Below are 57,671 nucleotides of genomic sequence, written 5' to 3' on the forward strand. Positions count from 1 at the left end.
ACTAAATATATTTAACTTTGCAACATTGTTCTTACATTGATATTTGTATTCGCTATTAACATTTTATTAACGCACTGGGTGATTAATAATCTCTTTTGTATGATTATTTGTTTTCTAAGGTGGAAAGTATTTTTTTCTATATTAACTGGTCGTTAAACTAGCAATTTTTGTTTATTTTAGGTTAATTATGATGCTCAAAAGTTTTATATGTAATTATATTGTTTATTTTATAGATGTGATTTAAACGGTTTGTTTGATTAAGATTTGAGCTGATATTTTGTGTGTTTAAATATTTATTTAAATTAATTCCTTTTTATTTCACTTTTATATGGCTTGCGATAAATATTGTTAATATTTTTACGTCTCATTATTTTAGCTATGATGTTAATGTTTTGATGTTTCTCAGCTGCTTCTATACTGTTACATCTTTATTTCGTGACTCACTGCAATAATTTCTATTGAAAATCATTATCATTTGAAGTTTTTGTAGAGTATGATTTGCACAATAAAAATGATTCATATGTTCGTATACGAACAGGCTAGGCCGATAAAGTAAGGTAAGGTGCAATGAAGCTAAGCGAGCTTGAACCTGGAGACAGTGTTACTGTTTCTAAAATTGGTAACTCCAACTTGTCACAAACAATTAAAAGAAAGTTGTTATCAATGGGGATAACACCGCAGAGTAAAATAAAGCTGATCAGAAGAGCGCCGCTAGGCAGTGGTCTAGAGATAGAGGTCAGAGGATCTCGTCTTTGTGTGCGTAGCGAATTAGCTGATGCGATCGAGGTAATAAGATGAAGCCAACTTTCACTTGTGTAACCGTTGGTAATCCAAATGCAGGTAAATCAACATTATTTAATGCACTGACAGGCTCTAATCAACAAGTTGGAAATTGGTCGGGTGTAACGGTAGAAAAGAAAACCGGAAAGTTTGAGCATAATGATATTGAAGTCGCTATCACTGATCTACCTGGTATATATGACCTAACCGCGGCTAAAGACGGCTGCGATTGTTCATTAGATGAAACCATTGCTCAACAATATTTATCTCAACAGGCAGTAGATTGTATTGTTAACCTAGTAGACGCCTCTAATGTAGAACGTCACTTATATTTAACTACTCAATTACTTGAGCTAGGCATACCTGTTGTAGTCCTATTAAATAAGTATGATGTTGCTTTACAGCGTGGTATTGAAATTGACCTAGAAAAACTGAGTACGCGCTTATCTTGCCCTGTTATTAATGTTTGTTCTCGCAACGAGCAAGACATTGAAAAGGTCAAGCAAGTTCTGGTTGATATTCTTAAGAATGAGGAAGCACAAGCTCCTTTACTCTTGAATTATGATTCTCAAGTCGAAAGAAAAATTACTGAGTTACAAAAAGACAGTGAAGTGTCCCGCTCTCAAGCCTTAACGCAACTCACGAGAAAGCAGGCATGTGGTGAATCCTTAACCTCTGATAACAGCGATATAGAAATCTTGATTGCAAGCGCCCGATATCAGTTTGCCGACCAAGTTTGCCAAGATGTCATCAGTGACGAGAAAAGACCTACTTTTTCCGATAAATTCGATAAATTAGCTCTACATCCTTTGCTTGGTGTACCTTTCTTTTTGTTTATGATGTATATGACGTTCATGCTAAGCATAAATGTCGGTAGTGCATTTATTGACTTTTTTGACATCACCTCAGGTGCATTGTTTGTTGACCACTTTGGATTGTTTTTATCAAATATAGGTACACCAGATTGGTTAGTTACTATTTTAGCAGGTGGTGTCGGGCAGGGGGTTCAAACCGTTTCAACCTTTATTCCGGTGATTGCTGCTCTTTTCTTGGTACTTTCTATTTTAGAAAGTTCAGGTTATATGGCTCGAGCGGCGTTTGTGGTTGATGGCTTGATGCGCAGAATTGGTTTACCCGGTAAAGCATTTGTACCTATGATTGTTGGTTTTGGTTGTAACGTGCCAGCCATCATGGCTACTCGAACTTTAGGTAATGAAAGAGAACGTATAGTGACTGGAATGATGGCACCCTTTATGTCATGTGGTGCTCGACTATCGGTTTATGCTTTATTTGCAGCGGCCTTTTTCCCTGAGTCAGGGCAAAATATCGTATTTTTACTATATATTCTTGGTATCGTTGTCGCAGTAGGAACAGGGTTATTATTGAGAAAAACCATTCTTCCAGGGACGAGTAGTACATCTGTAATGGAGTTGCCGGATTACGAAGTGCCGCAGTTTAAGTCAGTTATGTCACGTACATGGAAGCGGACTAAGAGTTTTATTTTTGGCGCAGGGAAAACCATCGTTATCGTGGTAACTTTGCTTAACTTTATCAATGCCATTGGTACAGATGGTTCATTTGGAAATGAGGACAGCAGCAACTCTGTTCTGAGCGTTGCCAGTCAGAAAGTTACTCCATTGTTTTCCCCTATAGGAATTAAAGAAGATAACTGGCCAGCTACAGTAGGTATTATTACTGGTCTTTTTGCAAAAGAAGCCGTGGTAGGTACTTTGAACAACTTATATTCAGGTCAGCAGGACTCTGAAGTTGAACCGTTTTTGCATAGCCTGAATGAAGCTATTGCCACTATTCCTGCCAATTTATTGGATATTAAAGTGGAAGATCCATTGTCATTAAATATTGGTGATGTAAAAGATAAGCGGGTGGCGGCTGAAGACCAAGATGTCGATGTTGCAACCTTTGGTGCTTTACAAGCGGGTTTTGTTACGAAAATTGCTGCTTTTTCATATTTGTTGTTTATTTTGTTATATACCCCATGCGTAGCGGCATTAGGAGCGTTAGTAAGCGAGTTTGGTGGCAAGTGGGCAAGATTTGCGGCCTTATGGACATTTGGTATGGCCTATGGCAGTTCAGTGTTAGTTTATCAAACCGCGACTTTCACTGAGCACCCTGTTTCATCTACAGCTTGGATTGTTGGTGTGTTGTCTCTGCTATTCGTTTTTTACCAATGGCTTAAAAAGAAAGGAAAACAAGTTCAGCAGGTTATTCCTGGTGTTAAAGTCGTAACAAGTTAATGGATATATACGAAAACCTTTAAAAAGCGACCAAATGGTCGCTTTTTTTATAAAGTTTAACCTTAGGGCATTGTAACTCTTGCTCAACTGTAGGATTATTCTTTGTTATTAAATTTTAAGTTTTAGATGATATAGAGGACATTCATGGATCACGAGGGCAGCGAAGTACGTCCAAGTAACTTCATTCGTAATATTATCGATGATGATCTTGATAGCGGAAAACATACACAAGTGCATACACGTTTTCCGCCTGAACCAAATGGGTTTCTCCACATTGGTCACGCGAAAGCAATTTGCTTGAATTTTGGCATTGCTAAAGATTACAAAGGTAAGTGTAATTTACGTTTTGATGATACTAACCCTGAAAAAGAAGATATTGATTATGTTCATTCCATTCAGGCTGACGTTGAGTGGCTAGGTTTCCAATGGGACGGTGATGTAAAGTATTCTTCAAACTATTTTGATCAATTGCACCAATATGCAATAGAGTTGATCAATAAAGGGCTGGCTTATGTTTGCTTTTTAAATGGAGAAGAAACTCGTGAGTATCGTGGTACCTTGAAAGAACCTGGAAAAAATAGCCCATATAGAGATACTTCGGTTGAAGAGAATTTAGCGTTATTTGAAAAAATGCGTCTAGGCGAATTTAAAGAAGGTGAGTGTGCGCTAAGAGCCAAAATTGATATGGCTTCATCATTTATGTGTATGCGTGATCCCGTGCTCTATCGAGTTCGCTTTGCTGAACATCATCAAACAGGTGATAAGTGGTGCATTTACCCAATGTATGACTTCACTCACTGTATTTCTGATGCGATTGAAAATATCACGCACTCTCTATGCTCGCTTGAATTCCAAGATAACAGACGTGTTTACGATTGGATTTTGGATCATTTGGATGATTTCAATAAACCGAATAGAACTCGTCAATACGAATTCTCTCGCTTGAATCTTGAATACACCTTGATGTCAAAGCGTAAATTAAATGATTTGGTTGAAAGAAGCATTGTCGATGGGTGGGATGATCCTCGTATGCCGACTATTGCAGCACTTCGCCGTCGTGGATACACGCCTGCATCAGTCCGTGAGTTCTGTAAACGCATTGGTGTCACTAAGATGGATAACTTAGTTGAAGTAGGTATGTTAAACGCCTGTATTCGCGAAGATCTAAACGAAAATGCTCCTCGCGCTATGGCAGTACTTAATCCTATCAAAGTAGTAATTGAAAACTACCCAGAAGGTGAAGTTGAAACTCTATCTGCTCCTGCGCACCCGAACCATGAGCATTTGGGTAAGCGTGAATTACCATTTGGCCGTGAGTTATACATTGATGCGGCAGATTTCCGTGAAGAAGCTAATAAGAAATACAAACGCTTAGTGTTAGATAAAGAAGTTCGTTTACGTAACGCGTATGTGATTAAAGCGGAACGCTGCGATAAAGACGAAGACGGTAATGTAACTACAATTTATTGTACTTATGATCCTGAAACTTTAGGCAAAAACCCAAGTGATGGCCGTAAAGTGAAAGGAGTTATTCATTGGGTTGAAGCTTCACATGCAAAACCTGCTGAATTCCGTTTATACGATAGCCTATTTACTGATGCAAACCCAGCGGCGGCAGAGTCTGTTGATGACATCATCAACCCTGAGTCTCTAGTAGTTGCTCGTGGTGTAGTAGAGCCTAGTCTTGTAAAAGCTGAAGCAGAAAGAGCGTATCAGTTTGAGCGTGAAGGTTACTTTTGCGCCGATAATAAAGACTCATCAGCTGATAACTTGGTTTTCAACCTAACTGTTGGTTTGAGAGATACTTTTGCTGGTTAAATAGAGTTTTAGCTACCTCTTTAAACTGAAAATGCCAGTCATCATGACTGGCATTTTTGTATGTGTAACAGAGTTTAGCCACCTGCTAATTCTGGACCAAAGCCATTACTCCATAAAATCACGCTTGTTGCCATTAATGCTACTAGCAGACATAGTCCACAAGTGACGAGAGAACTTGAATAAATAAAGCCCTTTTCTTCAGGTATATTCATAATAATGGGAACGCCGGTGTAGAGTAGGTATACTGAGTAACTAACCCCAAATAATCCCACTATCATCATAAACCAAAGCTCTGGATAGAGTGCCGATAATCCGACCATAAACATTGGAGTCGCGGTATATGAAGCTAATTCAATGGCTTGAGTAAAGGTAGGTTTAGCATCAAATGTTTTTGCCATCCAATGGGCTAGGTATGCGAGAGCAAGCACGCCAACCAATAAACCGAAGTACATTGCAACAGACATCAAAATCGCACTATGGGTAGTTAAAAATAATTTTTCTGAGCTTGCTACAGGGTTCCAACCAATATGAGCAGAACCTATGTATGCACAAAGTGCAGGAATTAAAGCAACTAATAACACATGAGATAAACTACTTTGTAGTGATTCATGGTTTTTTTCAATGTTTTGCCACTCTTTTCTAGGTTGGGTATATAAACCCATCAGGTGATTTAAGATCATTATAATTATCCCTTTTCATTACTCGTTTACCCTCCATGGTCATCATTTGCTAATGATCCACGGTGCCTCGGACAAGGTATCAATTGCCTTAACCAACTCCCGTATAAAAAAATAATGGTTTAGACAACTTTACGTCTCACACCACAGTGCAGAGAACCTGCACAAACCTTATGGTTATAGTCTATTTATTGAACATAAATTAGAAAGAGTCAAGCTATATAGCTAAATCAATATAAAATTAGGCACTCAGCTGGAATTAAAAGAAATTTAGGCAAGGCAAATCGGTGAATACATAGTTATTACCGACATACAAAGCTGTCGTTATTACATTGCTACGTTGAGACGATTTAACACAGCATAAATTTCTTTTAAACCAGCCTGTTAGGAGCTTCTGTGGAGGCACACTTTTTTGTTACATCAATTTATAAAGTATCTACATGATTGCATTGATGCGCCTCAAATTGTGTCTCCACAGAAAGCTCTGAGAAAGTCATTTTAGATTGGTTTAGCTATAGATATAAATCAGTCTCTATTTCGGTGACATAATTGACTCTATTTGTTGTTATGGTATGTTTGTTTTCACTGTGACAATTTACATTTGAGGTTCACTTATGTTCATGTCTTTACCTTGGAGCTATTGGCTTGGTTTTTTCCTTATTTTATGGCTGTTATTCGATTTGGTTCGAGGGGAGGCCTATATTTGGGAATCTTATAAACGTTCTGAACAGCCAGGGATGTACTGGTTTACCATGTTAATTTGGGCTGTAGTTGCAACTAGTTGCTTTATTTTTGTGTAGTCTTTCGTTGTTATGGTGCATTTTTTTAGGAAGTTATTATGAATAAAAATGATGTGATTCCGCTAAAAGCTTATACCGATCCTGAGTGGTTCGATTTGGAAATGAAGCATATTTTTTCCAAGAACTGGTATTTTGCTGGTTTGATGGAGGATATTTCTGAACCGGGTCAGTACAAATCTATTCAAGCAGGCCTGAACAGCATCATTATCGTAATGGGGCGAGATCACCGCTTAAGAGCTTTCCATAATATGTGCCGTCACAAAGGAACTCAGTTATTAAGAGCAGAAGGAAAGGCACAAAAATCGATAACGTGTCCTTATCACGATTGGACCTACGATCTCGAAGGTGAGCTTATATCTGTGCCTAAAATGGCAGTTGAGTTTGCAAACTTGGATAAAAGTTGTCTTGGACTCAAACGTGCTTCAGTGGATATATGGCGTGGCATGTTATGGGTTCATCCTGAAGAGAATCCGATATCAATCACAGAATGGTTTGCACCAATCGAAAGCTTGCTAGGTCCGCATCAAGTAGAAAATCTCGTCGAAGCAAAAGATTATAAGGTTGTAGAAGAGATTAATGCCAATTGGAAAATCGTGGTTGAGAATTACATCGATCATTATCATCTTGCACAACTTCATAGCGGTACATTGAATATGTACGATCATGCAAAAGCGGAATTTGGGTTTGTTGGACCACACTTTGCATTTTGGGAACCTCTTGATGAGGAATATGCCGCAAACCTTGAAAAACACTCTTCAATGCCATTGATTGATCATATTCCAAAAGAGTCACTTGGTGCTTACGTTCCTATGTTGTTTCCAGGAGTTGGATTAGGTGAGTCAGAAGCAGCGTGGTCTGTTTTTCATGTCATCCCCATTGCTGCCGATAAAACACGTGTTGAAATTAGAACTAAAGTTATGCCAGCTTCGGATTGGGAGTTTGCCAAATACAGTATGCGTTCGGCTTCTTTTTGGCAAAAACGAATCACGGCCAAGTACCCAAATGAAGACAGCAAGCATCCACTTGGTTCAGCTGATTTTATGAAAGAAGACATCTATGTTTGTGAGCAACAACAAAAATCATTTCAAAGCCCTTATTTTGAACTCGGACCTTCGGCTGAGAATGGGGAGTCGCCTGTTCGTGGGCATCAACAAATGGTGTTAGAGTATTTAAAGCCGTATTTATCGGAGAAGTAAAATGAACTGGTATGACTTAACCGTTTCAGATATTTCACAAGAAACAAAAGATTCTGTTTCGGTGTGTTTTTCAATTCCCGATAATATACAGGACTTGTTTAATTGGAAAGCAGGACAGCATATTAGAATTCAAATTGAAGTTAGTGGAGAGTTTTTTACTCGAAATTATTCAATTTCATCTGATAATCATGACAAGTTTAGAATTACCGTTAAAAAAGTAAAGAAGGGGAGAGTTTCAACATACATCAATGAGAAGTTAAGTATCGGAGAAGTAATTCAAGTTACTCAGCCAAATGGCAATTTTGTTTTAGAACCAGATCAGAGCAAAAGAAGAAGTCATTACTTTTTTGCAGCAGGTTCCGGAATCACGCCTATTTACGCTATGTTAACCAGTGTTCTTGAGAAAGAAGCCAATAGTTTTGCTTATTTGCTTTATGGAAATAAAGATGGAGCAAGCACCATTTTTGTTGACGAGCTTAACCAATTAGAAAAGAAATATTCCGATAGGCTAGTCATTCAACATTGTCACAGTTCACCAAGCTGGTTTAAATCAAGTCCTTGGAGAACAGGTAGAGTGGATGATAAGGCTATTCAATCCTTTATAAGTGAAAACCCACCTTATGCTCAAGATTGCCAATATTATCTGTGTGGGCCTGACAGTTTCATCCCTACTGTAAAATCGGCTTTAAAGAGCATTGATGTTCCCGACAGTAGAATTCACGCTGAATATTTTGGTTTAGGGACACCGACAGAACTTCAAGGTGGTGTTGAAGCAGAGTTGCAAGTGGAGTTGAATGGGGAGAAACATCAGTTAAAAGTTAATGCTGGTGAAAGTTTGCTTCAAGCTATGTTAGAAGCGGGAATCAATGCTCCTCATTCTTGCGAGGCTGGACTGTGTGGTACTTGCCAATGTAAGTTAGAAGATGGCGAAGTAAACATGCCAAATAATTCAGCATTAGATGATGACGAAGTTAGTGGTGGCAAGATCTTAGCCTGTCAGGCGGTTGCTCATTCTTTGAAGTTAAAAATTAGCTATAAATAGTATAAGCCAACATCAGTTCAGACAGCATTCAGTAATGCTTCATTAGTATTAAGGAAACTTGGAAACGCCTATAATGCTATGAAGACTTTAAATATGATTTTGTCTGTTGCGTTTAGTGTCTTTGCAGCAACGGTCAATATTTCCTCTGCAGCAACCATACCTCTTCAGCTTGAATGTCATTATCCATCTGATGATTTTGATAATGCTGTTTTTACACTCCCAAAAAATCTAGGTTTTTTCTTTGTTAATTCAGATGTAAACCCTGACGACATAACAGCCCTAGAATTCAAAGATCCTCACTCAGATAATTATTATCGATTCGTCGATTTAAAAAATGGTGAGGACTTCAATCTCCTTTTGAATGAGCTGGTAACTGATCAAAATTCAAATCAGAGAATAAGGCATTATAAAATTCAATTAAAGCAATCGTATGCGGAGAATAACTTTGTAAAGTCACCGTTTTCTGTCAAGTTAAAGCCTAATTTTAAAACTGAAGGGCATTCGCTTACAAAGCATAGCTTTCTGTTGGGGCATATTCCTTCTACTTCAGAAGAAACACAAGGTGTAGCAAACAATGACCGCATTTCCTTTGACGGTTACTTACCTTATTGCGGAGAACATCCAAATGATAAGCTAAGCATGAACTACGACGTAACTTTGCTCGTAGGTGATAGTGAGCATTTTAGGACGGTAAGTAAGTCAGGTGTTCAAGTCACTGATGATGCAATTCCCGTTGATTTTAAAGGTGGTAATGGTTCTCCGTTGAGTATTTTTATTGAAGCTGGAGTGACTGAAACAGGAATCAATTATCATAAAGCATTTCAGGGGGATAACCCTTTTGACAGCATAGACCTAACTCTAATCCCTAATGATAATAAATCATTGCTTCCGGACTCTTCCGTTAGACAAGGGTTTATAGATCTTCTTCCTACTTATTCCAAGAATATTGATATTAGAGATTTCTCACTAGGTGGTGCTATGTCTGAAATTGCTCCTCACGCGATAAACATACAAACAGCATATCTTGACAGTAGCACAGTAAATGAAACGGACTTTAACTCTTTACCCTCAGTTTTACGGGTTGTAGATAACAATTTCTATCATGACCGTTATGATGCTCCGCCTCCTACTCCAGGTTGGTATGTACCTGACGTTACTGTTGAAAAATTCAACGACTCTGTTGGGGGAGATACATTTAAATCTGTAAAGTCATTCACTGACGTTCCACCTGTGATTAGCAGTAATGGTTGGAAAGTTTCAAATCAGATATCCAAGCTCATAGAGTTGGGTAGTGCGTTTCAAAATCAACTTTTAGATTTTGACGTTTTCAAGCAAGAAAGATTTTATATCGTAAACAGTGTCGATTCTCAAGGTAGAGTTAAATTAACTAAAATTCGAAAAAATGGTGGTGCTAAGCCCATCTATTTTAATTTCTCAAAGCTAAGCAATGGCGATATCACTTGGTGGGGAAGCCGATTACGTTGGCTGATTAAAGATGAAAAAGGTAATGACAAAATTCAAGAAGGATATTTTGGTTATCATGCTCCTGACGGTAGCTATGCTTTTCTCAATCTGAATGACGGCACTAAGTCATTAGCAACCTTGCCTAAAAAAGGTGATGTGATTGGGTTTGAATTTGCAAAAGTAAATCAATAAATTTAATGTCCGCTCAAGGATAAAAAGCGGGATCCTCTGTCATTTTTTTGATCTAATAAATCAAAAGAGTGACAAAACATCTAATTATGTTCTCTTAAGTTAAGTTGCAATTCAGACTCTATGGATAGAATCGAGAGCAGTCCTTCCAAATGTACCTCTAATAATGAATAAACTAGTAATAGCTTTATTAGCCTTATGCTTTGGCTCCTATATTGATTCGAGCTTAGCATCAACGGTGCCAGTGACTTTAGCTTGCTCTTCAAGCCCTGTTAAAGTTAATACCAGTTTTGAGTTCCGTCGGAATTTCGGATTTTTCTTTGTTAATTCAGATGTGAACCCAGATGATATTTATGGCTTGGAGTTCCGAAACCCACAAAATGGTGTTCCATGGGTATTTTTGGGATTAAAAAATAACGTACATTTTACAACCAAGTTAAATGAGCTTGTCACTGATGAACAATCTAATCAAAGGGTCAGGCGTTACAAAATTCAGTTCGTGAATAATGCATCAACAATGAGCAATTACAGCCTCTCATCTTCAGAGAATGATTACATCGGAAAAGAAGTAGAAAGTAATTCTGGTTCAGCACATATTTTTAAAATTCCAAGTGATAGCCGTACACATAAAAAATCAATAAATTTATTAAATCAGATTCAAGATAATGCTGATGGTTATTATGTTGGAGGGAGAACTTTTACTCCATTTTGTAGGGATCATATGGGGTCTAAAACTATCGTACAAATGGAAGTTAGATTGGTTGTGAAGAATTGGTATTATCTATACTTGGGAGTAAGCAAACCTGGAGTTCAAGTTACTGACGGTGCCATACCCGTAGACTTTAAAGGTGGGAATGGTTCTCCACTAAGTGTATATATTGAGTCTGGTATTAGCGCATCCGGCATTGATTACAAAAGAGCACTACCGAAAGATAATTCAGTTCATAGTATAAATTTGACCTTAACCCCAAATGACAATACCCCGCTTACATCTAATTCACAAATAATGAAAGGAATTCTAAGCCATATGCAGTATTACACTAAGAGCAAAGAATTAAATGAAGGAGCAGGTATTTCAGAATATGAGATAGGCCCAAATTCAATAAATATAGAAATGGATCGTCTAACTAATAACACCATTGATGACACTGATTTTAATTCTCTGCCTTCTGTTCTGGAAACGCTAAATACTCATCAAGGTGATGGCAGTAACGTAGCAAATACATATGATGGGCCGACTCCGACACCTGGGTGGTATGTGCCTGACATAACAGTTAAAACCGCTGCGTCTTATACTGAGAAACCAAGTACATTTGTGTCCGTCAAGTCACCCCAAAATAACTCTACAGTAATTGGGGTAAACGATTCTAAAGAATCTATGCAAGTGGCTAAGCTAATGAGTTCTGGAGAAGCGTTACAAAATGATTTACTGGATATAAACATTTTCAAAAGTGAAAGATTTTATTTGGTAGATAGCATTGATTTGATGGGGAGAGTGAAATTGAGAAAAATTCAACCTAATCTTGGTAATGCAGCATCACAGTGCTTTGATTTCAGCAGAATAAGCAATGGTGATAGAACTTGGTTTGGAAGTCGATTACGCTGGTTTATCAAGGATGATTATGGTCAAGATAAGGTGAAAGAAGGTTATTTGGGTTGGCATTCGCTTGATGGTAGCTATGCATTCCTTAACTTAAATGATGGAGTTAAATCATCATCGACCTTACCTAAAAAAGGCGATGTAATTGCGTTTGAATTTGCTAAAACTGTGAATTAATTGGCCAGCGAACGTAATATTCCAATAATACAATACCAAGGTTAAGCTGTAATTCAGTTACTTCTATTTAGGATGAAGCAACGCGCTATTAAAACTACATAATCTTATGACTATCAAGAGTGTGCTTGTTTGCATCATTTGGGTTGTTAACTGGATTTCATTTGGTACCTTTGCTGCCACAATACCTTTGCATATGGAATGTGCTCATACATCTGGCTCAAATAATACTGTTTTTGAATTCCCTAAAAATCTAGGCTTCTTTTTCGTTAATTCAGATGTAAGTCCAAGCGATGTTTATGGTTTAGAGTTTAAAGATCCTAATTCAGATACGACATACGCTGTTTCGGGTTTTAAATATAATACAGATTTTGCCATTACACTTAACAAGCTGGTTACAGATCAGCAATCAAATCAAAGGGTCAGGCGTTTCAAAATTAAATTTTTAGAGCGTAACCAAGACAATAATTTTAATCATAACAGACCAATGTATGGTCAAAACTCAAAATCAATAAGCAACCCTACACTTAATGATACTTTTGGAATCACTACCTTTACCACATACTGTGATGTATACCCTAAATACAGTGCTGATTTACAATACGAAGTCAGATTGATTGTTCCCGTTAGTTCTGGTGGACGTTGGGCAGTAAGCAAACCAGGGACTCAAATATCTGAAAATGCCATTCCAGTTGATTTTAAAGGTGGTAACGGTTCGCCATTGAAAATATACATTGAAGGTGGGGTAAGGGTTACTGGAATTAACTATCAAGATGAAATTAGATCCAGCTATTATCCTCAAACGATAAACTTAACACTAACTTCGCTGGGCAGTAACTTAGGGGTAGCAGCATTCGCTTCTGTCAATGGGGAAGTTAATCGCTTTAATTACTACTCTAAAATAAGAAAATTAAACAAGTATGCTGGTGTTACCAATTTTGTCATTGATCATAGTTCGCTAAGTTTCGAAATGGAATTGATAGATGATGCTACTCTACATGAAACAGAGTTTAATTCTTTACCCTCAATTCTTGAAACGGTATCTGAAAGAAACAGTACAGTATCACCATTGTCTTATAATGCTCCCACACCTGAGCCTGGTTGGTATTCTCCTGATATTGTGGTTGATACACAAATTCATTCGTCTATCGGTAACAAAGGGGTTATTTCATCCCAGTCAGTTGATGAAAAACAGACGGTTATTAGCACTAACTCAGCTGAAGAATCGGAACAGCTTACAAAATTAATGGAAGCGGGTGATGCATGGCAAGATCAGCTTCTTGATCCAGAGGCTTTTCCATTTGGTCGCTTTTACACTGTAAGCAGCATTGATGGTGATGGAAGAATCAAGTTAAAGTCGATTGAACCTAATGTTTCTAGTGATAACAACATTAACTACTTGGATTTCTCAAAAATAAGTGATGGTGACATTGTGTGGTGGGGCAGTTTATTGCGTTGGTTTATTAAAGACGATAGTGGAAATGAAAAAGTGCAACAGGGATTTATTGGCTGGCATGCTCCAGATGGCAGTTATGCTTTCCTTAATTTAAACGGTAATTCTAAGTCGCTGAATACTTTGCCACATATTGGTGATGTGGTCGCGTTTGAGTATGTGAAACTGAATTAAAAACAAAAATAATTTACGCTGTTATGACTATGGGCTAAAGCTTGGTTACGATACAATTACAAGATTGTATCTACAGGAAATCAAACCATTGAGCTACACAGAGTTACTTGCTCCAATCCATCAATTTTTAAAATGTAAAACCCCTGACGAATGGATAGAAGAGGCGATAAAGCCTAAAAATTTGTCAGTGATTTTAATCGATCATCTTATTTGCGAATTAAAAGCAGCCCAAAGTGCCATGTATTTAATTCGCAAGTATGCCGTAGATAAAGAAAGTGGTAATGCTCTTTTAGAATGGCTAAAGCCGTTTGAAGCTTTTGCATATCGTAAAGAGGGAAATTGGCGAGAGCTTATTAAACACAATACGTTAACCAAATCTATGTTACCTAAGTCTGGTACGTCTTATGGGCAAGACTTGATTGATAAAATGGTCTTACTAATAAAAGAAGAATTACATCATTTCTATCAAGTACTAGAGCTGATGGAAGAATTTGATGTTCCATACGAAAACATCACTTCAAGTCGATATGCAAAAGGTATGATCCGCCATGTCACCAGTTATGAACCAGATACTTTGATTGATAAGTTGATCATCGGCGCTTATATCGAAGCCAGATCGTGTGAGCGTTTTGCCGCGATAGCGCTTCATGTCGATAAGCGATTAGGTGACTTTTATGTTTCTTTACTTCGTAGTGAAGCCCGTCATTATCAAGATTATTTGACGCTTGCAGAAGAAATTGCTGGTGGTGATATTTCAGAACGAGTGAAATTCTTTGGAGTTAAAGAAGCTGAGTTAATCAGTACTCCAGATGCTGACTTTAAGTTTCATAGTGGAGTACCAACGCTCTAAGTTTAAAACGGTAGTGTGTGCAACGTTGCTCCATCTTGAGACACTTCCAACATGCTACCTTGTTCATACCAATCACCAACAACAATTCGCACTCTGATTTCATCGACTTGGTTATAACCAGGGCGATGAGTGTGACCATGAATCATTTGCACGGTATTAGTTTTCTGCATTAACTGTTTAACAGCAGACGGTTCAACATCCATTATCTGAGTGGTTTTATATTGGTTTGAACTTTTGCTTTTATTGCGGATTTTGCTGGCAATGGCACGGCGTATTCCACCGGGCAAGCTAGCATAAAGCCATTTTACCCAAGCTTTGTTTCGAAACTCGCGGAATTTTTGATAATCCTCATCCAAAGTGCAAAGGCTGTCACCATGCAAAATTACTGTCGGCTTTCCATACAAATCGAGAGTATGAACTTCATCGAGAATTTTCATTCCTGCTTGGCGTGCATATCTATGGCTCAATAAAAAGTCACGGTTGCCATTAATAAAATAAATTTTGGTATATCGAGAAATTGCTCTGAGTTTTTCAGCGACTTCAATCGCAAAAGGCTCAGCGACGTCATCACCAACCCATACCTCAAACAAATCGCCAAGGATATACAGCGCCTCAGCCTTTTGAGCATGAGTCTGCAAAAAGTGAAATAAACAATCTGTGATATAAGGGTGATCTTCACTTAAATGAAGATCACCAATAAATAAGGTAGACATATTATGAAATTAGTCTTCAATAGTCACTTTTTCAATAATAACAGCTTCTAGCGGTACGTCAGCATGCATACCTTTAGTGCCAGTTGCTACGCCTTTGATTTTTTCAACAACGTCCATGCCTTCAACAACTTCAGCGAATACGCAGTAACCCCAGCCTTGAAGAGTTTCAGATTTGAAATCTAAGAAATCATTATCTTTAACATTAATGAAGAACTGTGAAGAAGCAGAGTGAGGTGCTTGAGTACGAGCCATTGCAAGCGTACCTTTTTTATTAGAAAGGCCATTGTTTGCTTCGTTTTGAATCGCTTCTTTAGTGGTTTTTTGTTGCATGTCTTCAGTAAAACCACCACCTTGGATCATGAATCCATCAATAACACGGTGGAAGATAGTGCCATCGAAAAAGCCGTCTTTAACATAAGACTCAAAGTTTGCAGCCGTAATTGGCGCTTTTTCATGGTTAAGTTGGATTTTGATATCACCGTAATTGGTATGTAATGTAATCATTTTGCTTAATACGTCAAGGAATAAAGCTGAATTTTAGCTTAATCCCAGATTTCACTCAATTAGTTCGTTAGAAGTTAAATCAAGTGTATTCAACTTTATTGCCACCATGCTAGAATTTTACTTCTATGGCTCTTAATCATTAAGTCATACAGGTAAGTGGATATGTGTTGTTAATCCACAATTGTTTTAGTTTTCCAGAAAGAGATCGATGATGCTGAAGATATACAACAGCTTGACCCGCAAAAAAGAAGAATTTACGCCAATTCGTTCAGACAAAGTTGGCATGTACGTTTGTGGAGTCACCATTTACGATCTCTGTCACATCGGTCACGGACGAACGTTTGTGTCTTTCGATATGATCGCACGTTACCTAAGGTACAAAGGTTACAACCTTGATTATCACAGAAACATTACCGATGTTGATGACAAGATTATTAAGCGTGCCAACGAAAATAACGAATCTTGCGATGAATTAACTGAACGCTTAATCAATGAAATGTACGCTGATTTCGATGCATTAAATATGATCCGTCCAGATCTAGAACCTCGTGCAACTCAGCATATCCCTGAAATGATTGCTATGGTAGAACGTTTGATTGAACGTGATCATGCATATGTGTCTGAAAGTGGCGACGTATTATTCCGCGTTGAATCATTTGCTGATTACGGTCGTTTATCTGGTCAGGATTTAGATCAGCTAAAAGCAGGTGCTCGCGTAGAGGTTGAAGATTCAAAAGAAAATCCAATGGACTTTGTGTTATGGAAAATGTCTAAGCCTGGTGAACCTACTTGGGATTCACCTTGGGGACCAGGCCGTCCAGGTTGGCACATTGAGTGTTCAGCAATGAACAGCAAGCATTTAGGGTTGCATTTTGATATTCACGGTGGTGGTTCAGACTTACAATTCCCACACCATGAAAATGAGATTGCTCAATCTTGCTGTGCTCATGATACGCCGTATGTGAATTATTGGATGCACTCAGGGATGGTGATGATCGACAAAGAGAAAATGTCGAAGTCATTAAATAACTTTTTCACGATCCGTGATGTACTTGAGCATTATGATTCCGAGTCAGTACGTTATTTCTTGCTGTCAGGTCACTACCGTAGCCAAATCAATTACAGTGAAGATAACCTAAATCAAGCTCGTGCCGCGGTTGAGCGTTTATACACCGCAATTAACGGCTTAGATTTGACTGTAGAGCCTGCTGAAGTATCAGAGCTTGTGGCTAAGTTTGATGCCGCTATGGATGATGATTTCAATACGCCAGAGGCTTATTCTGTTCTGTTTGATATGGCGCGTGAAATCAACCGTCTTAAAGGCAAAGATGATGACGCGGCAAACGCACTTGGTGCCAAGCTTAAGCAGTTAGCTAATGTTCTAGGCTTATTAAAGCAAGAACCTGAAGCTTTCTTTAAAGGTGAGGGCAGCCAAGATGAAGTGGCTGAAATCGAAGCTTTGATTGTTGAACGTAATCGTGCAAGAACTGAAAAAGATTGGCCTGCCGCTGATAAAGCTCGTGATGCGTTAAATGCGCTGGGTGTCATTCTGGAAGATGGTGCTAACGGTACTACTTGGCGCAAAAAATAATTTGTAGCTAAGCACAAAAAAAGCCAGCAATGCGCTGGCTTTTTTAATGGACATTTTTTAGCAATTAATCGTGATATTCTTCTGCTGCAAACAAGGTGTTTTCTAATAAACTTACAATGGTCATTGGACCTACGCCACCCGGTACTGGTGTAATAAAGCCAGCTCGCTTAGAAGCTTCTTCATATTGAATATCACCTACTAGGCTGCCATCTTTAAGACGGTTAATGCCTACATCAATCACTACAGCGCCTTCTTTAATCCATTCACCAGGAATAAAGTTTGGCTTTCCTACCGCAACCACTAACAAATCCGCTTGACGAACTTTATCTTCCAAATTTTTAGTAAATCGATGGCAAGTCGTAGTCGTACTACCAGCTAACAGCAGTTCAAGCGTCATTGGGCGACCAACAATGTTTGAAGCGCCAACTATCGTTGCGTCAAGGCCATAAGTATCAACACCTGTTGATTCAATTAAGGTCATGATCCCCTTTGGGGTACATGAACGAAGAAGAGGAATGCGCTGAGCAAGGCGGCCAACATTGTATGGGTGGAAACCATCTACATCTTTATCGGGACGAATGCGCTCAATAATTTTTTCTTCATTTATATGTTCAGGTAAAGGTAATTGTACAAGAATACCATCTACCGTTGAGTCTTCATTACATTGGTCGATAATTCGAAGTAATTCTAACTCTGTAGTGTTAGACGGGAGATCGTGAGAATGTGAGATAAAGCCAACTTCTTCACAAGCACGGCGTTTACTACCAACATAAACTTCAGAGGCGGGATCGGAACCGACGAGTATCACAGCTAGTCCAGGAGCTCTTTTTCCCTGAGCGATGCGTTCAGCAACTTGGGTCTTTAATTGGCTACGAATGGATTTAGCGATTGCCTTGCCATCAATTATTTGGGCAGTCATAGGTGTAGGATATCCTTTAAATGCGATGCAAAGGTTAGGGCAAGCCCTAGAATCAGACTTTAATTAAGTAGTTATTATCGACCCGCGATGTTTGTTAAAGGCATTATGTAATTGGAGGGTATCAAAGCCAGTAACTCATTTTTATTGTATTGTAATAGGCTAACTCAATTAATAATCGGGCGTATTCTATCAATAGTAGGCATCACTGTCATTGCGAAAGCCCCTAAAAATGCATGAAAAAAGCTTAATTAGCTTGTTAATTCATCACACAGTAAGCTTTTTCAAAAAAATCGTTGACGGAAAAAATCTGACGCTATAATATTCGCTCCGTTCTCAAGCAGCAGGCTAGCTTGAAACACTCTCGGTGATTAGCGCAGCCCGGTAGCGCATCTGCTTTGGGAGCAGAGGGTCAGAGGTTCGAATCCTCTATCACCGACCAAATTTATTGTCATTTGCCATGGTGAGTGACTAAAATAGCTAAGGAAGCTATTTCCGGTTTAGGACATTTTTAATAAAAATGCCATGCGCCCGTAGCTCAGTTGGATAGAGCATCCGCCTTCTAAGCGGATGGTCGCAGGTTCGAATCCTGCCGGGCGTACCATTCTTCTTTGTTGAAGAATAAAAAAATTTGTTTCAGCGGTGATTGTAGCTCAGTTGGTAGAGTCCCGGATTGTGATTCCGGTTGTCGTGGGTTCGAACCCCATCAGTCACCCCATTCTTAAAAAAAGGCGACCATTTAGGTCGCCTTTTTGCCATTTTATCAGCTTTTAAATTCGACATAATTCACACTCTAAAAACAGCTGAAATCTCAGCTTTTCTGCCCCACTTGAGTATATAGATAACCATGGCTATAATGGCGCGTCTTATATCAAAGTAACTCGGTGTATTAAGCACCCAAGAACGAATTCTTAAACGTAGCTGAGACTTCGGCTATGACAAAGGACGTTAGACAAATTTCGAGGTAAAATAATGCAAGTTTCTGTAGAAACAACCCAAGGTTTGGAGCGTCGTTTAACGATCTCTGTACCTGCAGGCGATCTAGAAAAGCTAATCAATAACGCACTGGTACAAGAAGCACGCCGTGCTAAAATCGCTGGGTTCCGTCCTGGTAAAGTACCTGTAAGCGTAATTAAAAAGCGCTATGGTGCAGCAATTGAGCATGATATTAAAAATGAATTCATGCAGCGTAACTTTGTTGAAGCTATCATTGCTGAAAAAATTAACCCAGCAGGTGCTCCAACCTTTACTCCAGGCAATACAGAAGGTGAAAACTTCGAGTTCACCGCAACTTTTGAAGTTTATCCAGAAGTTGAGCTAAAAGCGTTAGATGCAATCAACGTTGAAAAGCCCGTTGCTGAAGTAAATGATGCTGACGTTGATAACATGATTGAAACTCTACGTAAGCAACACGCTACTTATGAAGCAGTTGAACGTGCATCAGAAGACGGTGACAAAGTTAAAATGAACTTTGTTGGCACTGTTGACGGTGAAGAGTTTGAAGGTGGTAAAGCTGACGATTTCGAACTTCAACTAGGTAGTGGTCGTATGATCCCTGGTTTTGAAGACGGCATCCTAGGTAAGAAAGCTGGTGAAGAGTTCGACATCGACGTAACTTTCCCAGAAGATTACCACGCTGAAAACCTAAAAGGTAAAGCAGCTAAGTTTGCAATCACTTTGACTGAAGTTCAAGGTGGAACTCTACCAGAAGTAAATGATGAGTTTGCTGGTCTATTTGGTGTTGCTGAAGGTGGCGTTGACGCTCTTAAAGCTGAAATCCGTAAGAACATGACTCGTGAGCTTGAGCAAGCGCTTAAAGCAAACATTAAAGAGCAAGTGATCAACGGTCTATTAGACAACAACGAAATCGAGCTACCTAAAGCATTAATCGATGGCGAAGTTCATGCTCTACGTCAGCAAGCACTTCAACGCTTTGGTGGTGCAGACCAAAACAACAACATGCCTGAGCTACCAGCTGAGTTATTTACTGAGCAAGCTGAGCGCCGTGTTAAGATTGGTCTACTTCTTGGTGAAGTTATTAAGACTAACGAACTTAAAGCTGATGACGACAAAGTTAACTCTCTAATCGAATCTATGGCTTCTGCATACGAAGATCCTTCTGAAGTTGTTGAATACTACAACAAGAACGAAGAACTTATGCAGAATATGCGTAACGTTGCCCTTGAAGAGCAAGCGGTTGAAGAAGTACTAAAAGCTGCTAAGGTTTCTGATAAGGAAGTACAGTTTGAAGAATTTATGAACAAGGCAAATGCCCAAGCATAAACTCAAGCTTGACTTGAACGGCTAGAAGCCATTTATAATGGTTCGTATGAGGCTACTCGTACGAGCCATTTTTATTTTAAGGAAATAATGCATATGCATAAAGCGCCAGAATCTGTCCTGAATTCATTAGTGCCTATGGTTGTTGAACAAACGGCTAAAGGTGAGCGTTCATACGATATATACTCTCGTTTGCTAAAAGAAAGAATCATTTTCTTAGTTGGGCAAGTTGAAGAGCATATGGCAAATCTTATCGTTGCACAGCTACTGTTTTTGGAATCAGAAAGCCCAGACAAGGATATCTACCTGTACATTAACTCGCCGGGCGGTTCAGTTACCGCAGGTATGGCAATCTATGACACCATGAAGTTTATCAAGCCAAATGTCTGTACAGTTTGTATGGGGCAAGCAGCAAGCATGGGCGCTTTTTTGTTAGCGGCAGGTGAAAAAGGTAAACGTCATTGTTTACCTAATTCACGTGTTATGATTCATCAGCCATTAGGTGGCTTCCAAGGTCAAGCTTCGGATATTGCTATTCATGCACAAGAGATCCTAGGCATTAAAGAAAAATTAAATAAAGTTTTGGCAGAACACACTGGTCAACCTCTGGAAGTTATTGAAAAAGATACAGATCGTGATAACTTTATGAGTGCTGAACAAGCCATGGAATATGGTTTGGTTGACTCAGTAATGACACACAGAGACTGATTTTTTTACGTCTCTGAGTTATGCTCAGAGATATAGAGTATAAGATTCACTATGTCATAACTTTTTATGGCATAAAGAGGTAAAATAATGGCCGACGATAAAAGTAATGGTGATAGCGGTAAACTGCTTTACTGCTCTTTTTGTGGAAAAAGCCAACACGAAGTGCGTAAACTGATTGCTGGCCCGTCTGTGTATGTCTGCGATGAATGCGTTGAGTTGTGCAATGATATTATCCGTGAAGAGATCAAAGATATTTCACCTAAGTCTGATGAAGATAAACTTCCAACTCCGCACGAACTGCGTCAACATCTTGATGATTATGTGATTGGTCAGGATAAAGCAAAGCGTGTGCTTGCTGTTGCTGTTTATAACCATTACAAGCGCTTGAAACATTCAGATCCGAGCAGTGACATTGAATTGGGCAAAAGTAATATTTTGCTTATCGGTCCTACAGGTAGTGGTAAAACCCTACTAGCTGAGACTCTTGCTCGCTCGCTAAATGTTCCATTTACAATGGCTGATGCAACGACTTTGACCGAAGCGGGTTATGTAGGTGAAGATGTTGAAAACATCATCCAAAAGCTTCTTCAGAAATGCGACTATGATGTTGAAAAAGCTCAGCGTGGTATTGTTTACATCGATGAAATCGATAAAATCAGCCGTAAAGCAGATAATCCATCGATCACGCGTGATGTTTCTGGTGAAGGTGTCCAACAAGCCTTATTGAAGCTAATTGAAGGCACTGTTGCGGCGGTTCCTCCGCAAGGTGGACGTAAGCATCCACAGCAAGAATTTCTGCAAGTAGATACCTCTAAGATTCTATTTATCTGTGGCGGTGCATTTGCTGGTCTAGAAAAGGTTATCGATCAACGTATTGATACAGGTAAGGGCATTGGTTTCGGTGCAACGGTCACCAGTGAAGCTGATAAAAAATCAGTTTCAGAAACTTTTGAGCACGTTGAGCCAGAAGATTTAGTTAAATTCGGCTTGATCCCTGAGTTCATCGGTCGTCTACCTGTTGTTGCTACCCTGAAAGAGTTAGATGAAGATGCCTTAGTTCAGATCTTGTCTGAGCCTAAAAATGCCATCACTAAGCAATATGCTGCGTTATATACCATGGAAGATGTTGAACTTGAATTCCGTGAAGATGCGTTGAAAGCGATTGCGAAAAAAGCGATGGAGCGTAATACTGGTGCCCGTGGTCTTCGTTCAATTGTTGAGAATATTTTACTAGACAGCATGTACGACATTCCATCAAACAATGATGTAAGCAAAGTTGTCGTTGATGAATCTGTTGTAAATGGCGAATCAGATCCGATTTTGATATACGATAATCAAGAACCACAAGCTGCTAGTGGTGAACAGTAATTCGAGCAAACAGAACAAAGAATTCACATTCTAGGTTGAAAAAGGAGCAGTAAGCTCCTTTTTTTTGTCTATGCTATTGAAAGGGCATCCAACGCCCTTATATAGTCTTTATATACAGATTTAATAATCTTCATTTTTTAACTCATCACACGGAATTGCAATATGACCCAAGAGAGTGCTACGCATATCGAACTCCCCGTATTGCCACTAAGGGATGTGGTTGTTTACCCGCACATGGTTATTCCGTTGTTTATTGGCCGCGAAAAATCAATTCGTTGCCTTGAAGCAGCAATGGAACAGGATAAGCAAATTATTCTGGTTGCCCAGCGAGACGCCGACCTAGACGAACCGACTACCGATGATATTTTTGGTGTGGGTACAGTGGCTTCTATTTTGCAATTACTCAAGCTACCCGACGGCACGGTTAAAGTGCTGGTAGAAGGCGGGAAAAGAGCAGTAATTGAAAAGTTCACTCAAGAGCAAGACTTCTTTGTTGCTAATGCTAGCTTTCAAGAAACTAAAGCGCTGGAAGCGAAAGAAGAAGAAGTATTGGTGCGCAGTGCCATTGGCCAATTTGAAGGCTACATCAAGCTTAATAAGAAAATTCCTCCAGAAGTACTGACATCGCTTTCAGGTATTGACGAAGCCGCTCGCCTTGCCGATACCATGGCGGCTCATATGCCATTGAAATTAGCAGATAAACAATCAGTATTAGAGATGTTCAATGTAGGTGAACGTCTTGAATACTTGATGAGTATGATGGAAGCTGAAATCGATTTACTTCAAGTCGAAAAACGCATTCGTACTCGCGTTAAAAAGCAAATGGAAAAGAGTCAGCGTGAGTATTATTTGAATGAGCAAATGAAAGCCATTCAAAAAGAGCTCGGTGACATGGATGAAGGACATGATGAATTCGATGTCCTAACTCAAAAGGTCGAAGACGCTCAAATGCCTGAAGAGGCAAAAAATAAAACACTTGCCGAACTTAAAAAACTGAAAATGATGTCACCAATGTCAGCCGAAGCTACAGTGGTTCGTAGCTACATTGACTGGATGACGTCTGTACCGTGGAAAAAACGCTCAAAGATCAAACGTGATTTATCTAAAGCAGAACAAGTGCTAGATACCGATCATTTTGGTTTAGAAAAGGTTAAAGAGCGTATTCTTGAGTACTTGGCTGTTCAAAGTCGGGTTAAACAGCTTAAAGGCCCTATCCTATGTTTAGTAGGCCCGCCAGGTGTTGGTAAAACGTCGCTGGGCCAGTCTATCGCAAAAGCTACAGGTCGCAAGTATGTTCGCGTTGCTTTAGGTGGTGTAAGAGATGAAGCTGAAATACGTGGTCACCGTCGAACTTATATAGGTTCTATGCCGGGTAAGATCATTCAAAAGATGGCAAAAGTGGAAGTTAAAAACCCGCTATTCCTATTGGATGAAATCGACAAGATGAGCTCAGATATGCGTGGCGACCCAGCTTCTGCATTACTTGAGGTGCTCGATCCTGAGCAAAACACCACCTTCAACGATCATTATCTTGAGATAGATTACGACCTTTCAGACGTGATGTTTGTGGCAACATCAAACTCGATGGATATTCCTGGGCCGTTACTTGACCGTATGGAAGTAATTCGTTTATCAGGTTACACCGAAGATGAGAAGCTGAATATTGCTAAACAGCACTTGCTGCCTAAGCAAATAGAACGTAATGGTTTGAAAGCTGCTGAAGTGAATGTTGAAGACAGTGCGATTATAAGCATTATTCGTTACTACACTCGTGAAGCCGGTGTTCGTGCTTTAGAGCGTGAACTGTCGAAGATATGCCGTAAAGTTGTTAAGAAAATACTGCTGGATAAATCCATCAAGTCAGTTGATGTAACCGGCGATAACATCAAAGAATTCTTAGGTGTTCAACGTCATGATTATGGCAAAGCGGAATCTAACAACCAAGTAGGGCAGGTTACTGGCTTAGCTTGGACACAAGTTGGCGGTGATTTACTGACGATTGAAGCAACCTCAGTCCCAGGTAAGGGTAAATTGACCTATACCGGTTCTCTTGGTGACGTTATGCAAGAGTCAATTCAAGCAGCATTAACTGTGGTGCGTGCTCGTGCAGAAGACCTCGGTATTAACAGCGATTTCCACGAGAAACGTGATATTCACGTTCATGTGCCAGAAGGGGCAACTCCTAAAGACGGTCCGTCGGCAGGTGCTGCTATGTGTACGGCATTGGTGTCGAGCTTAACTGGAAATCCAGTATGTGCTGATATTGCCATGACTGGTGAAATTACTCTTCGTGGAGAAGTTTTGCCTATTGGCGGATTGAAAGAAAAACTGCTTGCTGCACATCGAGGTGGGATTAAGCGAGTGCTGATCCCTTATGAAAATGAAAGAGATTTAGAAGAAATTCCAGAAAATGTGATTGCAGATCTCAAAATTTTCCCTGTAAGATGGGTCGATGAAGTCCTTGAACTGGCGCTAGAAAACCCAGTTAAGGGCTTCGAAGTGGTAAAAAAAGAGCAAAAAACAAAAAAATAACAGTATTCACTTAAAAAAATTGAAAAAAGGGCTTAACAAACCGCAGACCTGTGGTAGCCTAGGTAAGTGGATAATCAAGCCTCGACAGGTGTTGGGGCACTTGGTTTATAGCTGTTGCCAATTTAAATTTGGTTTTTTTAGTTAGCTTGAAAATACTTCAAGCTTTATACAAAGCATCCGCAGACCGCGTATATATAGATGGACTTGGTTGCGGTGATTAAAATAGTACATTCAAGGGGATGACATGAACAAATCTGAACTAATTGAGAAAATTGCGTCTGATGCAGACATTACTAAAGCTGCTGCAGGCCGTGCACTAGACTCTTTTATTGCTGCCGTAACTGACACTTTAAAGAGTGGTGACAAAATTTCTCTTGTTGGTTTTGGTACATTTGAAGTACGTGAGCGCGCTGCACGTACAGGCCGTAACCCACAAACTGGTGCAGAAATCAAAATCGCAGCTGCTAAAGTACCTGCATTCAAAGCTGGTAAAGCACTAAAAGACGCTGTTAACTAAGAATAGCGATTTTGTAGCCTTTATGGTATTTGTTTTAAGCACTGCAATGCAGTGCTTTTTACAAATTCAGGGCTTTGGATTTTGATACAATATACTAGCAATTAAGACTGATATGTGATCGACAAACAGTGATAATAACGATTACAATTCAGTACTAATTGATGTTGGTTTTGAATATCCATATTACCAAAAAAAGGCGCACATCATCGGCGCCTTTTTTATTACTTAACTAAGCGAGATATCTGATGTTAGAAAAGATTCGCGAGGGTTCACAAGGTGTAATTGCGAAAACAATTTTAATACTTGTGATCTTATCATTTGCCTTTGCTGGTGTGAGCAGTTATTTAGGCTCAAAAACAAGTGTGGCCGCAGCCACCGTTAACGGTGAAGAAATCAGCAAAGCTGAGTTAGAGCAGTTGTATCAAAACGAACGTAATCGTTTACAACAGCAATTAGGCGAAATGTTTGACACACTGGCCTCAAATGATAACTATCTAAAGAGTGTTAAACAAAACGTGTTGGAGCGCTTAGTCGCTCAAAAGCTCGTTGACCAAGCTGCTTCGAACCTGAATTTAACCGTTTCAGATACGCAAGTAAAACAAGCAATCCTTTCTGAGCCAGCGTTTCAAACCGATGGTCACTTTGATAATGATCGTTTTCAAGCTGTTCTTCGCCAATTAGGCTATCAACCTGCAGCCTTTAGTGAAAGCATGCGCGTAGATATGACTCGTCGTCAACTGGTAGAAGCGTTAATCGGTTCTGAATTTGCATTAAAGACTGAAGCAAAAGATATTGCCGAACTTCAAGGTCAAAGCCGTGATATCCGCTATGCGATTGTTGATGCAGAGCCATACAAAGCTAGCATAAAAGTGACTGACGAACAGGCTAAAGATTACTACGATCAAAATACAAACCAGTTTGTACGTCCAGAACAAGTAAGCCTAGATTATGTTGAGCTAAATTCAGCTGACTTTGCTAGTAAGGTTAACGTTTCTGAAGAAGATGCAAAGACTTACTATGATGAGCATAAGAATCAGTATCAAACTACTGAAAAGCGTCTTCCTGCTCATATCTTGATTCCTTTCGGTGACGATGAAGCAGCCGCAAAATCAAAAATTGAAGCCATTAAAAAAGAATTAGACAATGGTGCAGACTTTGCCGAACTTGCTAAAAAGGACTCTCAAGATACCTTTAGCGCTAAAAATGGCGGTAAACTTGATTGGTACGAGCAAGGTGTTATGGACCCTGCATTTGATGATGCATTATTCAAGTTGAAAAAAGGTCAGGTGTCTGGCGTTGTTAAATCAGAGTTTGGTTTTCACCTGATTAAACTACTTGATGAAAAGCCAGTTCAAACTCAAGCATTTGCTGATGTAAAAGCCGATATTGAAAAAGAACTTAAACAGCGTAAGGCTGATGACGAGTTTTACTCACAGCAACAAAAGCTAGCCGATATCAGCTATGAAGTCCCAGATACATTAGAAGATGCAGCTAAAGCCGTAAATGCTAAGGTGATGCACTCTGGTTTATTTGCTCGTAATAATCCTCCTGCAGTGTTGAATGACCCTAAAGTGATCAAAGCTGCATTTTCTGAGCAAGTGTTAGATCAGGGCATGAACAGTGATGTGATTGAGCTGGGTGATAACCATGTGATTGTATTACGTGTTAACGAACACAAGGTTGCAGGAACGAAATCATTTGATGAAGTGAAAGCTGATATCGTCGCGCGTATTAAGCAAGATAAAGCTAATGACCAAGCCAAAACCAAAGCTGAAGAATATGCTGCAAGTATCAAAGCAGGTAAGCCAGAAGTTAAGCTCACTGCGAAGGCTAACCTTCACCGTTATGATAGAGAGCTACAGCCTGAACTTGTATCAGAAGTATTTAAGCTATCTAAACCAAACCAAGTGCCTACAGTTGGTACAGTTGAGCTAACAAGTGGCTATGCGGTAGTTGCACTTGATGAGGTTAATCCTGCGGAAGGCATTAATGATGCAGTCATCGGCACCTTACAACAGCAGTTAGCGAATAACTTCTCAGAGTTAGATTATCGTTCATTAATTGCATATCTAAAATCTAAAGCTGAAATTACTTATGCTGAAGATGCAAATGAGATTAGTGAATTACAGTAATCTATAAGCTGTACAATAAATAGGTGTATCAAATTCCTCTCCAGAAATGGAGGGGATTTTTTCTTTGTTTTTGGCTTATTAGTTATTGTATTCCTTCCTATAAGCAAAACATGCACTTGGGGGAGCCCTAAAAGAATTAAGCGATAGTACTAATCGCTCCATACCTCCTTTTTGTTGCGCATCATTAATACGATTATCCGAATTTCCATGACAAAGTTCATGTGCAATCAAAAGACCAGAGCCGACGGCATAGCGTACACAATTATTAAAATCCAAGAGCCAGCCTAACGTACTACCATCGTTATAAGATTTAAACTGAAATGTCTTAGTGGGTTTCATCTTTGTACTAGGATAGGTATTATCTTTAGAGTCTACGATTATGGTTGCATCTTTAGAGTAAACAACTAATATCGCATGATCTGGCGCCCATTTCTTTTTAATGCCTACGACTTGCATTAGAAAAGGTTGTTTACAGTTGGGAAAGTGTTTTTGATACATAAAATCAAGATACTCTGTAAACTTATTCTCCGGAACACCACGTAGATATGAGTCATCAATTTCATTCGAGCCTGGAAGAGTTGGAAATGTCGGTCCAATATACTCTATAGCGAGTTCACGACGTGTTAGGTAATACTGAAAGGCTTCAAATGCAAGTGAAGTTTCTAATGTGCCTGTAGTTTTTACTTTTTGTTTGAACTGATCAGCATGTTCACTTATGCGTCCTGCCACTAGAGTTCTAGAAGTATCATCTTTTGGCACATCAGCACTGGTGATACTTAGTACCTGATTAACCGTTTGGCCAGCTTTATTTAAAACTCCAACGGTTGTGTGGATAGTATTAGTCGCTGAATTATGCACACTGTCCATTCTAATAATATCTTCCATCATGTCGAAGTCGTCGAGGGAGCCCCTTGGAGCATTTGGCCTAGAGCCATTTGCATTAGGTCTTTCGCAAAGAGTTTCTTGCTGCAAAATCTTTTGTGGAGTAGTTTGTTGTTCAAGCTCTTTATGAGATAACGATTTTTCTGGTTCAGGTTTCGTTGAAACTTCAGGTTCTTGTGTCGTTTCAATAGAGGCTGCGCCATGGGAGTTCGAACTAAAGTTTGTTGTTTCAAACAATACAGCATCAGAGGATTTTGAACTTGAGTTTGTTGTTCCAAAAAATGCAGAGTCAGGGGAAGGGAAGTATGAACTAGAGTTTGGTGCTTTTCTGACTTCCTGGAGCGTATATTCGCAACCTCTATCAGACGTTATTATCTGAATTTCAGCGTATGACTCCGATTCATTAAATTCATCTTCACTAATCCATCGCCATGCAACACGTGGCGTTAACGACACTTCAGGTTCAACACTTGCCATCACTTTATCTCAAACACTTTTTAGTTAGCTTCTAAAGTAATACATTAGAAGTTCAATGGCATCGAAAGTGAATAATAAATAATGAAGCTAAAGATACGATCAAAATACCGTATGGGTACTGATGTGTATGTCGTTGATTTATAAGTAAAAAATGTATATTTGTTATTTGTAGAGTTGTCAATGATTAATTAACATTAAAAAACGCCGCATTGGAGCGGCGTTAGAAAATCATAAAGCTAAAGGTGTTAAAGCTCGATTACATCGAAATCGACAAGCGGATTAACATCGGCTTCGTAGTCAATGCCTTCAATACCAAAACCGAATAACTGTAAGAATTCATCTTTATATTCTTGATAATCGGTTAAGTCTTTTAAGTTTTCAGAGGTTACGGTAGGCCATAACTCACGGCAGTGTTGTTGAATTTCGTCTCTCAACTCCCAGTCATCTAGGCGTAAGCGGTTACTTTCGTCAACTTCCGGTGCATGTCCATCAATACGATATAGGCGATCGCTGAACATACGATTGATTTGTTCAATACAACCTTCGTGTAAACCAGCGGCGCGCATTTTCTTAAATACCATCGCGATGTAAAGTGGCATAACAGGAATGGCGGAACTTGCTTGGGTAACGACACTCTTAAGTACAGCAACGTTGGCGCTACCGCCGTTAACACCAAGTTTCTCATTTAGAGCGTGGGCTGCGCGGTCTAAATCCATTTTGGCTTTACCTAGAGCGCCATGCCAGTAGATTGGCCAAGTCATGTCAGTACCAATGTAGCTATAAGCAACAGTTTTACAATCGTCGCTTAGTACACCAGCTTTAGATAGAGCGTCAATCCAAAGCTCCCAATCTTGACCGCCCATAACGGTTACTGTATCTGCAATTTCTTGCTCAGTAGCTGGTTCAACATGAGTTTCGATAATAGTGTCTTTATTAGTATCAACAGCAGTTGAAGTGTAAGTTTCACCGATAGGTTTAAGTGAGGAGCGGATCACTTCACCTGAATCTGGCATTTTACGAACTGGAGAAGCCAGTGAGTACACCACCATGTCTACTTGACCAAGATCTTGTTTTATCAGCTCAATGGCCTTTTGTTTAGCTTCATGGCTGAACGCGTCACAGTTGATGCTCTTTGAGTATAAGCCTTCAGCTTTGGCATACTTGTCAAAAGCAGCAGTGTTATACCAACCAGCAGTCCCCGGTTTTTTTTCGGTTCCAGGTTTTTCAAAGAATACGCCGATAGTAGCGGCGTCGTTACCAAATGCAGCCGTGATACGAGAGGCAAGGCCATATCCGCTTGATGAACCAATAACAAGTACTTTTTTAGGACCGTTTTTTAGATTGGCATTAGCTTTGGTAATATTGATTTGTTGTTGAACGTTTGCTTCACAACCTAAAGGGTGTGTCGTGGTACAGATAAAACCACGAATTTTTGGTTTGATGATCATAGTTATTCTTCTGTTGAGTCGATTGGGGATAGAATAATAATTTACGTGTTAAATTGGCACTTATTTTTACTTGAAACGAGTAAATCTTAAAGTGGTTGGAGCAGTTAGCATAATTCTTGATCCCTTAACAATTTCTGAGTGTAAGGATGTTGAGGATCAGTGAATAGTTGTTCTGTCGAAGCTCGCTCTACAATTTCACCCTTAAACAATACGATCACATTATCACTAATGTGACGAATAATATTAAGATTATGAGATACAAAAATAAAAGAGAGCCCTAGCTCTTTTTGCAGTTCAATTAATAGATTTAGAATTTGAGCTCTCACGGATAAATCTAACGCTGTTAATGCTTCATCTGCGATGATGACTTTGGGGTTTAGCATTAAAGCTCTTGCGACTGCCACTCTTTGCTTTTGTCCCTCTGAGATCATGTGAGGGTAGAAATCAGCGTGTTCGGGTAGTAGGCCTACTTTTTTCAAAATTGAGAGTACTTGGTCATGACGCTGTCGCTCAGATAACGAAGTATTGAATTTTAATGGTTCATCAAGTAATTCACCTATCGTCAGACGAGGATTCAAAGACGTATTAGGATCTTGAAAGATCATTCTAATCAGACGACAGCGTTGCTTTACATTGCGTTTTTCAAGTGGACTGCCTTCAAAAAGAATTTCTCCGCCACTACGTGCCTCTGCGCCAACAAGAATTTTGGCTAGTGTGCTTTTTCCTGAGCCAGCTTCACCCACAATTGCTAATGTTTCGCCCTCTGCGAGTGAAAATGAAATGGGTTGTAGAGCCTGAGAGCACTGACGTTTAAAACCTTTATAACCTGAAAAGTATGTTTTTTTGAGGTTCTTCACCTCAAGCAGTGGTTGGCTCATTCGTTATTCTCTTGATTATAAGGAAAATGACAAGAATAGCTGTGCTCTTTACGATGAGAGGGTAAAGGTTGATTCACACATTGTCGTTCAGCTTTTGGGCATCGAGGGCCTAAACGACAGCCAATGGGTAGATGTTGTAAAGCTGGAATCGAACCTGGCAGCGTTTCTAATATCATTTTACTGCTGGCTCTATACTTGTCGTTTGCGTAATGATCCATCAACGTCTTAGTGTATGGATGAAAAGGCTTTTCAACGATTTTATCTGTTAATCCTGATTCTGCAACTTGACCACAATATAGTACCGTTAAGCTATTACACCATTTAGTCAAATTCTCTAGTTCATGACTGATCAATAAAACAGTTACGTTTTGAAGTTGGTTTAATTGAGTCAGCAAGCGAAATATTTGCGCCCGTGTACTGGCTTCCATATTGGTTGTGGGTTCATCAGCAATTAATAGCTTTGGGCTGTGTGCAATGGCCATCGCTATCATTACTTTTTGACATTCACCTTCCGACAATTCCCATGCATAACTGTCCATAATGGTTTCAGTGTTTTTGATACCGACTTTATGAAGCCATTTATTAGCCATTTTTAATTTTGCAGCGCCGCGTTGCCAAAAGCGAGTTCCTTTCGGAATAGGCATGCTCTCTAATAGTTGAGAGCCGATGGTTTTTGCCGGATCAAAGCTTCCAGATGGGTCTTGGAAAATCATAGAAATGCTCGAACCCATAAGTTCTCGGCGTTCACTTGATGACATGGTCATCAAATTTTTTCCATCGAACATCATTCTATCTGCATTAACGGTCCAATTTGGATCTTCTAGACCTATAATGGCTTTTGCAAGTAGACTGCGACCAGATCCTGATTCTCCTAAAAGTCCTCTAATGTCACCAGCATTTAAAATCATGCTTACTTTTTCTAGCGCTTTGACTTTTCCGTGGGGAGTATCAAGCTCAATGGTTAAGTTTCTAATATCAAGTAAGGGCATAATAACTCAGCCTTAATTACGTTGAGGGGATAAGGCTGAACGTAAACCATCACCCACCAAATTAATCGCCAAAACGGTAATCAAAATTGCGACGCCAGGGATGGTTACAGTCCAAGGAGCGATAAGAAAATGCTCAGTTCCTTGCATTACCATTGCTCCCCATTCAGGACTAGGTGCTTGAGCACCAAGATTAAGAAAACCCAGTGCGGCAATATCAAGAACAGCCACAGATAGTGCCAAAGTGACTTGAATGATCACAATATCCCAAACATTTGGCATGATCACATACCAGTATATTTGTAATGAATTTGCACCATCCAACCTTGCAGCGGTCACATATTCTTTTTGGAGCTCTTCGTGGATTGCTTGGTGAATTGCTCGTACAAATTGAGGAATAAGGGCTAAGCCAACAGCCCAGAACACATTTTCTAGCCCAGCTCCTAACACTGCAACGACTAACATCGCCAGTATTAACGATGGAATTGATAATAATGCATCTAATAAATGGCCTAGAATACTCGATTTGATGCCACTCATCATGCCGGATAGTGAACCCAGTAAGAAGCCGATAATTAGTGCGACTACAACGACAATCAACGACAGTCCAAAAGTAAGGTGTGTACCATGAAGTACACGACTTAGAATATCCCGCCCCAGTTCATCTGTGCCAAAAAAGTGAGTAACAGTTCCGGTTTGATCCCACGATGGAGGTTGTAACAAGGCATTAGGATCTTGTAATTCTGGTGGAAAAGGCGCTAACAACTCCCCAAAAAACATCACCAAAAGTAGGACGAAAAGAAACCAGAGCCCAACTAATGCAAAAGGGTTTGATGAGAATGCCATCCATGTTCTTTTGCTTGGAGATGGGATGGCATCATCTTGGTAAATTCTAATTCTGGCCATAAAGTTCTTTCTTAGTGATCGGGTTAACGAGGCTGTGAATCACATCAATTAAAATGTTCAAGAAAATAATCAACAGGGCTACAACGAATACGCCACCTTGAATAACAGTATAATCACGCTGATAAATACCTGATACGAGCCAATAACCAACGCCGGGCCATGCAAAGCTAACTTCTACTAGAATAGCGTAACTGGCAAATGGGCCAAGCATAACACCAAGTTGTTTAAATACTGGAATAAGAGCATTAGGTAAGGCATGTTTGATGATGATTTGGCCTGTATGCAATCCACGTGCTTCTGCTGCTCGAATATAAGTTTGACTCATCACATTTTGCATTGCAGAGCGGGTGATACGAATAACAACGGTTAATGGTAAAATGGATAACGTGACTGCTGGTAAAATGATGTGCTGGAGCGCATCATAAAATGCAGACATTCCGTATTGTTTGCTAGCCAAAAGACTGTCTATTACCACGAAACCAGTGACCGGTTTTATCTCATATAGCAAATTAATTTGCCCTGATACTGGTAACCAGTCTCGCTGAATTCCAAACCAATGAGCCAACATTAGCCCTATCCAAAAAACGGGTAACGAATAACCTGTTAATGTAGTAGCAACGATAAGGTTTTGGGTCATTTTATGGTGATTAAATGATGCAAGAACCCCAATGGGTATCCCAACAAGTAAGGCTATTAACCCCGCGATGACCGCCAATTCAAATGATGCAGGCAAAACGACAAACAGTTCTTGTGAAATAGGGTGGTGCGAAGTTAGAGATACGCCAAAATCCCCACTCAACCTATTTTGGACATAAGCAATAAATTGACTGATTATATTACTGTCTAAATTATAAGTCTGAGTAATGACCTGTTGTTGTAAAGGGGATGGATCGGCAATGCCTGATAATGCTACAGCTGGCGAAACTGGAAATAAATGGGTGACATAAAAAAGCACCATTAGCATCACACATGAAGTAGCAATAAATAAATTTAATCGTCGTACTAAATACCAAGTCATGATCAGTCGTTTAGCTCCTTATTATGATATGCCTTAGCAAATGAGATGCCTCCGTATGAAGCAAGTTTCACCCCTTTTATATCAGTGCGTTTTAAAATAATTCGATTAGAGTGCGCCAAGGGAACTAATGGCATTTGCTCGCTTAATAACATTTCAGCTTTTTGATAGAGTTTTTTTCTATCAGCTTGATCTGTCACCGTTTTGGCTTGCTCAAGAATAGAATCAAATTTCGTATCACACCACTGAGAACGATTATTGTTAGATTTAAGAGCTGCGCAGCTTAAGAAAGGTGAAAAGAAGTTATCAGGGTCACTATTATCAGCGTTCCAGCCAAGCAAAACAGAATCGTATTGGGAGTGGTTTAGTTTTTTAGACAATACTCTCCAATCGTTGCTATGAATATGAGCTTTGATTCCAACTTTCGCCAAATCAGCCTGAATCAATTGTGCTGTTTTAACTGGGTTAGGGTTATAAGTCCTAGCCGTAGGCATGGTTAAAATATTCATTCGTAAATTTGTTAACCCTTTTTTTTGCAAAATTTGCTTAGCCTTAACTGGGTTATAACCTTGATGTTTAGGGTTGATACCATGTGCCCAAGACGCTGGAGGTAAAATACTGTCGGCTTCCACTGCTGTTTGTCGATATACAACACTCAAAATATCACTCTTGTTGATGGCCATAGCCAAAGCTTGCCTCACTTCAGGGTCATCAAACGGAGGCTTTAAGGTATTAAACGCCCAAAATGCTACATTCATCCCTCTTTGTTGTTGAATTTGTACGTGCGGATATTGGTCTGCCACTTTTAATTCAAGAGGTTTTGGTAAGGCTGAGACACCGCAATCACCGGTGAGTAATTTAGCCAGCCTTTGTGAGTTTTTTCTAGTAATATCAAATACTAAGTGTTTTATTTCTGTCCTTTTTCCCCAGTAATCACTATTTTGCTGATAACGGATGTATTCATTTTTAACGTATTGTTTTAATACAAATGGGCCGGTACCGATAGCAAACTGATCGATCCTTTGTGGTGTTCCGGCTTTAAGGAGAAAGTCAGCATATTCTTTAGATAAAACTACCGCAAAGTCAGAGGCTAAATTTGCTAGAAAGCTGGCATCTGGACGATTTAATGTGAAAGTTACTGTGTATAAATCTGGTGCTGAAATATCTTTGACTAAAGATTGAAACCCAATGCTTTGAAAAAAAGGATAACCCGTTGCAGATACATCATGGTAAGGGTTATCTGCTCTAATTATTCTATTAAATGAAAACAGCACATCAAGTGCATTAAAGTTTCTGCTTGGGCTAAACCACTGGGCGCGATGGAACTTAACACCTTTGCGAAGCTTAAATGTGTATGCTTTTCCATCCTTGGTTACTTGCCAAGATGTCGCGAGCGATGGTGAGACTTTACCCGTAGTAACATCATATTCAATCAAATGATCGTAAATTTGATGCGAGCTAGCATCTATGGTTGTTCCTAGAGTAACAATCTGAGGATTAAAACTTTCTGGGTTTCCCTCAGAGCAATATACTAATCCACTGGGAACATTTTGTGGCTGACAGCCTGAAAGTGTAATTAAGCTCAGGCAAACAGCGAGAACTAAAATGAACCGATTTTGAGCCAGTTTCATCATTAATTGTGAGTGGTTTGTTTGATCTTTTTACATTCTAACAGCCATAGACCAAAAGCGACAATGTTGAAAACAAAGATATGCAATCTGAATCATTTATTTCCAAGCGATTAAACCTAGTTCATGTATAAGATTTTTAACAGTTCCTTGCTTACTATTTAACAAAGGCATTTATGTTTAATTAAGTGAGAATAGAATGAGTGGAGCAATTGAAACAGTTAAAGTTATGAGTTGTTTTGAGATTCACAAAGGTGAATTAGATAGCAAATCTGAACAAGCAGTACTTAAAGAAATTAAGGGTAATCTTCCGAAATCAATTGGAGGTTCTAAATTATTTGCTATTCAAAAGTCGGACGCACCTAAGTCAGACGAAACTAATGTGCCTGTATGTTTACTCTACTTTATCCAAAAGCAAGAAAATGGATATAGAGTAGCTTTAAAGTCTGAAAATACCTCTTTTCCTTGGGGTAGCAAATATGTTGAAAAAGATAGTATAGCTATGAGAATTAAGACCTTTTTAAATAATAAGTCAGCAACCTTAGTCTCAGATCTAGATGAAGACGTAAGAAGGGTACTTGACACTCTACCAGATGGCATACTATTACAAGGCGAAGTCATTGGAAATACTAAGCTTTTCTAAGGCTTTTCCAGTAAATTGTACTTCTTTAAGATCCCACGCAGCTGATGGTAGCTCAAACCAAGATTATCAGCGGTTTTTCGCTGATTAAACTGGCTATGTTCTAAGGCATTTTTAATTAAGTCAATTTCGAATTCTTCAGTCGCTTCTTTAAACTTGATAGGGAACTCTAATTGAGGCTTTGCTTCTGGTTTACTAATGTCTGTAGCTTCATTTGGTGCTGGTGTGTTTATTGATATTTCTTCTTTTACGGTACGCTGAGAAACGGTTCTAACTCTTTGCTTAGGGCGATAAGGAGACTCGAAAGGGTCGAGACTGATTTCTGAAATCGGCTCAGCTTCCATTCCATAACGATAAACACTTCGTTCGATCGCATTTTTCAACTCACGAATATTACCCGGCCATTGATAATCATGAAGTTGCTGAACGGCATGTTGCGAAAAGCCTGTAAAAAATGGCATTTCTAACTGCTTAACCATGCCCATAGCGAAATACTCAGCCAGCGGCATAATATCTTCTTTGCGGTAACGTAGAGGTGGAAGAGTGATAACGTCAAATGCGAGTCTATCCAATAAATCAGCTCTAAATTCGCCTGCTTCGGCTAAAGATGGGAGGTCTTCGTTAGCAGCACAAATAAGGCGAACATCAGTTTGTACCGTTTTACTGCCGCCAACACGTTCAAATTCGCCATATTCAATCACTCGCAGAAGCTTTTCTTGAATTAAGCCGCTGGTATTGGCGAGTTCATCTAAAAATAGGGTGCCATTGTCGGCTCGTTCAAAACGGCCCTCATGACGACCTTTAGCACCTGTAAAAGCACCAGACTCGTGACCAAACAATTCACTTTCAAGCAAGTTTTCACTTAAAGAAGAGCAGTTTAGCTTGATGAAACTCTGATCCCAACGTTTAGATAGATAATGCAATCGCTCTGCGATAAGCTCTTTACCCGTGCCTCGTTCACCAATAATCAGCACTGGCTTGGAGAGAGGTGCGACTTGCGACACATGCTCTAAAATTTCCAGTAGTGCATTAGACTCGCCAATCAAATTATCTTGTTTGAATGAATTACTCATGTGGTAATTAGTAATTTCCACTAACTTTTGGTGAAAAATATAATATGATGCTGTTGAGTGAAAAGAAAGAAAAAGTTATAAATTTGTTTAACATGTTGTTATTGTTGGGTTTTGCAAAGTTGGCACAGTATCTGTAATAGTAAATCCGACATCAACAACTTTGAGGATAGAATGATGGGAATTTTTTCACGTTTTGCCGATATTATTAATTCAAATATCAGCTCACTACTCGATAAAGCAGAAGACCCTGAAAAAATGGTTCGCCTGATCATTCAGGAAATGGAAGACACACTGGTAGAGGTTCGCTCTACTAACGCTAAAGTACTGGCTGAGAAAAAAGAAATTCTTCGCCGTGTAGCTAAAGCAGAAGAGCAAGTGCAAGATTGGGAAGCTAAAGCTGAACTTGCGTTATCAAAAGATCGCGAAGACTTAGCCAAGGCAGCATTGGTTGAAAAACAAAAAGCTTCTGATTTAGTAAAAGCGTTAAGCGATGAATTACTTGTGATTGAAGAGCAAATTGCACGCTTGAAAGAAGAAGTGGTTCAATTGCAAGAAAAGCTGGCGGATGCAAAAGCGCGTCAGAAGACCATTGTTATGCGTACACAAACAGCTTCATCTCGTTTAAACGTAAAGCGTCAGCTTGATTCAAGTAAAGTAGACGATGCCATGCTTAAATTTGAGCAATACGAGCGTCGAGTTGAAGGGCTTGAGTCTCAAGTTGAAGCTTATGACTTAGGTAAGAAAAATACGCTTGCCGACGAGTTTGCTGCACTTGAAGCTGAAGAAACGGTTAATAATGAGCTTGAAGCGCTTAAAGCCAAAGTGAAGGCGAAAAAGGAAAAAGCGAAAAGCTAACCTTAACTATGGAATTGAGGTGAATAATGGACCCAGATATTTTAATCGCACCGCTGATACTCTTTATGATTATCGTGGCTCCGATATGGATTATCATGCATTACCGCAGTAAAAAGCAGATTAATCAAGGATTATCGGAAGAGGAATATAAGACTCTAAACCAATTGATTGCACAAGCTGATAAGATGTCACATCGAATCGAAACACTTGAAAAAATCTTAGATGCAGAGTCTCCAGAGTGGAGAAATAAACATGAGCAACCGCGATAGGAAAACCTTATATCGTATTCCCAAACAAGGGAAAGTCGCAGGTGTTTGTGCAGGGATTGCAGATTTCTTTGGCTTTGAAACATGGTTAGTTCGTGTCGTTACCGCTTCAGTATTTTTACTGGGTGGCGCTGGAATGGTGTTTATCATTTACATTGCACTTTGGGTAATTTTAGACATTAAACCTAATGAAGACTCAGAAAGCCCACTTCATAAGGATATAGAAGTGAAAAAGAAAATCTGGCAGGCAGGAGAGCCTGCTCAGCAAGCTCTGCAAGACGTTAATAAACAGTTTAGTGCATTAGAGTTAAGGCTTAGAAATCTTGAGCGCCATGTAACTTCTGATAGCTACGACTTAAAACGTCAAATTGATAATCTTTAAGGCGCACTCTATGCGCCTTTTTGTTTTTCTTGGTTGTGTGTATTTTTTATGAGTTTACTCTCTAAGCAATTTAATAAAGTAAAAAGTAAAACTGAGTCTGTAATTAATCGAAGCGCAGATAGGCATATTCGTCTTGCAATAACTGGGTTATCTGGGGCAGGAAAAACAGCCTTTATTACTGGCTTAGTTCATCAACTATTGTTTTCTGCTACCAAAACCAAGGATTCAAATTTACCACTTTGGCACGTGGCTAGAGAAAAGCGATTGCTTGGTGTGGTTAGAGAGCAACAACCAGACCTTGCTATTCCAAGTTTTGCTCATAATTCCGCGATGGCACAGCTCTCATCGGAATTACCTAAATGGCCTGAATCAACCAGAAATATCAGTGAACTTAGACTCGCCATCCATTTTAGGCCTCAATCAGGCGTGAGAGGTAAGCTCTTTGATAAGAGTAAGCTGTTACTCGATATCATCGATTATCCGGGTGAGTGGCTACTTGATTTGCCGTTACTTAAGCTCAATTTTGTTGAGTGGTGCATAGAGCAACAAAGCCGAATAGCCATTTTAAGTCAACAAACTGGCTATAAAACGTTTATTGAAGAGATGCAGAAATTAGATTTTGCATCTGAAATGGATTTATTAGTTTTAGAGCGAATTGCGAAGCAGTATCAAAATTTATTAACAACTTCCGTCAATGAAAATGGCTACTATTTGGCTCAACCTGGCAGAATGCTATTACCGGGTGATCTTGATGGCTCTCCACTGCTTACATGGTTTCCGTTAATTCATTTGTCTAGGTCTGAGTTAGAAGCTTTATCGAGTAGAGCCGAAGACAATAGTTATTTTTCTATCTTAAAGCAGCGCTATAAAGCTTATATTGATGAGGTGGTTAAGCCTTTTTATCGTGACCATTTTCGGCATTTTGATCGCCAAGTTGTCTTGGTGGACTGCTTATCAGCGTTAAATCATGGTCAAACTCAATTTACTGACATGACTCAAGCGTTATCAGGTGTCCTAAATAGCTTTCAGTTTGGTCAGGCAAATTGGTTGAACCGTTTGTTTGCCCCAAAAATTGATAAATTATTATTTGTCGCCAGTAAATGTGATCAGATCACTCGAGATCAACAATCAAATTTATTGTATTTACTTAATGATATGTTGTCTGAGACTCAACAACTGGCCTCAATTAAAGGCTGTGATGTCGAAACTATGGCTATTAGTGCGATTAAAGTGACACGCCACGGTTTAGTTAAACATCAAGATCAAGAAGTCGAAGTTGTTGAAGGGCGAGTAGATGAAACTTCTGATGTAATAAGGATCTTTCCCGGTGAAGTGCCGCGCAAGTTGCCCCAAGCCGACTTTTGGCAAAAGCAAGGATTTCAATTTAACAACTTTCAGCCGCCCATGTCTTTTGCTAACGCTCAAAAGCTACGGCTTGAACATATACGTTTAGATCACTTGTTACAGTATTTATTAGGAGACAAACTTGACTAAAATGGAGAGTGAAAAAGTCAACCTTAAACCATCGTATGTATTCGAAACTGAACAAACTCTTTTAACGGAGCCTGAAGCAGATTTACAAGCCGCGCAAAAGTTTGAACTTGAGTTGATGGAAGAATCTGAGATCAAGAAACAACTTGATGTGCTTGATGATGTTGAGCAAAAAGTATCAAAGCCAACTACTTTGTCTAAGCTAGCCAAAATAGCAATGTTAGCATTTATTACATTGATTTTTTTGGAGTTGGTAACAGGCTTAATCGAAGTGTGGCAGCAAAGCTCAGTTTTATTTGGTGTTTATTCAGGCTTAATTGGAGTGATTTTAGCTTGGGTTGGTAAAGTGATTTTATCTGAATATAAAAAATTAAAGTCATTAAAAAACCAGCAAAACCATCAGCAGACTTCATTGCGTCTAAAAAACAGTATGCAAATAGGTGAAGCAGATGCCTTTATTCGTAACTTGTCATTCAATTCAAGTGATAAACAAAGTCTGGATGAATTTAATCGACTCAGCTCACAAGAGCATAATGATGCTGAATTTTTAAAGCTATTTGAACAAACGGTATTAGCGGAGCAAGATAAAAAAGCTAAAAAAATCGTTCATAAATATGCTGCGGAATCAGCTTTATTACTTGCTGTCAGTCCATTTGCTTTATTGGACATGGCTTTAGTATTACTAAGAAATCAAAAGATGCTCACTGAATTAGCTAAGTGTTACGGTATTGAACTTGGTTATGCAAGCCGAATTAAACTTACTCGAAGTATTGTGAAGAACATCTTGTATGCTGGAACTGCCGAAGTGCTAACTGATATAGGTAGCCATCTATTATCTTTAGAACTCACAGGAAAGCTTTCGGCAAAATTAGGACAGGGTCTTGGAGGGGGTCTGTTGACTGCAAGGTTAGGGTATCAAGCCATGGCACTTTGTCGTCCTATAGCTTTTGATAATAACTCTAAACCCAAATTGACCAACATTCATAAATTGCTACTAATTGAGTTGAAAAATTTCTCTAAAAATAAGTAATTGCCCATGGATTGTAATCTTGCTTTTACAGCTGGATTAGGATGATTTTTATACTTAAGCATAGGGTTTAGAGAATTTGCAGGTATGTTACCTACTAAATTAAAATAAAAACAAATGAGGTAGGTATGAAAAATACATGGAACATCTCTACTAAAGCTATTCACGCGGGCAAGACATCGGAACCTAACGGTGCTTTAGTATCTCCACTAAGTCAAAGTGCTACGTTTGTGTTTGACTCAGTTGAGCAAGGCGGGGCTCGCTTTAGTGGTGATGAACAGGGGTACATATATACAAGACTTGGAAATCCAACGACTACCGAGCTTGAAAACAAAATAGCAGTGCTTGAGGGGGCAGAAGATGCTGCGGCAACGGCATCGGGTATGGCGGCGGTGTCGTCGGCGTTACTTGCTAACCTAGCACAAGGCGATCATGTTATTGCATCTCGAACCGTATATGGTTGCTGTTTTTCTCTTTTGACCCATCAGTTTGAACGTTTTGGAATTGAGTCTACATTTGTTGATTTTACCGATATTGATTCAATTAGAGCTGCCATCAAGCCAAATACCAAAGTGCTTTTTTGCGAAACGCCTGTGAATCCACACCTTGAAGTTTACGACTTAACGGCTATTGCAAAGCTTGCGAAGCAGTACGAGATCATTTCTATTGTTGATAACACCTTTATGACGCCAGTTCTACAAAGACCTCTTGAGTTTGGCATTGATATGGTAGTGCACAGTGCAACCAAGTACCTTAATGGCCATGGAGATGTTGTCGCTGGCATTGTTTGTGGGAACAAGCAAATCATAGACAAGGTGAAGTTTGAAATCATCAAAGATATTGGCGGGATCATTTCTCCCCACGATGCGTGGCTGATTTTAAGAGGCATGAAAACACTAGATGTGCGTGTACAACGCCATTGTGATAATGCTGAAAAAGTGGCTGACTTTTTAGAGTCTCATCCTAAAGTTGCGAAGGTTTATTACCCTGGACTAGATTCTCATCAGGGTTCTAAATTTATCGGTACGCAGATGCAAAGAGCAGGTGGAGTCATGGCTTTTGAGTTAGAGGCCGATCTAAAATCGAGCATGAACTTTGTAAATTCTTTGGAATTATTTTCAATCGCAGTCAGTTTAGGTGATGCGGAGTCACTGATACAGCATCCTGCTTCTATGACCCATTCTCCATATACAGAGGAAGCCAGAGCAGAAGCAGGCATTACCGATAATTTGATCCGAATATCTATCGGTCTAGAGAATGTTGAAGATATTATTGAAGATTTAGCCTCTGGTCTAATGAAGCTGTAGCCTTATTTGTCTGACATTAAGACTTGATCTTTTTTCATTTATAAGTAGTGTGGTTAATTGTTGAGCACTTGTTTCAACAATTAACAATCAATAATGGAAAGGGGAAAGCCGATGAAAGGATTAATTCAGGCTTCATTGATTGCGCTAGCGGTAATTTCTGCGCCAGTGAACGCTGGAGATAAAACCAAGTTAGAAAAAGCTAATGTAGCAATTAAAGAGGCTACACAGCTAAAAACGATTAATATTAATACTGCTTCTGCGGAACAACTTCAAACTCTAAAAGGGATTGGGGCAAAGAAAGCGGCTGCGATTGTAAAATATCGTGAAAAGAACGGTAAATTTAAAACCGTAGCAGATCTTAAAAAGATCAAAGGTATTGGTAGCAAGTTTATCGCTAAAAATAAAAAAGCTTTGGTTTTATAAATGCTGGTAAACAAAGTATAAGGCAACTATTTAGTTGCCTTTTTTATTGTTAAACACTTCAATGTTTTGCATAATTCTTTATACCATTACTACGCACCTTCTAAACCCATTTTTATATGAAAATAATCGCAGATGCCAATATGCCTTTTGCAGAAGAACTCTTTCAGCAATTTGGTGACGTGCATAAGTTAGACGGTCGTTCGATGACAGCCGATGATGTAAAAGATGCCGATATTCTTCTTGTTCGCTCAGTAACTACTGTTGACTCATCATTACTTTTCGAAAATAGTAAATTAAAGTTCGTAGGTACAGCGACAATCGGCACTGATCATATTGATCTAGATTACTTAAAATCCAAAAACATCGAATTTTCAAATGCCCCTGGCTGCAATGCTATTGCTGTCGGTGAGTACGCATTTACAGCCATGCTGGAACTAGCACATAAATATGGCGAAGAGCTTAAAAACAAGACAGTAGGCATTATTGGAGCAGGAAATACAGGCTCCGCATTAGAAAAGTGTCTAAAAACATATGGTGTTAACACTTTATTATGTGATCCAATAAAAGCTGAACAAGGCGATCCTCGTAAATTTGTGTCTCTCGAAGCTGTAATTGAAAGTGCAGATGTGATTAGCTTGCATGTCCCCTTAACCAAGGAAGGCGAACATAAGACATTTCATCTTTTAGATGAAGCTAAATTAAAGCAACTTCAACACAATGCTTGGTTATTAAATTGTTGTCGTGGTGAGGTTTTAGATAATCAGGCATTGACCCGAGTGAAAAAGCACAGAGAGGATATTAAACTTGTCCTCGATGTTTGGGAAGGTGAGCCGTATCCTATTGAAGCATTGATTCCTTCTGTAGACATCGCAACGCCACATATTGCTGGTTACAGTCTTGAAGGCAAAGCTAGAGGGACGTTTATGCTATATGAGAAAGTGTGTCAGTTGTTTTCAAAGCCTCTAAAAACAAGTATCTCGCAACTTTTACCTGAATTCTTTATCAGTAAAGTCCAGCTTGATACAAACCTCACACAATTAGATCTGTTACGGCTTATGCGATTGGTATACGATATAAGTGATGATGACCGTAGTTTCAGGCAATTAGACTTCTCAAATAAGGAGTTTGATGTAATGAGAAAAGCTCATAAACATCGCCGTGAATGCTCAGCATTGACCATATCCGTAGTTGAAGAGTCACAAGATTGGTTATTCGAATTAGGTTTTTCTAGAGAACAAGCATAAATATGTCACAAGAGTTTAATATTGCCATACTTGGCGCATCTGGAAATGTCGGTCAAGCAATGATCGAGATTTTAGAAGAAAGAGATTTCCCTGTTGCTAACTTATATCCATTAGGAAGTAAAAACAGCGCTGGAAATACCATTAACTTTAGAGGTGAAGATATCACCATCATCAATGTTGATGAGTTTGATTGGGCGCAAGCTCAAATCAGCTTCTTTTCAGCTGGTGGAAGTGTATCCGAAAAGTGGGCTCCCATCGCAGGTGAAGCAGGGTGTGTGGTTATCGATAACACCTCACACTTTAGATATGACATTGATGTACCGCTTGTAATACCAGAAGTTAATCCTCAAGCCATTGCCGATTTCAGAAATCGCAACATCATTGCTAACCCAAATTGTTCAACAATTCAGATGTTAGTAGCGCTAAAACCTATTTATGATGCTTTTGGTTTAGAACGAATTAATGTTTCTACCTATCAATCAGTATCTGGTTCAGGTAAAGAAGCCATCGAAGAGTTGTCAGGTCAGTGTGTTAAGCTGCTTCAGGGCTTACCAGCAGAATCAAAGGTCTATGATAAGCAAATAGCATTCAATGCCTTGCCGCATATCGATGTCTTTATGGACAACGGTTTCACTAAAGAAGAAATGAAAATGGTATGGGAAACCCATAAAATTTTGGGTGACGAAAGTATCATGGTAAATCCGACTGCCGTTCGAGTTCCTGTATTCCACGGACACAGCGAAGCTCTACATATCGAGACTCGCCAACCTGTTGAGGCGGAAGACATTAAAGCTGTGTTATATCAGGCTGAAGGTGTTGAATTATTTGCTGAAGATGCAGATTACCCTACTGCGGTGACAGAGGCAGCTGGTACTGACCCTGTTTATGTAGGACGTATTCGTAAAGATTTATTTTTGCCAAATGCTGTAAATTTATGGGTTGTGGCCGATAACATTCGTAAAGGCGCTGCTCTTAACAGTATACAAATTGCTGAAATCTTAATTAGAGACTATTACTAACAGTGTCAGACAAAAGAAAAGCTTGCGGTATAGCAAGCTTTTTATTAATTGCTATATAGCGAGAGAATTTTTTCTAGTTTGTAGCTAAACTCAATAAATACAATACCATTTACATTCATTCACTGTGGCTAAAGAGGAGTGTTAGCAAAGAAAATACAAGGCGGAAGGACTAGTCATAGTTACAGCTATGGTGAGAAGTTTCAGCGATGTAGTTACGATGCTAGGGTTTTTTCTAAACATAGTTAGATTGATACGAATGGTAAAATGCAAAATCGCAACTTTTGAGCAAGAAAGGAAAGGATGAATGAACTTTCGCACCTCGTTTTTGGTTGGCTTATTAGCTATCGCCTCGTCACTTTTATGGCAACAGGATTCTTTAATCACTTCAGCCCATGCCGCAACAAATTTTAAAGTTACTGGCCCTAATGGTGAAAGAAAAGTAGAGCATAATCAATATGGCCCTACTAAGATTTCCGATACGTTTTGGAGCATCGCCAGTAAAGTTAAGCCAAATCAACAAGTGACGATTTATCAGGTTATGGCTGCAATCTATGATGCCAACCCTCATGCGTTTGCAACCTCTAACTATAATAGCCTTGAAGCTGGCATGTTTTTGGTGATTCCACCTGTTGAAAACATGATAGCGATTCCTAATTCTGTTGCTAGAAACCGTGCGACTCAAAACGATAAAACATGGGGAAATCGTAAATCTAACCCAGTAAAGCCAAAGCTAGCCCAAGTAAAACAGCCAACAAAACAAGTAAAAGCTGAGACTCCGAAGTCAAACGAATCAGATAAGCAAAAAATTGCCGAATTAACTCAGTTGCTTGAAGATGAAAAAAGCAAGGTTATGTCTTTAACAGATGAGTTAAGCCGCACACAAGATGAGTTGCGAGCCACTCGAGATGACTTTCAATCATTGAAGGCTCAACTGGGTAACTTCAATGATAAGGTGGCTACCTTAGATGAAACCTTATTAGAAACAAAGCAAAAAAATGCCGCTCTAGCCGCTAATAATGCCGAGTTAACCGATCAACTTGCAGCTTTAAAAGTAGAGCAACCGCAAGAAACATGGACAAAGCTGCTAGATAATACATGGGTTATGGTAGCTGCTATAGCTATTCCAGCATTATTGATTATCAATATTGTTTTATTTTTATTCAGATTGTTCCGACGAGATTCAAATGCTGAGTCTGAGCTTCAAGAGTCTGAATTTGCAGTTGCTCAACCTGAACCAGAACCTGAGCCGGAAATTGATTTAGATTTAAATACTGAACAAGAAGTAACCGATGACGCAGATTCTGATATTGCTATTCACTTAGATAGTGATGAAGGGCCAGAAATTGAATCAGTGATCGAAAGCAATGAATCTGAAGAAGATGACAGCGATGCGCTTGATGCATTGTGGGCCGATGCATTAGATGAACAAATGGATGGCAAAGAAATCGGTGAAGATACTGAGGAATTACTGTCAAAACTAGAGCAAAACCAAGCTGATATCGAAACAGAAAATGAAATCAGCGACATTGAAGAAATTTTAACTGAAACAAAAAGTGTAGAAGTTACGCCAGAACCAGAGGCGATAACGGAATCTGAGCCAGAAGAACTTGTTTCTGAACAAGATACTTTTGCAGAATCGCTAGATATTAACGATGAAGCTGATGACGAAATCCTATCGGATCAAGAAATTGATGATATTCAAGATAAAATTATCGATGAGTTTTTTGAGCAACAAGGTATAGATGCTTTATCTGACAAAGCTGAAGATAACGAAGTTGAAAGCGTAGATGATAGCTCTGGCTTAGATATCGAGTTAACTGAGCTAGATGAGCAAGGTGATGAATCAGTTGATTCTACAATTTCGCTTCAGTCAGAAGACAATATTATCGATCCACAAGAAGAGTTTTCTCCGTCAGAAACCATTGAATTCGAAGTTGATGAACCTTTGATGAATGACGAGTTAGAAGCAATACAAGATCTTGAACTGATTGAAGACCCTGAACCAATATCTGAGCTTGATACTGCTGAATTAACAGCTGAAAGTAATGAAAAAACTGAAGAATTTAGTATCGACTTTGACACTGAAGTATTAACTAGTGATGAGGTGACTCAAGAATCTACCATTGAGTTAGATGAGTCAGATATTGCAGCTAGCCCTCAATCTAGCAACATCAGTGAGGCCGCAGCGGAAGAACTAACAGAAGAGTTTGGTGAATCATTAGATGAATTAAATCAGTTAGTGTCGGATTCATCGACTACAGGAACTGAAGAAGAATTAAAAGAGCCGTCTACGGAGTTACCTGCTGCGGATCCTGTTGATGACTTAGATGCGCTGATGTCGGAGTTTGGTGTTGAACCTGCGTCAGCTACTGATTCAAGCTTTGAAAATGAATTAGCATCAGTATCTCCTGAAGTCACTGATCTTGAATCCGCAACGCCAGTAGAAGTTGATTTTGAACTACCAGCTGCTGTTGACTCGTCATTTGAAGGGGATCAGATGACGGTGGATGAAGCGCTTGCTGCTTTAGATGTGGACAGCGAAGAGGCTAGTGAATCATCAGAGCAGACGGATATAGTCGAAAATGATTTAGCTGATTTTCAAAAAGAAAATGGTTACATTGACATTGATAAATTACTCAATGAAGCGGATGAACAAGCCAGTGAAATCGAACCGTATAAAGATGTTGATTTAGACTTAGGTTTCGATCAAGAAATGGAGAGCTTGATGGACGACAAAGCCATTGTTGATGTTGACGATGCTGAGAATGCGATAAATGCCAAATTGGACTTAGCGAGAGCTTATATCGAGATAGAAGATAAGGATAGTGCTAAGGCTTTGCTTCAAGATGTACAAGCAGAGGGCAATGAACGCCAACAAGGTGAAGCTCAACAGCTTATTGATAATTTATAACATGTTATGATTTAAAAACGGCAATACTTATGTATTGCCGTTTTTTTTGGTATAAAATGCCCGCCAAGGTTGAACAGATGTAACGGAAAATTATGCGAATAGCATTGGGTGTAGAGTACGATGGCAGTGCTTATTTTGGTTGGCAAAGACAAAAAGAAGTAGATACGGTTCAGGCTCAGCTTGAAAAGGCTTTATCATTTATCGCCAATGAAAAAATAGAACTACAATGCGCAGGCCGAACAGACGCTGGTGTTCACGGCACAGGTCAAGTAGTTCACTTTGATACTAAAGCCGAACGTCCTCTGAAAGCATGGAGTATGGGCGTTAATGCTAACTTGCCTGATAACATTGCAGTCCGCTGGGCAAAGCAGGTTGATGAAGACTTTCATGCTCGCTTTTCGGCAACCGCAAGGCGCTACCGTTACATCATTTATAACCACAAGCTTCGCCCGGGGATCTTACGTCACGGTGTCAGCCATTATCACGGTAATATTGATGAAACTAAGATGCATCAAGCTGCACAGGTTTTATTAGGTGAGCAGGATTTTACTAGCTTTAGAGCGATCCAATGCCAGTCCAACACCCCATTCAGAAATGTACATCATGTAGAAGTTAGTCGTCAGGGTAATTATGTAATTATTGATATTGCAGCTAATGCATTTTTGCATCACATGGTTCGTAATATTGTGGGTTCATTGATCGAAATTGGTCTTGGTAACCAACCATTAGATTGGATGAAAACACTATTGGATTTAAGGGATAGAACCAAAGCTGCTCCCACAGCTAAGGCAGGGGGGTTATACCTTGTTGATGTAACTTACCCTGAATTTTTAGAATTGCCTAAACCTGCACTTGGCCCTTTGTTTTTGGCAGATTAACTTTTAGCAGATTATAAATGACAGATATTACACAGTCTTCATCGTTATCAGAGTGGTTGGATTACATTTTAGCCCAACACCCAGTTGAAATAGATATGGGGTTAGCGCGTATAACTCAAGTAGCCGAACAGCTTGATGTATTAAGTTTTCCTAATGCAAAGGTAATTACGGTTGCTGGAACTAATGGTAAGGGCAGCACCTGTGCCTTTATCGAAAGCATCTTGCTGAAAGCAGGGTATTCAGTTGGGGTATATAGCTCACCGCATTTGCTTCGTTTTAATGAGCGCATTCGTATCAACAGGGAATTTGTTTCTAATGACGAATTGTTAGCAGCTTTTCAAAAAATTGAAGTTGCTAAAGGTGACGTTAGCTTATCTTTTTTTGAATATACAACTTTAGCTGGACTACTCATTTTTAAGAACCAAGCCCCAGATGTGGTGATTTTAGAGGTCGGTTTAGGTGGACGATTGGATGCGACTAATATTGTTGATTCTGACATATCAGCAATCACAACAATTGGGTTGGATCATCAAGAATACTTAGGTAACACTCGAGAATCTGTTGGAACAGAAAAAATTGGGGTATGTCGCCCTAATAAGTTAGCCGTTATCGGTGAGCCAGATGTTCCTGTAAAAGTAAAACAAGCTTTAATTGATAAGCAAGTTAAGGCTCTTTTTGTAGGGAATGATTTTAAGTTTGAGTCAAGCACCGACACTTGGGATTTTGTCGGAGACATTAAAGTTAAAGATATTCCTTTCCCTCAATTACCGTTACCTAATGCGGTAACCAGTGTTGCTATTATTAAGCAAGCATTTCCTCACATTGACCATGAAGTCATAAAGCAAGGTATTGCAGGCGCGAGAGTAGCAGGGCGCCTAGAAAAGGTTATGGACAAGCCTTTGGTATTACTCGATGTTGGACATAACCCTCAAGCGGCTAAATATTTGGCTGGTCGTTTAAAGCAATACCAAGGTAAAAAAATTCATGCTGTTTGTGGGATGGTAAAAGATAAGGATTCTGCATCGGTTATTAAAGAGTTAGATGGGAGTATTCACCACTGGAATTTTATTCCGTTACCTACAGAGCGATCTGCGGATGTTAATGATTTGATTGCCGGAGTGACAGAGCCGAAAAAAGCGATGACTTTTGCTAGTATGGAAGATGCTTGGCAGAAAATATCTCAACAAGTAAGTGATGAAGATGTGGTAATTGTGTTTGGGTCATTTTACACTGTGGCAGAGTTTTACAAATTAAATCTTGATGGACGTTTGGAAAAAGGATAAATCGTGTCAAATCAATTTCAGAATCGTTTAGTTGGGACTATAGTTGTTGTTGCCATCGGCGTTATCTTTTTGCCAGATATGCTAGACGGTAAGGATAAAAGGCAAGAAGAAAACTTTTCTGAAATTCCCCTGAGACCAGAATTCAGTGGTGATTTACAAGAGCCGCTAGTTATAGATGTCGATCCGAATTATAACTCTGAAGTCGAGTCTAAATCTGAACCATCACAAGAGCAGTCTAATAATACTGAAATCTCTCAAGATGCTACAAACACCAATCAAGTTAAACAAAATGTTAAGACAGAGGTCAAGCCGGAGTCAACAGTAGCCGAAAATCAACAACCTAAATTAGCAAATTCAGTGGCTTACACTATTCAGCTTGGTAGTTTTAATAATGCTAAAAATGCCGATGCATTAGTTCAGCGTCTTAGAAAGCAAGGCTTTCGAGCGTATAGCATTCCAAAAGTGCCTAGGGATAAACAATTAACACGAGTATTTGTAGGGCCAGATATATCAAAAACAAAACTCGAGCAAACACAACAACAACTGCATAAACTTACTCAGATGAAGGGCCGGATCATAAATTACGACCCAGTTAATCAATAATGACGTGAGCTAAATACAGTTATTTATTTTTCAGACAATTAATTCATAGTCACTAGGGTGAGATATTGTTGCAGTTTTGCTAAGATCTTTCCGTTAGATGAATATCTTCAGGATCATATTTCAATGCTTTGGATCGATTACGCCATACTTGGCATTATCGGATTATCGACCATTATTAGTCTTATCAGAGGCTTCGCTAAAGAAGCTATGTCACTGGTGGTCTGGTTTGCGGCTTTTTTCATTGCAAGCCAATTTTATCAAGACCTTGCGGTTTTCTTAACTCAATTACAAGACCAGCTTCTTCGTAACGGCGTGGCTATTGCCATATTGTTTGTCACCACCTTAATTCTCGGAGCTTTACTTAACTATATCCTCGGGCAATTAGTATCGAAAACAGGCCTAAGCGGCACAGATAGAGTGCTTGGTGTCTGTTTTGGCGCTGTTCGTGGTGCATTAGTGGTGAGTGCGATACTATTTTTTCTCGATGCGTTCACTGGCGCTCCCAATTCGGAGTGGTGGAAAGCATCAAAATTAATTCCAGAATTCGGTGTTGTCATCCAATGGTTTTTTAACTATTTGGAAACTACATCAAGCTTTGTACCCAAATAATAATGAAATACCTTTACTCAATGTCTCTGGATGAAAATGGCTTGAGTAACATAATGCTTCAGACAATGCGCTTACCTTGTGGCTTGTGTATTGCTGAAGCTTTGTTGTATTAGAATATCTTATAAATGAGGAATATTACCCATGTGTGGTATTGTCGGAATTGTTGGTCTGTCAGCAGTAAACCAAACCATCTATGATGCTTTGACGGTTTTGCAGCATAGAGGCCAAGATGCTGCTGGTATTGTAACTGAAGATCAAGGATCATTTAGGTTGCGAAAAGCCAACGGCTTAGTAAAGGATGTTTTTGAAAATAAGCACATGCAACGCTTGCAAGGTAATGCAGGTATCGGTCATGTGCGTTATCCAACCGCTGGTAGTTCAAGTGCATCAGAAGCCCAACCGTTCTATGTAAACTCGCCATTTGGTATTTCTCTTGCTCATAATGGTAACTTGATCAACACCAAAGAGTTATTAGAGCGTCTGGCACTCAAACGTAGACATATTAATACTACCTCTGACTCGGAAATATTACTCAATCTGTTAGCAGATGAACTCCAGCATGTGAGCGGCTTGTCACTGACACCAGATGAAGTATTTAGCGCTATTCGTCAAATCCATCGTCAAGTGAACGGGGCTTATGCAACGGTTGCAATGATTATTGGTCAAGGGTTGGTCGCATTTCGTGATCCAAATGGTATTCGCCCTCTTGTTTTGGGTAAGAATGATACTGAACATGGCACCGAGTACATGGTTGCCTCAGAAAGTGTGGCATTAGATGCTGTAGGTTTTGACGTGGTTCGTGATGTCGAACCAGGCGAAGCAATTTATGTAGACCTCCAAGGTAATTTACACAGCCGCCAATGTGCAGACTCACCTAAGCGTATCCCTTGTATTTTCGAATTTGTATATTTTGCTCGACCAGACTCAACGATAGATAAAGCCTCTGTTTATGCAAGTCGCATCAATATGGGAACTAAGTTGGCTGAAAAAATTAAAACCGAATGGGAAGATCAAGATATTGATGTGGTGATCCCGATCCCTGAAACTTCATGTGATATCGCGGTAGAAATTTCTAATCACCTAGGCCTGCCTTATCGCCAAGGCTTTGTTAAAAACCGATACATTGGTCGTACTTTTATTATGCCGGGTCAACAAGAACGCAAAAAATCCGTTCGACGCAAACTTAACGCAATCGGTGCAGAGTTTAAAGGTAAGAATGTACTACTGGTTGATGACTCAATCGTGCGTGGTACTACTTCTGAACAAATTATCGAGATGGCTCGCGAAGCGGGAGCCAAAAAGGTGTATTTTGCTTCAGCGGCTCCAGAAGTTCGTTTCCCTAACGTTTATGGTATTGATATGCCAAGTTCCAATGAACTTATCGCTTATGGTCGAGATGTGCAGGAAATTGCTAAAATCATCGGTGCAGATGGCATGATTTTCCAAAATTTAACTGATCTAGTTGATGCTGTAAAATTGGAAAATCCAGACATTCAAGAGTTTGAAACGTCGGTGTTTGACGGCCATTATGTGACTCCTGGTGTTGATCAAGCTTATTTGGATCACCTAACAAAACTCCGTAATGATGATGCAAAAGCCACAAGCAATAAAGATTTAGGAACAAATCTAGAATTGCATAACGTTTGCCATCCATAGAGTACGAATTTGGTAGTAAAAAGCCAGACCTAGTCTGGCTTTTTACTGTTGAGCAGCCATAAGTATATGAGCTGGTAGAGATTTCATTCTAGGACTTCCTTTGGGTAATACTACAAAAAATAAACAATTACTAATATCCTGCTTTGATCTGATTCTCATTACCTCTGCAGTACGATATATAGCACCGTTTTCCCGCCGGTGAGAGCTATAGCTGTATCCCCAAACCGCGTTCCCTTCGACTAAATTGATAAAAGCAAAATCTCTTTGCGACAAAACGGCTTCTGAGTCTCCTGGGTCACAATACAGAAGACTTGCAGGGGCTTCGAGTTTTTGTTTGAAATTTGGTCGAAGTCTTAATATTTCACCTTGTACCATTGTAGTATGATTGGCTACAGCTTGTTCAAGAGCTTTAATATTGCAAATAAGCTTTTGAAGTTCAGTACTATCAAATACCTCTAATCCGAGTGATTTTTTTAATTCTGATATCAAAGCTTCGCTGTTGTCTTGACAGGCAATTTGCTCTAATGCCGAAGAAAAGGCGCCAGTTGAAAGCTTTTCTTGAAAAACATCAGGGGTAGTACCAAAGAGTGTTAAAGGTAAGCTGTATAAGTTAACTCTATTTGAAGTTGGTAAGACCCTCTTGGTCGATGATTCTCTAATAAACGAATTATCAAACAACCAACCCCACATATCGTTGTCAATAAGTACTTCTACCATTTTTGTTCCTGCGTCAGCTAATTTACTTGCTAGGTATAATTGCAAGTTGTGGCTGAGTTGGCCATGCCCCATTCTTTGAGACCAAAAGCTATCAATAAAACCATGTGGTTTGGCCCATTCGTTAGCGACCTTAGATTCAACATGACCATCAAATATCGGTAGACCTTTTATTGAAATATCGCTTTGAGTACAGGCATCGATGGCATCTAATAATTCTTCATAAGAAAAGGATTGGGGCTGCTTTTCTTCTGAAGTGATTAAGAATTTGCAAACTCGTTGTTTTTGCAATTTTGTTAAATAGGAATAACTAAAAGAGTCTTTATCTTTGATTGGAGAAGCAACAATCGTCCCAAAGTCTGCAGCTGTTAGCCTAGAGTGTATATTGTCAGTTGCGAGATCAGGTCGTCTCTTTAAAAGCTTTTCTCCGATCTTGCTAAGGGGAACAATCAATTTTCTCACATCCGTTAGGTAAGGAATTAAAGTTTGTAGCTGGCACCTTACTTCCTTTGGAATATCTTGATATTTGGGCTCAGCTAATTTCTGGAGTAGCTCCTCAGTATAAGCCGCGATATGATTGTCAATAGCACTAGCAACAACAGGAGAAATACTGCAAGAAGGAGTAAGTAAATCTGCAAAGTTTAGTCTTGAACATTCAATGATTAATTTACCATCTATTTCTGAAGCCGCCTGCATTTGAAATAACCTAGCTGTTCTTTCTGCTGTGCTTGTGCTTGGAATAAATTCAGCACTATGACTTCGTTCTTGTTGTTCTAACCAAGTTGAGAGTTCTTTTTCTGGTGTAGAACTAGGAATCCCATTTGGAGTTAATAGACTGGAATATTGAGGGCGGGGGCTGTTTTTTGAGCTGTGAAATCTAGAGAGTCTTCGGTCAGCCTTAACTTGTTGTAACCTTTGACCAGTATTGCTTTTAGGCCATGTAACTCCAAAAGACTGGCACAAGTGTGGTGCTACTGAGTATGAGAGTGATGCAAGCATTGCTATCTTTAATCCAATGGGCAATAACTCAATTGTAATTTACCCAAATTAAGCCACTGTTGCCGAAAGATGTTTTAATGTTTATCAAGCTCATTAAGAAAAAATTGCTGTCAAGAGGTGAGCCTTGAGCTGCAGCATTTATCAATACAGGTATCCTCTTTAGCTTTAAATTCAGAGTGTAAATTAATACTCCTTGTTTATTTGAGTTACCGATTTTGTGAACAAGCTTTCTTGATAGCTCCACTTTCAAAAAGTACTATTTAAATTTGTTGTGGTTAACTGAATCGTTGATATCTGCTATTGATTCTAGAACTTTGTAGTCTATTGGATATACATGTTGGCGTGCTGCAAAATAATTCTGCAGCGAAAGCACAAGCTTTTGCTAGTCCTCTTTTATTTCTACTTGCTAAAGAAGGGCATTCTGCATATACACCTTTTTGCAGTGCTGGATGGCTAATTCTCCATATTTTCGAACGTAACTCAGTTCCTTTGTTAAGTGCAGAGGTAAATTCATCCGATAACTTTTGTTCTGTTTTATTGACTAATGATAAGTTTCCGGAGTCTTGAGCTCTTAAACCAGTATCCTTGCTATCTACCTTAACGGCAACTTGAAATGTAGTATCTCTTAAAAAGCAGCCTATATTATTCTGCTCTGGCGCTATGCTGACATTAAAATTCATTTTTCTGTCATCAGAAAATTCAACCGAAAGCTTTTTCACATTACAATCTAGGAACTGTTCACAGTCGACCTCTTTGATCGCGCAGGCACTTCCTTTCGGTACATAAATAACTAAATTTGTCCCAAAAGAAATTGTGCGTAATTCTGGTGCATTTGATGACGAAGAAATGAGGGGGCTAGCAACACTCATGCAGATGCCTTTATTGTACAAATAAGTTCTCACATAGTACGAGAGGTCACGCAAATATATAATTAACAATCGATTAATTATTGTTTATTTCACGGAGGCTGCTCAAACTACAAAAGTGTCTACCCTCATAAGATCTTGTATTTCAATTTGTAATTTGTCGTCTGGGTTTAACATTCCCACTCCAGCAGGAGTCCCTGTCAGCACGATATCATTAGGTTCGAGAGTAAAATGCTGGCTGATGTAGCTGAGTAAATTCGGTATATCAACCAGCATATCTTTTGATTGACCGTGCTGCTTCAGTTGCCCATTGATGAACAATTTATATTCTAAAGCGCTAAGGTCGTGATTCTCAAAAGGGATGAAATCAGTGATAGGGCAGCTGTTATCAAATGCCTTAGCTGTCTCCCATGGGTGCCCTTTCGATTTAAGCTCTGCTTGTAAGTCTCGATACGTTAAATCTAACGCCGCGCCAATTCCAGATATCGCTTGTTCAGCTTGTTGTGGAGTCACTTTCGTTAACGTTTGCCCAATCAAAATAGCCAGCTCAGCTTCATAATGTACAGGGTAAGGTGCTTGGCTAACATTAATTGCCTGGTTGAAATCACATAATGCTGTTGATGGTTTAATAAAGAGTAAAGGTTCTGTAGGAATAGGGTTGTTTAATTCTTTGGCGTGTTCAGCATAGTTGCGGCCAACGCAAACAATTTTTGATGTCATCATATTTTTTTATTAATTTATTTTTAATCAATGAGTTGTTTTATTTGATTTGTTGTCTAATCAGTCAGACACTGAAATTACCATAATGCAGATTCTTTTTGTATGTTTGTCTGATTTTTGTTTATGCACAATACTTGAAATTGTAAAAAGTTAATTGAGTTTGGAGTCTTAATGACCTTACCTAAGCTGCCAAAACAAGTTGTTCAATACGAAGTGGCCCGCCATGTATGGGAAGGAAGAGATTTATCTTCAATCACTTTATCCAATGGGAAAACATACAATGTTGGTTTTGGTGAGGATGGTGTTTTGGCTGCATCAAGAAAATCTGAATACTCTGGCGTAAAAGATGCCTTTAAATCGTTTTTTATGTATTGCCTTAAGCTTGTTGGTATTGAGCGTAGAACGTCTGATTACATTATCAAAAGTATGTATGAAGAGCATATCCATCTGATTTATACGATGACGATGATTATACTATTCCTAATGGAGTTCCTTTTTTAACCAACGTTTCAGAATGGAGGTCAAGATCAACGTTACAAGAGCAACAGGTTATTAATCAGTCATTTAATGTTCCAGAAGCTGACAGCGATATTGAGTTTACTCGAGCTTATGGTTTTAGTAGAAAAACCTGTCCTATTTTAAATAAACGCTTAAATCATAAAAATGCCATTGTATTGAACGCAAAATGGAAGCCGATAGCAGTCTCAAGAGAAGGGCTAAGGGCTTACTTTCTTTATGATTTTCCTGATGCA

At 39.3% G+C, this 57,671-nt stretch carries 49 protein-coding genes and 3 tRNA genes (1 of these 52 running past the window's edge); 37 read left to right on the plus strand and 15 right to left on the minus strand.

Features of this window, described 5'->3' with window-relative positions:
• Positions 1-567 precede the first annotated feature (567 nt).
• The 3 genes from AC1EU0_RS12245 to glnS all read left to right on the plus strand — a co-directional run bounded on the left by AC1EU0_RS12245 (position 568) and on the right by glnS (position 4,853).
• Positions 568-798, plus strand: a complete 231-nt coding sequence (locus tag AC1EU0_RS12245; RefSeq protein ID WP_480302739.1) for a FeoA family protein — start codon at positions 568-570, stop codon at positions 796-798.
• The gene (feoB, locus tag AC1EU0_RS12250; protein ID WP_480302741.1) at positions 795-3,035 is read left to right on the plus strand and encodes a Fe(2+) transporter permease subunit FeoB; all 2,241 of its coding nucleotides are present in this window, start codon (positions 795-797) and stop codon (positions 3,033-3,035) included. The genes AC1EU0_RS12245 and feoB overlap by 4 nt, the downstream gene beginning before the upstream one ends.
• A gap of 144 nt (positions 3,036-3,179) precedes the next feature.
• Positions 3,180-4,853 (plus strand): glutamine--tRNA ligase, encoded by a 1,674-nt coding sequence (glnS, locus tag AC1EU0_RS12255; RefSeq protein WP_480302742.1) that lies wholly within the window; start codon positions 3,180-3,182, stop codon positions 4,851-4,853.
• 74 nt (positions 4,854-4,927) lie between these two features.
• Here glnS and AC1EU0_RS12260 read toward each other — a convergent pair whose 3' ends face one another.
• Positions 4,928-5,533 (minus strand): Yip1 family protein, encoded by a 606-nt coding sequence (locus tag AC1EU0_RS12260; protein WP_480302744.1) that lies wholly within the window; start codon positions 5,531-5,533, stop codon positions 4,928-4,930.
• A gap of 835 nt (positions 5,534-6,368) precedes the next feature.
• Between AC1EU0_RS12260 and AC1EU0_RS12265 the strand changes: the two genes are divergently transcribed.
• From AC1EU0_RS12265 to miaE, 6 genes are all read left to right on the plus strand, one after another.
• Positions 6,369-7,526: an aromatic ring-hydroxylating oxygenase subunit alpha gene (locus tag AC1EU0_RS12265; protein WP_480302746.1), complete on the plus strand. Its 1,158-nt coding sequence runs from the start codon at positions 6,369-6,371 to the stop codon at positions 7,524-7,526.
• A 1-nt stretch (position 7,527) separates the two neighbouring features.
• Complete coding sequence (locus tag AC1EU0_RS12270) at positions 7,528-8,568, plus strand: 2Fe-2S iron-sulfur cluster-binding protein (RefSeq protein WP_480302748.1); 1,041 nt, start codon at positions 7,528-7,530, stop codon at positions 8,566-8,568.
• A 78-nt stretch (positions 8,569-8,646) separates the two neighbouring features.
• On the plus strand, positions 8,647-10,224 hold the full coding sequence (locus AC1EU0_RS12275; RefSeq protein ID WP_480302749.1) for a hypothetical protein: 1,578 nt from the start codon (positions 8,647-8,649) through the stop codon (positions 10,222-10,224).
• Positions 10,225-10,387: 163 nt separating this feature from the next.
• On the plus strand, positions 10,388-11,998 hold the full coding sequence (locus tag AC1EU0_RS12280; RefSeq protein WP_480302751.1) for a hypothetical protein: 1,611 nt from the start codon (positions 10,388-10,390) through the stop codon (positions 11,996-11,998).
• A 106-nt stretch (positions 11,999-12,104) separates the two neighbouring features.
• A complete protein-coding gene (locus AC1EU0_RS12285) occupies positions 12,105-13,622 on the plus strand; it encodes a hypothetical protein (protein ID WP_480302753.1) in 1,518 nt (505 codons plus the stop codon).
• A gap of 88 nt (positions 13,623-13,710) precedes the next feature.
• Positions 13,711-14,472: a tRNA isopentenyl-2-thiomethyl-A-37 hydroxylase MiaE gene (gene miaE, locus AC1EU0_RS12290; RefSeq protein WP_480302755.1), complete on the plus strand. Its 762-nt coding sequence runs from the start codon at positions 13,711-13,713 to the stop codon at positions 14,470-14,472.
• Positions 14,473-14,474: 2 nt separating this feature from the next.
• Here miaE and AC1EU0_RS12295 read toward each other — a convergent pair whose 3' ends face one another.
• Positions 14,475-15,185 carry a UDP-2,3-diacylglucosamine diphosphatase gene (locus AC1EU0_RS12295; RefSeq protein WP_480302757.1) on the minus strand — a complete coding sequence of 237 codons (711 nt, stop codon included), beginning with the start codon at positions 15,183-15,185 and terminating at the stop codon, positions 14,475-14,477.
• 9 nt (positions 15,186-15,194) lie between these two features.
• Positions 15,195-15,689: a peptidylprolyl isomerase gene (locus tag AC1EU0_RS12300; protein WP_480302759.1), complete on the minus strand. Its 495-nt coding sequence runs from the start codon at positions 15,687-15,689 to the stop codon at positions 15,195-15,197.
• A gap of 211 nt (positions 15,690-15,900) precedes the next feature.
• On the opposite strand from AC1EU0_RS12300, the gene cysS reads away from it, so the two are divergent.
• The gene (gene cysS / locus AC1EU0_RS12305; protein WP_480302834.1) at positions 15,901-17,280 is read left to right on the plus strand and encodes a cysteine--tRNA ligase; all 1,380 of its coding nucleotides are present in this window, start codon (positions 15,901-15,903) and stop codon (positions 17,278-17,280) included.
• A 64-nt stretch (positions 17,281-17,344) separates the two neighbouring features.
• Here cysS and folD read toward each other — a convergent pair whose 3' ends face one another.
• Positions 17,345-18,199 (minus strand): bifunctional methylenetetrahydrofolate dehydrogenase/methenyltetrahydrofolate cyclohydrolase FolD, encoded by an 855-nt coding sequence (gene folD, locus AC1EU0_RS12310; protein ID WP_480302760.1) that lies wholly within the window; start codon positions 18,197-18,199, stop codon positions 17,345-17,347.
• Between the two features lie 362 nt (positions 18,200-18,561).
• Between folD and AC1EU0_RS12315 the strand changes: the two genes are divergently transcribed.
• From AC1EU0_RS12315 to ppiD, 9 genes are all read left to right on the plus strand, one after another.
• A tRNA-Pro gene (locus AC1EU0_RS12315) sits at positions 18,562-18,638 on the plus strand.
• Positions 18,639-18,723: 85 nt separating this feature from the next.
• Positions 18,724-18,800: transfer RNA gene (locus tag AC1EU0_RS12320), tRNA-Arg, on the plus strand.
• Between the two features lie 38 nt (positions 18,801-18,838).
• Positions 18,839-18,914, plus strand: a tRNA-His gene (locus tag AC1EU0_RS12325).
• A gap of 254 nt (positions 18,915-19,168) precedes the next feature.
• On the plus strand, positions 19,169-20,479 hold the full coding sequence (tig, locus tag AC1EU0_RS12330) for a trigger factor (RefSeq protein WP_480302761.1): 1,311 nt from the start codon (positions 19,169-19,171) through the stop codon (positions 20,477-20,479).
• Positions 20,480-20,572: 93 nt separating this feature from the next.
• Positions 20,573-21,184, plus strand: coding sequence for an ATP-dependent Clp endopeptidase proteolytic subunit ClpP (gene clpP, locus AC1EU0_RS12335; RefSeq protein ID WP_480302762.1), 612 nt, complete (start codon positions 20,573-20,575; stop codon positions 21,182-21,184).
• A gap of 87 nt (positions 21,185-21,271) precedes the next feature.
• On the plus strand, positions 21,272-22,552 hold the full coding sequence (gene clpX / locus AC1EU0_RS12340) for an ATP-dependent protease ATP-binding subunit ClpX (protein ID WP_480302763.1): 1,281 nt from the start codon (positions 21,272-21,274) through the stop codon (positions 22,550-22,552).
• A gap of 162 nt (positions 22,553-22,714) precedes the next feature.
• Positions 22,715-25,084, plus strand: coding sequence for an endopeptidase La (gene lon / locus AC1EU0_RS12345; protein ID WP_480302764.1), 2,370 nt, complete (start codon positions 22,715-22,717; stop codon positions 25,082-25,084).
• A 244-nt stretch (positions 25,085-25,328) separates the two neighbouring features.
• Positions 25,329-25,601 (plus strand): nucleoid-associated protein HU-beta, encoded by a 273-nt coding sequence (gene hupB, locus AC1EU0_RS12350; RefSeq protein ID WP_121839368.1) that lies wholly within the window; start codon positions 25,329-25,331, stop codon positions 25,599-25,601.
• A gap of 245 nt (positions 25,602-25,846) precedes the next feature.
• Entirely contained in the window at positions 25,847-27,733 is a 1,887-nt protein-coding gene (ppiD, locus tag AC1EU0_RS12355) for a peptidylprolyl isomerase (RefSeq protein WP_480302765.1), read from the plus strand.
• 78 nt (positions 27,734-27,811) lie between these two features.
• Here ppiD and AC1EU0_RS12360 read toward each other — a convergent pair whose 3' ends face one another.
• The 7 genes from AC1EU0_RS12360 to AC1EU0_RS12390 form a co-directional block, all read right to left on the minus strand.
• On the minus strand, positions 27,812-29,092 hold the full coding sequence (locus AC1EU0_RS12360) for a hypothetical protein (protein ID WP_480302766.1): 1,281 nt from the start codon (positions 29,090-29,092) through the stop codon (positions 27,812-27,814).
• A gap of 245 nt (positions 29,093-29,337) precedes the next feature.
• Positions 29,338-30,540 carry an enoyl-ACP reductase FabV gene (fabV, locus tag AC1EU0_RS12365; protein WP_480302767.1) on the minus strand — a complete coding sequence of 401 codons (1,203 nt, stop codon included), beginning with the start codon at positions 30,538-30,540 and terminating at the stop codon, positions 29,338-29,340.
• A gap of 104 nt (positions 30,541-30,644) precedes the next feature.
• A complete protein-coding gene (locus AC1EU0_RS12370) occupies positions 30,645-31,418 on the minus strand; it encodes a peptide ABC transporter ATP-binding protein (RefSeq protein WP_480302768.1) in 774 nt (257 codons plus the stop codon).
• Complete coding sequence (locus AC1EU0_RS12375) at positions 31,415-32,407, minus strand: oligopeptide/dipeptide ABC transporter ATP-binding protein (protein WP_480302769.1); 993 nt, start codon at positions 32,405-32,407, stop codon at positions 31,415-31,417. The genes AC1EU0_RS12370 and AC1EU0_RS12375 overlap by 4 nt, the downstream gene beginning before the upstream one ends.
• A 12-nt stretch (positions 32,408-32,419) precedes the next feature.
• Complete coding sequence (locus AC1EU0_RS12380) at positions 32,420-33,310, minus strand: ABC transporter permease subunit (RefSeq protein WP_480302770.1); 891 nt, start codon at positions 33,308-33,310, stop codon at positions 32,420-32,422.
• On the minus strand, positions 33,297-34,328 hold the full coding sequence (locus AC1EU0_RS12385; RefSeq protein WP_480302771.1) for an ABC transporter permease subunit: 1,032 nt from the start codon (positions 34,326-34,328) through the stop codon (positions 33,297-33,299). Before AC1EU0_RS12385 ends, AC1EU0_RS12380 begins: the two co-directional genes overlap by 14 nt.
• Positions 34,329-34,330: 2 nt before the next feature.
• On the minus strand, positions 34,331-35,956 hold the full coding sequence (locus AC1EU0_RS12390; RefSeq protein ID WP_480302835.1) for an ABC transporter substrate-binding protein: 1,626 nt from the start codon (positions 35,954-35,956) through the stop codon (positions 34,331-34,333).
• Positions 35,957-36,152: 196 nt separating this feature from the next.
• On the opposite strand from AC1EU0_RS12390, the gene AC1EU0_RS12395 reads away from it, so the two are divergent.
• Positions 36,153-36,596 carry a hypothetical protein gene (locus AC1EU0_RS12395; protein ID WP_480302772.1) on the plus strand — a complete coding sequence of 148 codons (444 nt, stop codon included), beginning with the start codon at positions 36,153-36,155 and terminating at the stop codon, positions 36,594-36,596.
• Here AC1EU0_RS12395 and pspF read toward each other — a convergent pair.
• Positions 36,593-37,666, minus strand: a complete 1,074-nt coding sequence (pspF, locus tag AC1EU0_RS12400) for a phage shock protein operon transcriptional activator (protein ID WP_480302773.1) — start codon at positions 37,664-37,666, stop codon at positions 36,593-36,595. The genes AC1EU0_RS12395 and pspF overlap by 4 nt on opposite strands.
• A gap of 174 nt (positions 37,667-37,840) precedes the next feature.
• Here pspF and pspA point away from each other — a divergent pair, with 174 nt between their 5' ends.
• From pspA to purF, 15 genes are all read left to right on the plus strand, one after another.
• On the plus strand, positions 37,841-38,521 hold the full coding sequence (gene pspA, locus AC1EU0_RS12405; RefSeq protein WP_480302836.1) for a phage shock protein PspA: 681 nt from the start codon (positions 37,841-37,843) through the stop codon (positions 38,519-38,521).
• A 26-nt stretch (positions 38,522-38,547) separates the two neighbouring features.
• Positions 38,548-38,790: an envelope stress response membrane protein PspB gene (gene pspB, locus AC1EU0_RS12410; protein ID WP_480302774.1), complete on the plus strand. Its 243-nt coding sequence runs from the start codon at positions 38,548-38,550 to the stop codon at positions 38,788-38,790.
• A complete protein-coding gene (gene pspC / locus AC1EU0_RS12415) occupies positions 38,774-39,169 on the plus strand; it encodes an envelope stress response membrane protein PspC (RefSeq protein ID WP_480302775.1) in 396 nt (131 codons plus the stop codon). Before pspB ends, pspC begins: the two co-directional genes overlap by 17 nt.
• Before the next feature lie 48 nt (positions 39,170-39,217).
• On the plus strand, positions 39,218-40,663 hold the full coding sequence (locus AC1EU0_RS12420; protein WP_480302776.1) for a YcjX family GTP-binding protein: 1,446 nt from the start codon (positions 39,218-39,220) through the stop codon (positions 40,661-40,663).
• Between the two features lies 1 nt (position 40,664).
• A complete protein-coding gene (locus tag AC1EU0_RS12425) occupies positions 40,665-41,690 on the plus strand; it encodes a TIGR01620 family protein (protein WP_480302837.1) in 1,026 nt (341 codons plus the stop codon).
• 125 nt (positions 41,691-41,815) lie between these two features.
• A complete protein-coding gene (locus tag AC1EU0_RS12430) occupies positions 41,816-42,994 on the plus strand; it encodes a trans-sulfuration enzyme family protein (protein WP_480302777.1) in 1,179 nt (392 codons plus the stop codon).
• A 111-nt stretch (positions 42,995-43,105) separates the two neighbouring features.
• Entirely contained in the window at positions 43,106-43,417 is a 312-nt protein-coding gene (locus tag AC1EU0_RS12435; RefSeq protein WP_480302778.1) for a ComEA family DNA-binding protein, read from the plus strand.
• A gap of 116 nt (positions 43,418-43,533) precedes the next feature.
• A complete protein-coding gene (pdxB, locus tag AC1EU0_RS12440; RefSeq protein WP_480302779.1) occupies positions 43,534-44,661 on the plus strand; it encodes a 4-phosphoerythronate dehydrogenase PdxB in 1,128 nt (375 codons plus the stop codon).
• Positions 44,662-44,663: 2 nt separating this feature from the next.
• Complete coding sequence (locus AC1EU0_RS12445) at positions 44,664-45,680, plus strand: aspartate-semialdehyde dehydrogenase (protein WP_480302780.1); 1,017 nt, start codon at positions 44,664-44,666, stop codon at positions 45,678-45,680.
• 304 nt (positions 45,681-45,984) lie between these two features.
• On the plus strand, positions 45,985-48,591 hold the full coding sequence (locus tag AC1EU0_RS12450) for a FimV/HubP family polar landmark protein (RefSeq protein ID WP_480302781.1): 2,607 nt from the start codon (positions 45,985-45,987) through the stop codon (positions 48,589-48,591).
• 92 nt (positions 48,592-48,683) lie between these two features.
• Entirely contained in the window at positions 48,684-49,469 is a 786-nt protein-coding gene (truA, locus tag AC1EU0_RS12455) for a tRNA pseudouridine(38-40) synthase TruA (protein ID WP_480302782.1), read from the plus strand.
• A 17-nt stretch (positions 49,470-49,486) separates the two neighbouring features.
• Positions 49,487-50,752, plus strand: coding sequence for a bifunctional tetrahydrofolate synthase/dihydrofolate synthase (gene folC / locus AC1EU0_RS12460; protein WP_480302783.1), 1,266 nt, complete (start codon positions 49,487-49,489; stop codon positions 50,750-50,752).
• 3 nt (positions 50,753-50,755) lie between these two features.
• Positions 50,756-51,355 (plus strand): SPOR domain-containing protein, encoded by a 600-nt coding sequence (locus AC1EU0_RS12465; RefSeq protein ID WP_480302784.1) that lies wholly within the window; start codon positions 50,756-50,758, stop codon positions 51,353-51,355.
• Positions 51,356-51,478: 123 nt separating this feature from the next.
• Positions 51,479-51,964 (plus strand): CvpA family protein, encoded by a 486-nt coding sequence (locus tag AC1EU0_RS12470; RefSeq protein ID WP_480302785.1) that lies wholly within the window; start codon positions 51,479-51,481, stop codon positions 51,962-51,964.
• A 141-nt stretch (positions 51,965-52,105) separates the two neighbouring features.
• Positions 52,106-53,620: an amidophosphoribosyltransferase gene (purF, locus tag AC1EU0_RS12475; protein ID WP_480302786.1), complete on the plus strand. Its 1,515-nt coding sequence runs from the start codon at positions 52,106-52,108 to the stop codon at positions 53,618-53,620.
• Positions 53,621-53,662: 42 nt separating this feature from the next.
• Here the strand turns inward: purF and AC1EU0_RS12480 are convergent, their stop codons facing one another.
• From AC1EU0_RS12480 to AC1EU0_RS12490, 3 genes are all read right to left on the minus strand, one after another.
• Positions 53,663-55,333, minus strand: coding sequence for a hypothetical protein (locus AC1EU0_RS12480; RefSeq protein WP_480302787.1), 1,671 nt, complete (start codon positions 55,331-55,333; stop codon positions 53,663-53,665).
• Between the two features lie 275 nt (positions 55,334-55,608).
• Positions 55,609-56,202, minus strand: coding sequence for a hypothetical protein (locus AC1EU0_RS12485; protein ID WP_480302788.1), 594 nt, complete (start codon positions 56,200-56,202; stop codon positions 55,609-55,611).
• 102 nt (positions 56,203-56,304) lie between these two features.
• Positions 56,305-56,922, minus strand: coding sequence for a fumarylacetoacetate hydrolase family protein (locus AC1EU0_RS12490; RefSeq protein WP_480302789.1), 618 nt, complete (start codon positions 56,920-56,922; stop codon positions 56,305-56,307).
• A gap of 168 nt (positions 56,923-57,090) precedes the next feature.
• On the opposite strand from AC1EU0_RS12490, the gene AC1EU0_RS12495 reads away from it, so the two are divergent.
• The gene (locus tag AC1EU0_RS12495; protein ID WP_480302790.1) at positions 57,091-57,420 is read left to right on the plus strand and encodes a hypothetical protein; all 330 of its coding nucleotides are present in this window, start codon (positions 57,091-57,093) and stop codon (positions 57,418-57,420) included.
• Positions 57,421-57,593: 173 nt separating this feature from the next.
• Positions 57,594-57,671 carry the beginning of a hypothetical protein gene (locus AC1EU0_RS12500; protein ID WP_480302791.1) on the plus strand. 288 nt of this gene lie beyond the right edge of the window, so the window shows 78 of its 366 coding nt (coding positions 1-78); it begins with the start codon at positions 57,594-57,596; the stop codon falls past the right edge of the window.

The sequence above is a fragment of the Parashewanella sp. 2210YD4-3 genome, assembly GCF_056591735.1.

Coding starts and splice junctions, on each gene's coding strand:
- AC1EU0_RS12245 (WP_480302739.1), top strand. CDS start 568: ATGAAGCTAAGCGAGCTTGAACCTGGAGACAGTGTTACTGTTTCTAAA.
- feoB (WP_480302741.1), top strand. CDS start 795: ATGAAGCCAACTTTCACTTGTGTAACCGTTGGTAATCCAAATGCAGGT.
- glnS (WP_480302742.1), top strand. CDS start 3,180: ATGGATCACGAGGGCAGCGAAGTACGTCCAAGTAACTTCATTCGTAAT.
- AC1EU0_RS12260 (WP_480302744.1), bottom strand. CDS start 5,533: ATGATCTTAAATCACCTGATGGGTTTATATACCCAACCTAGAAAAGAG.
- AC1EU0_RS12265 (WP_480302746.1), top strand. CDS start 6,369: ATGAATAAAAATGATGTGATTCCGCTAAAAGCTTATACCGATCCTGAG.
- AC1EU0_RS12270 (WP_480302748.1), top strand. CDS start 7,528: ATGAACTGGTATGACTTAACCGTTTCAGATATTTCACAAGAAACAAAA.
- AC1EU0_RS12275 (WP_480302749.1), top strand. CDS start 8,647: ATGAAGACTTTAAATATGATTTTGTCTGTTGCGTTTAGTGTCTTTGCA.
- AC1EU0_RS12280 (WP_480302751.1), top strand. CDS start 10,388: ATGAATAAACTAGTAATAGCTTTATTAGCCTTATGCTTTGGCTCCTAT.
- AC1EU0_RS12285 (WP_480302753.1), top strand. CDS start 12,105: ATGACTATCAAGAGTGTGCTTGTTTGCATCATTTGGGTTGTTAACTGG.
- AC1EU0_RS12295 (WP_480302757.1), bottom strand. CDS start 15,185: ATGTCTACCTTATTTATTGGTGATCTTCATTTAAGTGAAGATCACCCT.
- AC1EU0_RS12300 (WP_480302759.1), bottom strand. CDS start 15,689: ATGATTACATTACATACCAATTACGGTGATATCAAAATCCAACTTAAC.
- cysS (WP_480302834.1), top strand. CDS start 15,901: ATGCTGAAGATATACAACAGCTTGACCCGCAAAAAAGAAGAATTTACG.
- folD (WP_480302760.1), bottom strand. CDS start 18,199: ATGACTGCCCAAATAATTGATGGCAAGGCAATCGCTAAATCCATTCGT.
- tig (WP_480302761.1), top strand. CDS start 19,169: ATGCAAGTTTCTGTAGAAACAACCCAAGGTTTGGAGCGTCGTTTAACG.
- clpP (WP_480302762.1), top strand. CDS start 20,573: ATGCATAAAGCGCCAGAATCTGTCCTGAATTCATTAGTGCCTATGGTT.
- clpX (WP_480302763.1), top strand. CDS start 21,272: ATGGCCGACGATAAAAGTAATGGTGATAGCGGTAAACTGCTTTACTGC.
- lon (WP_480302764.1), top strand. CDS start 22,715: ATGACCCAAGAGAGTGCTACGCATATCGAACTCCCCGTATTGCCACTA.
- hupB (WP_121839368.1), top strand. CDS start 25,329: ATGAACAAATCTGAACTAATTGAGAAAATTGCGTCTGATGCAGACATT.
- ppiD (WP_480302765.1), top strand. CDS start 25,847: ATGTTAGAAAAGATTCGCGAGGGTTCACAAGGTGTAATTGCGAAAACA.
- AC1EU0_RS12360 (WP_480302766.1), bottom strand. CDS start 29,092: ATGGCAAGTGTTGAACCTGAAGTGTCGTTAACGCCACGTGTTGCATGG.
- fabV (WP_480302767.1), bottom strand. CDS start 30,540: ATGATCATCAAACCAAAAATTCGTGGTTTTATCTGTACCACGACACAC.
- AC1EU0_RS12370 (WP_480302768.1), bottom strand. CDS start 31,418: ATGAGCCAACCACTGCTTGAGGTGAAGAACCTCAAAAAAACATACTTT.
- AC1EU0_RS12375 (WP_480302769.1), bottom strand. CDS start 32,407: ATGCCCTTACTTGATATTAGAAACTTAACCATTGAGCTTGATACTCCC.
- AC1EU0_RS12380 (WP_480302770.1), bottom strand. CDS start 33,310: ATGGCCAGAATTAGAATTTACCAAGATGATGCCATCCCATCTCCAAGC.
- AC1EU0_RS12385 (WP_480302771.1), bottom strand. CDS start 34,328: ATGACTTGGTATTTAGTACGACGATTAAATTTATTTATTGCTACTTCA.
- AC1EU0_RS12390 (WP_480302835.1), bottom strand. CDS start 35,956: ATGAAACTGGCTCAAAATCGGTTCATTTTAGTTCTCGCTGTTTGCCTG.
- AC1EU0_RS12395 (WP_480302772.1), top strand. CDS start 36,153: ATGAGTGGAGCAATTGAAACAGTTAAAGTTATGAGTTGTTTTGAGATT.
- pspF (WP_480302773.1), bottom strand. CDS start 37,666: ATGAGTAATTCATTCAAACAAGATAATTTGATTGGCGAGTCTAATGCA.
- pspA (WP_480302836.1), top strand. CDS start 37,841: ATGGGAATTTTTTCACGTTTTGCCGATATTATTAATTCAAATATCAGC.
- pspB (WP_480302774.1), top strand. CDS start 38,548: ATGGACCCAGATATTTTAATCGCACCGCTGATACTCTTTATGATTATC.
- pspC (WP_480302775.1), top strand. CDS start 38,774: ATGAGCAACCGCGATAGGAAAACCTTATATCGTATTCCCAAACAAGGG.
- AC1EU0_RS12420 (WP_480302776.1), top strand. CDS start 39,218: ATGAGTTTACTCTCTAAGCAATTTAATAAAGTAAAAAGTAAAACTGAG.
- AC1EU0_RS12425 (WP_480302837.1), top strand. CDS start 40,665: ATGGAGAGTGAAAAAGTCAACCTTAAACCATCGTATGTATTCGAAACT.
- AC1EU0_RS12430 (WP_480302777.1), top strand. CDS start 41,816: ATGAAAAATACATGGAACATCTCTACTAAAGCTATTCACGCGGGCAAG.
- AC1EU0_RS12435 (WP_480302778.1), top strand. CDS start 43,106: ATGAAAGGATTAATTCAGGCTTCATTGATTGCGCTAGCGGTAATTTCT.
- pdxB (WP_480302779.1), top strand. CDS start 43,534: ATGAAAATAATCGCAGATGCCAATATGCCTTTTGCAGAAGAACTCTTT.
- AC1EU0_RS12445 (WP_480302780.1), top strand. CDS start 44,664: ATGTCACAAGAGTTTAATATTGCCATACTTGGCGCATCTGGAAATGTC.
- AC1EU0_RS12450 (WP_480302781.1), top strand. CDS start 45,985: ATGAACTTTCGCACCTCGTTTTTGGTTGGCTTATTAGCTATCGCCTCG.
- truA (WP_480302782.1), top strand. CDS start 48,684: ATGCGAATAGCATTGGGTGTAGAGTACGATGGCAGTGCTTATTTTGGT.
- folC (WP_480302783.1), top strand. CDS start 49,487: ATGACAGATATTACACAGTCTTCATCGTTATCAGAGTGGTTGGATTAC.
- AC1EU0_RS12470 (WP_480302785.1), top strand. CDS start 51,479: ATGCTTTGGATCGATTACGCCATACTTGGCATTATCGGATTATCGACC.
- purF (WP_480302786.1), top strand. CDS start 52,106: ATGTGTGGTATTGTCGGAATTGTTGGTCTGTCAGCAGTAAACCAAACC.
- AC1EU0_RS12480 (WP_480302787.1), bottom strand. CDS start 55,333: ATGCTTGCATCACTCTCATACTCAGTAGCACCACACTTGTGCCAGTCT.
- AC1EU0_RS12485 (WP_480302788.1), bottom strand. CDS start 56,202: ATGAGTGTTGCTAGCCCCCTCATTTCTTCGTCATCAAATGCACCAGAA.
- AC1EU0_RS12490 (WP_480302789.1), bottom strand. CDS start 56,922: ATGATGACATCAAAAATTGTTTGCGTTGGCCGCAACTATGCTGAACAC.
- AC1EU0_RS12495 (WP_480302790.1), top strand. CDS start 57,091: ATGACCTTACCTAAGCTGCCAAAACAAGTTGTTCAATACGAAGTGGCC.